57 protein-coding genes and 1 pseudogene (1 of these 58 only partly in view) are annotated in these 55,991 nt (G+C 67.9%); 29 read left to right on the forward strand and 29 right to left on the reverse strand.

The features are described 5' to 3' along the window. The 3 genes and pseudogenes from MSZK_RS04820 to MSZK_RS04830 form a co-directional block, all read right to left on the reverse strand. Positions 1–425 (reverse strand): annotated as a pseudogene (locus tag MSZK_RS04820) (hypothetical protein); the annotation flags it as partial. 48 nt (positions 426–473) lie between these two features. Next, positions 474–1,406 (reverse strand): LLM class F420-dependent oxidoreductase, encoded by a 933-nt coding sequence (locus tag MSZK_RS04825; protein WP_099245382.1) that lies wholly within the window; start codon positions 1,404–1,406, stop codon positions 474–476. Between the two features lie 10 nt (positions 1,407–1,416). Next, on the reverse strand, positions 1,417–1,956 hold the full coding sequence (locus MSZK_RS04830; RefSeq protein WP_371411289.1) for a hypothetical protein: 540 nt from the start codon (positions 1,954–1,956) through the stop codon (positions 1,417–1,419). 170 nt (positions 1,957–2,126) lie between these two features. On the opposite strand from MSZK_RS04830, the gene MSZK_RS04835 reads away from it, so the two are divergent. Then, the gene (locus MSZK_RS04835) at positions 2,127–3,866 is read left to right on the forward strand and encodes an acyl-CoA dehydrogenase family protein (RefSeq protein WP_099245386.1); all 1,740 of its coding nucleotides are present in this window, start codon (positions 2,127–2,129) and stop codon (positions 3,864–3,866) included. 34 nt (positions 3,867–3,900) lie between these two features. Here MSZK_RS04835 and MSZK_RS04840 read toward each other — a convergent pair whose 3' ends face one another. After that, complete coding sequence (locus MSZK_RS04840; protein WP_099245388.1) at positions 3,901–4,758, reverse strand: SDR family oxidoreductase; 858 nt, start codon at positions 4,756–4,758, stop codon at positions 3,901–3,903. A 40-nt stretch (positions 4,759–4,798) separates the two neighbouring features. Then, positions 4,799–6,457, reverse strand: coding sequence for an alkaline phosphatase family protein (locus MSZK_RS04845; protein ID WP_142389869.1), 1,659 nt, complete (start codon positions 6,455–6,457; stop codon positions 4,799–4,801). Positions 6,458–6,566: 109 nt separating this feature from the next. Between MSZK_RS04845 and MSZK_RS04855 the strand changes: the two genes are divergently transcribed. Genes MSZK_RS04855 through MSZK_RS04870 form a run of 4 tightly spaced genes read left to right on the forward strand, consistent with a single transcriptional unit; the run spans position 6,567 to position 10,214 of the window. Further along, entirely contained in the window at positions 6,567–7,592 is a 1,026-nt protein-coding gene (locus MSZK_RS04855; protein WP_099245394.1) for a TIGR03617 family F420-dependent LLM class oxidoreductase, read from the forward strand. 22 nt (positions 7,593–7,614) lie between these two features. Continuing rightward, positions 7,615–8,235, forward strand: a complete 621-nt coding sequence (locus tag MSZK_RS04860; RefSeq protein WP_099245396.1) for a DsbA family protein — start codon at positions 7,615–7,617, stop codon at positions 8,233–8,235. Between the two features lie 4 nt (positions 8,236–8,239). After that, on the forward strand, positions 8,240–8,992 hold the full coding sequence (locus tag MSZK_RS04865; RefSeq protein ID WP_099245398.1) for a GAP family protein: 753 nt from the start codon (positions 8,240–8,242) through the stop codon (positions 8,990–8,992). Between the two features lie 4 nt (positions 8,993–8,996). Next, positions 8,997–10,214, forward strand: coding sequence for an MFS transporter (locus MSZK_RS04870; RefSeq protein WP_099245400.1), 1,218 nt, complete (start codon positions 8,997–8,999; stop codon positions 10,212–10,214). On the opposite strand, the gene MSZK_RS04875 is transcribed toward MSZK_RS04870, so the two are convergent. Further along, positions 10,211–12,298, reverse strand: a complete 2,088-nt coding sequence (locus MSZK_RS04875; RefSeq protein ID WP_099245402.1) for a CocE/NonD family hydrolase — start codon at positions 12,296–12,298, stop codon at positions 10,211–10,213. The genes MSZK_RS04870 and MSZK_RS04875 overlap by 4 nt on opposite strands. Before the next feature lie 165 nt (positions 12,299–12,463). On the opposite strand from MSZK_RS04875, the gene MSZK_RS04880 reads away from it, so the two are divergent. Beyond that, entirely contained in the window at positions 12,464–12,766 is a 303-nt protein-coding gene (locus MSZK_RS04880; protein ID WP_099245404.1) for a hypothetical protein, read from the forward strand. Here the strand turns inward: MSZK_RS04880 and MSZK_RS04885 are convergent. The 3 genes from MSZK_RS04885 to MSZK_RS04895 all read right to left on the reverse strand — a co-directional run bounded on the left by MSZK_RS04885 (position 12,763) and on the right by MSZK_RS04895 (position 14,902). Further along, complete coding sequence (locus MSZK_RS04885; RefSeq protein ID WP_199203195.1) at positions 12,763–13,041, reverse strand: hypothetical protein; 279 nt, start codon at positions 13,039–13,041, stop codon at positions 12,763–12,765. The genes MSZK_RS04880 and MSZK_RS04885 overlap by 4 nt on opposite strands. Positions 13,042–13,046: 5 nt before the next feature. Continuing rightward, positions 13,047–13,343, reverse strand: a complete 297-nt coding sequence (locus MSZK_RS04890; protein ID WP_099245406.1) for a hypothetical protein — start codon at positions 13,341–13,343, stop codon at positions 13,047–13,049. 92 nt (positions 13,344–13,435) lie between these two features. Then, positions 13,436–14,902 carry a hypothetical protein gene (locus MSZK_RS04895; RefSeq protein WP_233211122.1) on the reverse strand — a complete coding sequence of 489 codons (1,467 nt, stop codon included), beginning with the start codon at positions 14,900–14,902 and terminating at the stop codon, positions 13,436–13,438. Positions 14,903–15,147: 245 nt separating this feature from the next. Between MSZK_RS04895 and dnaK the strand changes: the two genes are divergently transcribed. From dnaK to MSZK_RS04915, 4 genes are read left to right on the forward strand one after another with little or no spacing between them, the layout of a single operon-like run. Beyond that, on the forward strand, positions 15,148–16,998 hold the full coding sequence (dnaK, locus tag MSZK_RS04900; protein WP_099245410.1) for a molecular chaperone DnaK: 1,851 nt from the start codon (positions 15,148–15,150) through the stop codon (positions 16,996–16,998). Continuing rightward, positions 16,995–17,621, forward strand: coding sequence for a nucleotide exchange factor GrpE (gene grpE, locus MSZK_RS04905; RefSeq protein ID WP_099245412.1), 627 nt, complete (start codon positions 16,995–16,997; stop codon positions 17,619–17,621). The genes dnaK and grpE overlap by 4 nt, the downstream gene beginning before the upstream one ends. A gap of 50 nt (positions 17,622–17,671) precedes the next feature. Then, on the forward strand, positions 17,672–18,853 hold the full coding sequence (dnaJ, locus tag MSZK_RS04910) for a molecular chaperone DnaJ (RefSeq protein ID WP_099245414.1): 1,182 nt from the start codon (positions 17,672–17,674) through the stop codon (positions 18,851–18,853). Next, positions 18,853–19,224: a heat shock protein transcriptional repressor HspR gene (locus tag MSZK_RS04915; protein ID WP_099245416.1), complete on the forward strand. Its 372-nt coding sequence runs from the start codon at positions 18,853–18,855 to the stop codon at positions 19,222–19,224. Before dnaJ ends, MSZK_RS04915 begins: the two co-directional genes overlap by 1 nt. 12 nt (positions 19,225–19,236) lie before the next feature. Here MSZK_RS04915 and MSZK_RS04920 read toward each other — a convergent pair whose 3' ends face one another. The 9 genes from MSZK_RS04920 to MSZK_RS04960 all read right to left on the reverse strand — a co-directional run bounded on the left by MSZK_RS04920 (position 19,237) and on the right by MSZK_RS04960 (position 27,607). Next, positions 19,237–20,142, reverse strand: a complete 906-nt coding sequence (locus MSZK_RS04920) for an aldose 1-epimerase (protein WP_099245418.1) — start codon at positions 20,140–20,142, stop codon at positions 19,237–19,239. Between the two features lie 9 nt (positions 20,143–20,151). Next, positions 20,152–20,394, reverse strand: coding sequence for an acyl carrier protein (locus MSZK_RS04925; RefSeq protein WP_099245420.1), 243 nt, complete (start codon positions 20,392–20,394; stop codon positions 20,152–20,154). 20 nt (positions 20,395–20,414) lie between these two features. Then, positions 20,415–21,644 (reverse strand): dihydrolipoamide acetyltransferase family protein, encoded by a 1,230-nt coding sequence (locus tag MSZK_RS04930; RefSeq protein WP_099245422.1) that lies wholly within the window; start codon positions 21,642–21,644, stop codon positions 20,415–20,417. Continuing rightward, positions 21,641–22,639, reverse strand: a complete 999-nt coding sequence (locus MSZK_RS04935) for an alpha-ketoacid dehydrogenase subunit beta (RefSeq protein WP_099245424.1) — start codon at positions 22,637–22,639, stop codon at positions 21,641–21,643. Before MSZK_RS04935 ends, MSZK_RS04930 begins: the two co-directional genes overlap by 4 nt. Further along, complete coding sequence (gene pdhA, locus MSZK_RS04940; protein ID WP_199203197.1) at positions 22,636–23,577, reverse strand: pyruvate dehydrogenase (acetyl-transferring) E1 component subunit alpha; 942 nt, start codon at positions 23,575–23,577, stop codon at positions 22,636–22,638. The genes MSZK_RS04935 and pdhA overlap by 4 nt, the downstream gene beginning before the upstream one ends. Positions 23,578–23,612: 35 nt before the next feature. Then, entirely contained in the window at positions 23,613–25,376 is a 1,764-nt protein-coding gene (gene acsA, locus MSZK_RS04945) for an acetate--CoA ligase (RefSeq protein ID WP_099245428.1), read from the reverse strand. An 8-nt stretch (positions 25,377–25,384) separates the two neighbouring features. After that, positions 25,385–25,642 (reverse strand): hypothetical protein, encoded by a 258-nt coding sequence (locus tag MSZK_RS04950; RefSeq protein WP_099245430.1) that lies wholly within the window; start codon positions 25,640–25,642, stop codon positions 25,385–25,387. A 94-nt stretch (positions 25,643–25,736) separates the two neighbouring features. After that, positions 25,737–26,915 (reverse strand): FAD-binding oxidoreductase, encoded by a 1,179-nt coding sequence (locus tag MSZK_RS04955; protein ID WP_099245432.1) that lies wholly within the window; start codon positions 26,913–26,915, stop codon positions 25,737–25,739. 23 nt (positions 26,916–26,938) lie between these two features. After that, positions 26,939–27,607 (reverse strand): GAP family protein, encoded by a 669-nt coding sequence (locus MSZK_RS04960; RefSeq protein WP_099245434.1) that lies wholly within the window; start codon positions 27,605–27,607, stop codon positions 26,939–26,941. 61 nt (positions 27,608–27,668) lie between these two features. Here MSZK_RS04960 and MSZK_RS04965 point away from each other — a divergent pair, with 61 nt between their 5' ends. After that, on the forward strand, positions 27,669–28,082 hold the full coding sequence (locus MSZK_RS04965; protein ID WP_099245436.1) for a hypothetical protein: 414 nt from the start codon (positions 27,669–27,671) through the stop codon (positions 28,080–28,082). Positions 28,083–28,086: 4 nt separating this feature from the next. Further along, the gene (locus MSZK_RS04970) at positions 28,087–29,031 is read left to right on the forward strand and encodes an antibiotic biosynthesis monooxygenase (protein ID WP_099245438.1); all 945 of its coding nucleotides are present in this window, start codon (positions 28,087–28,089) and stop codon (positions 29,029–29,031) included. Here the strand turns inward: MSZK_RS04970 and MSZK_RS04975 are convergent. Genes MSZK_RS04975 through MSZK_RS04990 form a run of 4 tightly spaced genes read right to left on the reverse strand, consistent with a single transcriptional unit; the run spans position 29,028 to position 31,340 of the window. Then, entirely contained in the window at positions 29,028–29,336 is a 309-nt protein-coding gene (locus MSZK_RS04975; protein WP_099245440.1) for a hypothetical protein, read from the reverse strand. The two genes, MSZK_RS04970 and MSZK_RS04975, sit on opposite strands and share 4 nt — an antisense overlap. Positions 29,337–29,384: 48 nt before the next feature. Next, on the reverse strand, positions 29,385–30,386 hold the full coding sequence (locus MSZK_RS04980) for an acetamidase/formamidase family protein (protein ID WP_099245442.1): 1,002 nt from the start codon (positions 30,384–30,386) through the stop codon (positions 29,385–29,387). Beyond that, positions 30,373–31,098 (reverse strand): CbtA family protein, encoded by a 726-nt coding sequence (locus MSZK_RS04985; protein WP_099245444.1) that lies wholly within the window; start codon positions 31,096–31,098, stop codon positions 30,373–30,375. Before MSZK_RS04985 ends, MSZK_RS04980 begins: the two co-directional genes overlap by 14 nt. A gap of 11 nt (positions 31,099–31,109) precedes the next feature. Further along, positions 31,110–31,340: a CbtB domain-containing protein gene (locus MSZK_RS04990; protein WP_099245446.1), complete on the reverse strand. Its 231-nt coding sequence runs from the start codon at positions 31,338–31,340 to the stop codon at positions 31,110–31,112. 246 nt (positions 31,341–31,586) lie between these two features. Between MSZK_RS04990 and nthB the strand changes: the two genes are divergently transcribed. From nthB to clpB, 7 genes are all read left to right on the forward strand, one after another. Next, positions 31,587–32,279, forward strand: coding sequence for a nitrile hydratase subunit beta (nthB, locus tag MSZK_RS04995; protein WP_099245448.1), 693 nt, complete (start codon positions 31,587–31,589; stop codon positions 32,277–32,279). Between the two features lie 20 nt (positions 32,280–32,299). Next, the gene (gene nthA / locus MSZK_RS05000) at positions 32,300–32,896 is read left to right on the forward strand and encodes a nitrile hydratase subunit alpha (protein WP_099245524.1); all 597 of its coding nucleotides are present in this window, start codon (positions 32,300–32,302) and stop codon (positions 32,894–32,896) included. Beyond that, a complete protein-coding gene (locus MSZK_RS05005; protein WP_099245450.1) occupies positions 32,897–33,268 on the forward strand; it encodes a nitrile hydratase accessory protein in 372 nt (123 codons plus the stop codon). It abuts the gene before it with no gap. A 22-nt stretch (positions 33,269–33,290) separates the two neighbouring features. Beyond that, positions 33,291–33,806, forward strand: a complete 516-nt coding sequence (locus MSZK_RS05010; protein ID WP_099245452.1) for a DUF1097 domain-containing protein — start codon at positions 33,291–33,293, stop codon at positions 33,804–33,806. 58 nt (positions 33,807–33,864) lie between these two features. Beyond that, the gene (locus MSZK_RS05015; protein ID WP_233211119.1) at positions 33,865–34,305 is read left to right on the forward strand and encodes a MarR family winged helix-turn-helix transcriptional regulator; all 441 of its coding nucleotides are present in this window, start codon (positions 33,865–33,867) and stop codon (positions 34,303–34,305) included. Positions 34,306–34,393: 88 nt separating this feature from the next. Continuing rightward, positions 34,394–35,461, forward strand: coding sequence for a substrate-binding domain-containing protein (locus tag MSZK_RS05020; protein WP_199203196.1), 1,068 nt, complete (start codon positions 34,394–34,396; stop codon positions 35,459–35,461). A gap of 124 nt (positions 35,462–35,585) precedes the next feature. Further along, entirely contained in the window at positions 35,586–38,132 is a 2,547-nt protein-coding gene (gene clpB, locus MSZK_RS05025) for an ATP-dependent chaperone ClpB (RefSeq protein WP_099245456.1), read from the forward strand. A gap of 102 nt (positions 38,133–38,234) precedes the next feature. Here the strand turns inward: clpB and MSZK_RS05030 are convergent, their stop codons facing one another. Continuing rightward, entirely contained in the window at positions 38,235–38,783 is a 549-nt protein-coding gene (locus MSZK_RS05030) for a TetR/AcrR family transcriptional regulator (RefSeq protein WP_099245458.1), read from the reverse strand. 76 nt (positions 38,784–38,859) lie between these two features. Between MSZK_RS05030 and MSZK_RS05035 the strand changes: the two genes are divergently transcribed. The 5 genes from MSZK_RS05035 (at position 38,860) to MSZK_RS05055 (ending at position 43,072) form a co-directional block, all read left to right on the forward strand. After that, complete coding sequence (locus MSZK_RS05035; RefSeq protein ID WP_099245460.1) at positions 38,860–40,071, forward strand: FAD-dependent monooxygenase; 1,212 nt, start codon at positions 38,860–38,862, stop codon at positions 40,069–40,071. Between the two features lie 89 nt (positions 40,072–40,160). Next, positions 40,161–40,946, forward strand: coding sequence for a trehalose monomycolate transport factor TtfA (gene ttfA / locus MSZK_RS05040; protein ID WP_099245462.1), 786 nt, complete (start codon positions 40,161–40,163; stop codon positions 40,944–40,946). Positions 40,947–40,963: 17 nt separating this feature from the next. Beyond that, the gene (locus tag MSZK_RS05045; RefSeq protein ID WP_099245464.1) at positions 40,964–41,740 is read left to right on the forward strand and encodes an SDR family oxidoreductase; all 777 of its coding nucleotides are present in this window, start codon (positions 40,964–40,966) and stop codon (positions 41,738–41,740) included. Beyond that, entirely contained in the window at positions 41,727–42,287 is a 561-nt protein-coding gene (gene pyrE, locus MSZK_RS05050; RefSeq protein ID WP_099245466.1) for an orotate phosphoribosyltransferase, read from the forward strand. Before MSZK_RS05045 ends, pyrE begins: the two co-directional genes overlap by 14 nt. Positions 42,288–42,298: 11 nt before the next feature. Further along, entirely contained in the window at positions 42,299–43,072 is a 774-nt protein-coding gene (locus tag MSZK_RS05055) for a hypothetical protein (RefSeq protein WP_099245468.1), read from the forward strand. 1 nt (position 43,073) lies between these two features. Here MSZK_RS05055 and MSZK_RS05060 read toward each other — a convergent pair whose 3' ends face one another. Further along, complete coding sequence (locus tag MSZK_RS05060) at positions 43,074–44,942, reverse strand: bifunctional diguanylate cyclase/phosphodiesterase (RefSeq protein ID WP_099245528.1); 1,869 nt, start codon at positions 44,940–44,942, stop codon at positions 43,074–43,076. A 57-nt stretch (positions 44,943–44,999) separates the two neighbouring features. Further along, positions 45,000–45,752: a hypothetical protein gene (locus MSZK_RS05065; RefSeq protein WP_099245470.1), complete on the reverse strand. Its 753-nt coding sequence runs from the start codon at positions 45,750–45,752 to the stop codon at positions 45,000–45,002. 637 nt (positions 45,753–46,389) lie between these two features. Between MSZK_RS05065 and MSZK_RS05070 the strand changes: the two genes are divergently transcribed. Genes MSZK_RS05070 through nhaA form a run of 3 tightly spaced genes read left to right on the forward strand, consistent with a single transcriptional unit; the run spans position 46,390 to position 49,993 of the window. Then, on the forward strand, positions 46,390–47,034 hold the full coding sequence (locus MSZK_RS05070) for an RNA methyltransferase (RefSeq protein WP_099245472.1): 645 nt from the start codon (positions 46,390–46,392) through the stop codon (positions 47,032–47,034). Positions 47,035–47,048: 14 nt separating this feature from the next. Beyond that, on the forward strand, positions 47,049–48,158 hold the full coding sequence (locus MSZK_RS05075) for a glycoside hydrolase family 76 protein (RefSeq protein WP_099245474.1): 1,110 nt from the start codon (positions 47,049–47,051) through the stop codon (positions 48,156–48,158). Beyond that, complete coding sequence (nhaA, locus tag MSZK_RS05080) at positions 48,155–49,993, forward strand: Na+/H+ antiporter NhaA (protein WP_099245476.1); 1,839 nt, start codon at positions 48,155–48,157, stop codon at positions 49,991–49,993. Before MSZK_RS05075 ends, nhaA begins: the two co-directional genes overlap by 4 nt. A 1-nt stretch (position 49,994) precedes the next feature. Here the strand turns inward: nhaA and MSZK_RS05085 are convergent, their stop codons facing one another. Together MSZK_RS05085 and MSZK_RS05090 are read right to left on the reverse strand one after the other, a co-directional pair. Further along, complete coding sequence (locus tag MSZK_RS05085) at positions 49,995–52,112, reverse strand: Rv1355c family protein (protein ID WP_099245478.1); 2,118 nt, start codon at positions 52,110–52,112, stop codon at positions 49,995–49,997. Between the two features lie 3 nt (positions 52,113–52,115). Continuing rightward, on the reverse strand, positions 52,116–53,423 hold the full coding sequence (locus MSZK_RS05090) for a cytochrome P450 (protein ID WP_199203198.1): 1,308 nt from the start codon (positions 53,421–53,423) through the stop codon (positions 52,116–52,118). Between the two features lie 151 nt (positions 53,424–53,574). On the opposite strand from MSZK_RS05090, the gene MSZK_RS05095 reads away from it, so the two are divergent. Next, a complete protein-coding gene (locus MSZK_RS05095) occupies positions 53,575–54,438 on the forward strand; it encodes a class I SAM-dependent methyltransferase (RefSeq protein ID WP_233211120.1) in 864 nt (287 codons plus the stop codon). A 13-nt stretch (positions 54,439–54,451) separates the two neighbouring features. Here MSZK_RS05095 and MSZK_RS05100 read toward each other — a convergent pair whose 3' ends face one another. Next, the gene (locus tag MSZK_RS05100) at positions 54,452–55,084 is read right to left on the reverse strand and encodes a TetR/AcrR family transcriptional regulator (protein ID WP_099245482.1); all 633 of its coding nucleotides are present in this window, start codon (positions 55,082–55,084) and stop codon (positions 54,452–54,454) included. Between the two features lie 210 nt (positions 55,085–55,294). Between MSZK_RS05100 and MSZK_RS05105 the strand changes: the two genes are divergently transcribed. Then, positions 55,295–55,846 (forward strand): dienelactone hydrolase family protein, encoded by a 552-nt coding sequence (locus MSZK_RS05105; protein WP_099245532.1) that lies wholly within the window; start codon positions 55,295–55,297, stop codon positions 55,844–55,846. Between the two features lie 25 nt (positions 55,847–55,871). Here the strand turns inward: MSZK_RS05105 and MSZK_RS05110 are convergent, their stop codons facing one another. Further along, positions 55,872–55,991 carry the 3' portion of an SDR family NAD(P)-dependent oxidoreductase gene (locus tag MSZK_RS05110; protein ID WP_099245484.1) on the reverse strand. The gene runs 780 nt beyond the window's last position, so only the last 120 of its 900 coding nucleotides appear in the window; its start codon lies off the right edge, out of view — the gene reads right to left on this strand; it ends in the stop codon at positions 55,872–55,874.

Here is a 55,991-nt window from a genome sequence, read left to right on the forward strand (position 1 = left end):
GGTGGGGGCGGCGGTTCGGGTGGCGGTGAACTGGTCAGGGCGGTGGTGGTCGGTGCGGTGGTGGACACGGTCGCCGAGGGCTCTTTTGTGGAGCTTCCCGAGTCGTCGGAGTCCAGGGACACCAGCAGGACGGCCGCCACCAGGATCGCGACCACCGCCACGCCGATCGCCCCCATCGCCAGCGTCGCCTGCTTCTTGCGGTACCAGGGCCGTTCCGGGAACCAGAACGCGTCGGGGGCGAACGGGTCGAAACCCTCCTCGGGCCGCAGCACAGGCAGGGCCGGGTCGGTCGGCGGGTCCGTGTGGTCGTCGAGGGAGGTCACCGAGCCGGGATACGGCTGTTCGGGATACGGGCCGAACGGATCGCCGAACTCGACGGGCGCTGCAGCCTCGTCGACTTCCCCGGCGGGGTCCTGCTTCCGCATGGCTACCCATGCTAAATGCCTTGCCAGGGCAGATGCAGCTTTCCGCAATCAGGCGAGTTGGCGGACCACCTCGGTGGCGAACAACTCCACGTGGTCGAGGTCGGTCTGGTCGAGCACCTGGAGGTACACCCGTTCGACCCCGGCCTCGATGAAAGGGGCCAGCCGGTCGACGATTTCGGCGGGCGTGCCGACCAGCGGGGTGTTGGTGCGCAACTCGTCGACGTCGCGGGAGATTGCTTGCGCGCGCCTGCTGATCTCGGCTTCGGTACGGCCGGCGCAGACCACGAATGCCGCCGAATAGACGATGTCGTCGGCCGCCCGGCCGACCTCGGCCAGCGCGGCGCGTACCCGGGCGTACTGCGGCGCGACGAAGTCCAGGGCAGGGAACGCCAGGTTGAATTCGGCGGCGAAGCGGGCGGCCAGCGCCGGTGTGCGCTTGGTGCCGGTCCCGCCGATGACGATCGGCGGGTGCGGCGCCTGTACCGGTTTGGGCAGCGCAGGGGAGTCCTTGACCGTGTAATGGGAGCCGTCGTAGTCGAAGGTCTCGCCCGCCGGGGTGGTCCACAGCCCGGTGATGATGTCCAGCTGTTCACGCAGCCGCTCGAACCGCTCGCCCAGCGGTGGGAACGGGATGGCGTAGGCCAGGTGCTCTGCCTCGAACCAGCCCGCCCCGATCCCGAAATCGACGCGCCCCGAGCTCATGGCGTCGACCTGCGCCACCGAGATCGCCAGCGGACCCGGGTGCCGGAACGTCGCCGACGTCACCAGGGTGCCGAGCCGAATCGTGGAGGTCTCGCGTGCGATGCCGGCGAGCGTGACCCAGGAGTCGGTCGGCCCCGGCAGACCGTCACCGCTCATCGCGACATAGTGGTCGGAGCGGAAAAACGCGGAGTAGCCCAGGGATTCGGCTGCTTGAGCCACGGCGAGCTGGTCGGCGTAGGTGGCGCCCTGCTGGGGTTCGACGAAGACACGGAAGTCCATGGGGGCCAGCTTAGAAAACCTTGACCCCTTCGGTGCTGATGAACAGTCCGTGGCCGGTGCCGTCGTTGGTGAACTGCGTGCCGTCCTCACCGGCGTCGATGGTCCAGCCGGCCGCGTGATAGGTCGCGTAGTCGAGTGCCGTGGTCGGGATGTCGCCGAGGTTGCCGGCGATCCAGCGCACGCTGCCGTCGGCGGTGACCTCGACCCCGTTGGCCGGCTCACCGTTGACGACGGGTGGGTTCGTGAAGTTGGACTCGCACCCGACGGCTTGGGTGTTGATCTGGCAGCGGGTCTGGCCGGATTTGGTCTCGATGTAGACGTATCCGGTGTCGCTGGGCACCAGCGTCTGGATACCGCCCGGTGACGGCGCCGAAGTGGGTGTCGGGGTCGCCGACGTCGGCGGTGCGGCGGTCGGCCTGCTGGTGGGAAAGCTCGGTTCGCCGCCCGGCCCGCAGCCGGGACAGTTGGCCGCCCCGTCGACGGTGTTGCTGCACCCGGCGGCAGCGGCGCCGGCAGCAACCAGCCACACCACTGCGATACCGGCCCTCATGCCGTTGGATATCCGCACACCGAACTCCTGCCGTCGCCTGTCAGGGTACGCACCAGTGACGGATGTGACTTGTGTGACTCGCGGGGGCGGTCCGACGTGGTCCACTGAACCGTCGATCAGACAGCGAAGCTCGCGCTAGATTCGATGCGTCGACGACGGGAAGGGACGCCATGGCGCACACCGACGGGCTCCTGTTCAATCCGTGCACCTACGATCCGCGACAATTCGACGCCGGGACGCGGCGCCGGCTGCGAGCCCTGATCGACTGGTTCGAGGAGCGTGGCAAGGACAAGCTGCTCGCCGACCACCTGGACACCGTCTGGGTGTCGGATTTCCTGGAATTCGTCAAGCAGGAGCGGATCTTTGCGACCTTTCTGACCCCGTCGGAGTTCGGCCTCGTGGACGACGACAAGCGCTGGGACACCTCCCGAAACGCCGCCCTCAGTGAGATCCTCGGGTTCTACGGTCTGGCCTACTGGTATGCCGAGCAGGTCACCATCCTGGGACTCGGCCCGATCTGGCAGAGCGACAACATCAAAGCCAAACAACGAGCCGCCGAGCAGCTCGAGGCGGGCGGGGTGATGGCCTTTGCGCTGTCCGAACGCGAACACGGTGCCGACATCTACAACACCGACATGATTCTGACGCGGGCCGAGGACGACGACGAGGGCGTGGTCTTTCGCGCGACCGGCCAGAAGTACTACATCGGCAACGGCAACGTCGCGGGCATGGTGTCGGTGTTCTCCCGCCGAGCCGATGTCGACGGCGCGGAAGGCTACGTGTGGTTCGTCGCCGACAGTGCCCATCCCGACTACGAGCTGATCGGCAACGTCGTGCACGGTCAGATGTTTGTGAGCAGCTTTGCGCTGCACGGCTATCCGGTGCGAGAAGAGGACATCCTGTGCACCGGAGCGGAGGCGTTCTCGGCGGCTCTGAACACCGTCAACGTCGGCAAGTTCAACCTGTGTACCGCCTCGATCGGGATGTGCGAGCACGCGTTCTATGAGGCGATCACGCATGCCAACAACCGCATCCTGTACGGCAATCCGGTCACCGACTTTCCGCACGTGCGCGCCAGCTTCGTCGATGCGTACGCGCGTCTGATCGCCATGAAACTGTTCAGTGACCGCGCAATCGACTATTTCCGCAGCGCCGGCCTCGATGACCGTCGCTACCTGCTCTTCAACCCGGTCACCAAGGCCAAGGTGACCTCAGAGGGTGAAACCGTCGTGCGGATGCTCTGGGATGTGCTGGCCGCCAAGGGGTTCGAACGCAATACTTACTTCTCCGAGGTCAAAGACCTCATCGGCGCGCTCCCCCGGCTCGAGGGCACCGTGCATGTCAACGTTGCGCAGATTCTGAAGTTCATGCCCAATTACCTGTTCAATCCCGGCTCGTACCCGCAGGTCGGCACCCGCGACGATCCGGCGGACGATGTGTTCTTCTGGCAGCAGGGCCCAGCCGGAGGCGCCTCGAAAGTGCAATTCGCCGACTGGGTCCCGGTGTTCGAGAGGGCGTCGGCGATACCGAACGTCGCCCGTTTCACCGAACAGGCTCGGGCACTGAAGACGTTGCTCGCCACCGCTGCCCCCGATGCCGAGCAGCAGCGCGACTTGGACTTCACGCTCGTCGTCGGACACCTGTTCACTCAGGTGGTCTACGCTCAGCTGATTCTCGAGCAGGCCGAACTGCGCAACCTCGACCAGGATCTGGTCGATCAGATCTTCGATGTCTTGATCCGGGACTTCTCCGGCTACGCGGTGACCTTGCACGGGAAGGCGAGTTCGACTTCGGTGCAACAGGAATGGGCGCTGTCAGCGATACGCAAGCCGGCCGTCGACAGCGACCGGTTCGATCGGGTGTGGCAACAGGTGCAGGCATACGACGGCGCGTACGAGATGCGCCCCTAGCGGCAGCGTCGTCGCCGCCGGGCCGTACCGGACCTCACTGTGAATGGCCCTTGTACCGCTTGAACCGCCACAGATACGGCACCAGGCGCCGGGCCGGCACCGGAATCGGCCAATCGTCGGCGCGGAAGTAGGCGTCCGACCCGCCGTCGACGAAAATCACGCTGCCGCAGAGGAAATCAGCCGCCTCGGACAGCATGAACAGTACCCAGTCGGCCAGTTTCCCGGCGTCGCCGAAGCCGCCGATCGGCACCGGGAACGCGTGAATGGTCTTGGCCTCGGCCGGGGTGGCCAGCTGCTTTTCCAGCAGGGGAGTCAAGATGGCCCCCGGGGCGATGGCGTTGAGCCGGATGCCCGCACCCGCCCAGTCGCGGGTCACCGCGTGACGGCGAACCCAGCGGCTGACCGCGACCTTCGACGCGCCGTAGGCCATCGAGGGCGCGGCGGGGCCCAACAGCCGAAGCGTGCGCACCGCCTTGTCACCGTCACCGGCCAACAGCGCGTTGATCGCCCGGCGCGGGATGGCCGGAATGGTTGTGGTCGAATTGCTGGAGAACACGACGACTTTCGCGCGGTCGGTGGCAGCCAGCGCAGGCCGCCACGCCTCCAGCAGTTCCACCACACCGAAGTAGTTGACCTGCGTGATCAGCTTCGGCCGTTCCCGGCCCGGGGTGGGTCCCAGGCCGGCGGCCATCACTGCTCCGTCGAGCCGCCCGCCACAGGCGCTCCGCACGGCGTCGGCGGCCGCCCGGCGCCCGGCCGGCGTCGACAGATCGGCCACCACGTCGGCGGCCTGGACGTCGACCCCGATCACCGTGTGGCCGTTGGCCTGCAGCCTGGTCGCGACAGCCTGTCCCATGCCCGATGCCGAGCCGGTGACGACGTAGATTCCCATCCGGCGAGTATGGCCTACCCAGGTGGCGGAAAGGGTGGGGTCAGGCCACCAACACCGACGGCACCAGGGGTTCGGTGGCCGCGGGCGGCGTCGGCAGCGGATGGCCCGGTGAGAAGATGTCGACCCCGGTCATCCAGGCGACCAGCTGCGCGAGTGCGTCGGTGGCCGCGTACACCACGCCGCCGACGACCTGCACGACCACCTTGGACACCTCGGCCAGCTGGCTGACCAGGAAGATGTTCTGCTCGACGATGCCTTGCAGCGTGCTGGTGATGCTGGTCAGGCCGCCGTCGAGGAAGTACGGGATGCTGGCGAAGATGGTGCGCACGCTCAGCGCCACGTTGGTGGCGATGTCCGGCCACCCGTTCATCGCGATCGCGTCTTTGAGCGCCTGCTGCAGATCTGCCGGATCGACCTGGCTGGAGCCGAGCGTGGTCAGCGACACCCCGCTGGACCCGGCAGGCGGGGGCCCGCCGAACAGATTCATGATCGTGGGCGTCACGTCGACGATCGAGTAAGACAGGTTCATCTGGCCCGGGTCGAAGCCGGCCCCGTTGGCGATCACCCAGGTCGAGGTCTCGTCGGGCGACTGGAACCCGTGTCCGAAGCCCCGCTGCGGCTGATGGCCGTGGTCGGTGACGACGATGACGGTCCAGTTCTCGCCCGAGTCGGCCACCGCGTCCATGATCGCGCCGATGTTGGTGTCGGTCCGGTTGATGGCCGCGGCGTACTGCGGGGAGGCGCCACCGTATTGGTGGCCGGCCTCGTCGACCTGCACGAGGTAGGAGAACAAGAAGTTGGGGGGTTCGCCGCTCATGATCGCGGCGACGGTCTGGGCGGTGACCTCGGCGTCGGTCTGCGACCAGTTGCTGTCGCCGGGAACCTGCGGGACGAACGACACCGAGTCGGCGGGATACAGCCCGGCCCCGGCGATGTCGGTGATCACGTTCCAGTCGGCGATCGCCATGGTCGTGATGTCGGAGTTGTAGGCCTCGAGCTGGTTGAACACCGTCGGCCACTTCATATACGTGTCGGCGGTGAAGATGTTGTTGATGACCCCGGTCTGATTGTCCCAGGCCCCGGTCAGGATCGCGGTCCACGACGGGTTGGAGATCGTGGTGTGGCCGACGATGCTGGCCACCCCGGTGACGCTGTTGTTCATCAGGTCGATGAAGTTGACATTGATGTCGGGCTGGGCCAGGACCCGGCGCAGGTTGGTGCCGTCGACGCCGATCACCAGCACATGGACGTCGGTCGGGTCGGCCACGTTGTTGGTGACGTTGATGACCGTCGCGGCGGCGCGGGCACGGTAGGAGGAGCCGGTCGACGCGCTGCCGGCCGGTGCCAGCGGCAACGGCGGCGCAGGAAGCGGGGCCGGTGGGGTCGGAAGCGGAAGCGCCGCAGCCAGTTTCATCGGCATGATGGTGCGGCGCACCGTCCTGGCGGCAACCGAAGCCGCGGGCGCCGGGTCGGCAGTTGTCGCGCTCCTGTCGGTCGCGGCGGCCCGGCGCGGTCCGGTGACCACGCTGCCTGCCTTGGGCGCCGACTTGCGGGCGCTCGACGCCGAGGACTTCGACGCGCTCGACGAGTCCGCCGATCCGGATTCGGCGTAGGCCACCGCCGTCGCCACCGCCGAACCGGTGCCGGCGACCACGCCTGCGACCGCCACCCCCAGACACACCTGCTTGATCGTCGTCACGTCGTCGTCCCCGATCGGTCGCCCTCAGTTATTACACAGCCGTGTCACAGAGTAGAGCCGCCGCATCGGACTCAGGGGAGTTTCCGCGCGGATCGGTTAGCCTCCCCAGGTGGACGTCGACGTCATGACCACCGCGCTTCCGCTGGCCGAGATCGGCGCCTTGGCCCGGCGCACGCTGACCGCCGGATTCTCGGGGATGTTGTTCACCGAGACCGGGCGCACCCCCTATCTGAACGCGGCGGTGGCCTCGCAGGCCGCGCCCGGACTGCAGCTGTCGACCGGTGTCGCCGTTGCCTTCCCGCGAAGCCCGTTCGTCTCGGCGGCGACCGCCTGGGAACTTCAGGAGGCCACCGGCGGGCAGTTCCGGCTGGGTCTGGGCACCCAGGTCCGCACCCACGTCACCCGCCGGTACGGCATGCCGTTCGACCGTCCCGGCCCGCGGCTACGCGATTACGTGCTGGCGGTCAAGGCCTGCTTCGCGGCCTTCCGCACCGGCACACTGGACCATCGCGGCGAGTTCTACAACCTCGACTTCATCACCCCACAGTGGAGCGCCGGGCCGATCGAGGAGGCGGATCCGAAGGTGGACATCGCCGCGGTGAACCCGTGGATGCTGCGGATGGCCGGTGAGGTGGCCGACGGGGTGCACGTCCACCCGATCGGCGAGCCGGGGTACATCGCCCGGCACGTGGTGCCGAAAGTGGCGCAGGGAGCGGCGAAGTCGGGCCGCTCACCCGCCGACATCGCCGTGATCGTGCCGGTGATGACCGTCGTCGGCGACACCGAGGAGGAGCGCGCGGCCGAGCGGGAGCGGGTCCGGTTCTCCATGAGCTTCTACGGCAGCACGCCCAACTACGCGTTCATCTGGGACGAGGCGGGCTTCGAGGGCACCACGGCCCGGATCAGGGAGAAACAGAAGGCCGGTGATCTCGCCGGGATGGCCGCCCAGATCACCGACGACCACATCGCCACATTCGCCACGGAGTCGACCTGGGACGGGCTGGCCGACGCGTTGTGGCAGAAGTACGGCGCGACCGCGACCCGCCTGGTGCTCTACAACGCGCTCGGCGACACCGAGCGGTTGGAACGCTACGGCGAGGTGGCCCGCCGGCTCCGTGGCCGGACCGAACGGTAGAGCAGGAGGTAGCGTGCCCGCCATGCGCGTCGTGGAGGTCTTCGCCGATGTCCTGTGCCCGTTCACCCATGCCGGGCTGCACACCCTGATCGACCGGCGCTCCGCCCTCGGGCACACCGAGCCGCGGCTGCGCATTCATGCCTGGCCGCTCGAACTGATCAACGGCGCGCCGCTCGACCCGCACCACATCGGCATGGAGGTCGCCGCCCTGCGCGCGTCGGTGCGCCCGGACCTCTTCGGCGGATTCACCGAAGAGACCTTCCCCGCAACGTCGATGACCGCCTTCGCGCTGACCGCAGCCGCCGACCGCACCGGCGATCCCGTCCTGGTCGAGTCGGTCGGGATGGCGTTGCGCGACGCGGTGTTCGAGCAGGGCCTCGACATCGGCCTGCCCGACGTCGTCGCGCCGATCGCTGATCGGTTCGGCCTGGAGCCGCTCGATGCCGATGCGACGGCGGAGGCCGTGCGGGCCGACTGGGACGACGGGCGCGCCCGCGGTGTGGTCGGTTCGCCGCACTTCTTCACCTCCGACGGCGCCGGGATGTTCTGCCCGGTGCTGGATATCAGCCGCGACGACGTGGGCGACTTCGTCATCGCGTGGAAGCAGGGCACCGAGTCCTTCATCGACAGCCTGCTGGGGTGAGCAGATGAGCACCCATCTGGCCGTCCTCGCCACGCTTGCCCTGGCCCTGTTGTTCAGCCCCGAGACGCTGGTCCTGGGACTCGTCGTCGCCAGCGACAAGAAGGTGCCCCGGCAGGCGACGCTGGCCTTCTCCGCCGGTGCGGTCGCCGGCATCGCCTTCGCCACCGGTATCGGTATCGGGATCGCGGCGCTGACCGGTGCTCCGGCCGCGTCGCACACCGACCACGCGTCGTGGCCGAGCTTCATCGTCCGGATCCTGATCGCCGCTGCCCTGTTGGCGATCGGTGTACACCGCGCCATCGGGGCCGCGAGCCATAAACCGATCACCGACGTGTCCAAACCCGAACACCAACCGGGCCGCCTGCGGACCCGGCTCACACAGCATTTCCCCGGGCTCGACCCCAAGGCCGATCTGGCCCCGCGGCGGCGGGTCACCCGCGCCGCGCTGGCCGGCTTCGCCGTGTGCGGATTGCATCCGAAGGTCTTCCCGATCGCCATCGCCGCCGGCCACCAGATCCTGGAGATCACCGACCGCGGTGAACGCACCTTGGGCGCGGTCGTCTTCGCGGTGATCGCCGTCATCCCCGCGTTGGCGCCGACAGTCATCGAAATGGTGCGACCGGGCTCGGCGGGCCGGATCAAAGAAGGCTACGAGCGGATCATGAAGGTGCACGGGCGCTGGATCATCGCCGTGCTGCTGTTGCTGGCCGGCGCCGTGGTCGGGCACAACGCCTTCGACCACATGCCGAAGCACTGACGCCGTGAGCGCGGTCGCCGCCGAAGACAACTCGGTTCGCCTTGGCGGCCTGCTTGGCGGGGTGCTGCTGACCCAGATCGTCAACAGTGCAGTGCATCTGGCGCAGCCACTGCTGGTTGCCGACATGTCCGGATCGCTGGGCAGCGCGGCGTTCTTCTCCGCGTTCGGCACCGGGGTGCACATGCTCGGCACCTACCTCGGCGGCTGGCCGACCGATCGGTGGGGCGCGCGGTTGGTGCTGGTGTTCTCGACCGTGCTGCGGGGAGTCGTGCTGGCCGGGATCCCGATCGCGATGGCATTCGGCTTCGCCAGCCTGCCGTGGGTGATGGGGTGCTACACCGTGGAGGCACTGATCCGCGGCTACGTGGACACCGCGGTGCACACCGTTCCGCTGGAGATGGTCGGCCACCGCCGAGATCTGCTGGACCGGATCAACTCTCGCTACGAAGTGGCCTTCGAGGTCGGGGCAGTGGCCGGGCCTGCAATGCTCGGCGGGCTCATGGTGTGGACCGACGGCATCGTCGCGCACATCGTGATCCCGGTCGGCTTCGTCGTCTCGGGGGTGTGCTATCTGCTGATCCCGAAACCGTCGGCACCGGCGGCCGCCGCCGAGGGCAGCGCACACGGGGGATCGTGGGCTGGACTGAAATACATTCTCGCCCATCGCTATCTGTTGCTGGTGGTGGCCGGGCTGATGCTGTTCCACCTGTACGAGTTGCGCAAGATTCTCAGCGCGTTCTTCGCCAAAGGCCTGCTCCACCATCCTGCCGCGGTCGGCCACATCGGGTCGGCGTTCGCGCTCGGCGGCGTCGCCGGAGCTGTGCTGTATGCGGTGACCCGGCACAAGGGTTCGGGCGTCGGCTGGGTGTTCGGCGGGGCGCTGGGCACGCTCGTGCTTGCCGTCGGCTGGTTGCCGGTGAGCCTGCCCGTCATGGTGGTGGCGGTGTTCGTGTTCGGCGTCGGCAATGTCTGCGCCCGGCTGGTGCTGACCCGGTGGCGCCAAGAACTGACCCCGCTGGAACACGCCGGTGGGGTGACCGCAGCCTCGGAGTTCGGCCGGACCGCGGTGTCAGTGGGCGTCAACAGCGCTGTGGGCGGCGCCTTTTCGTCGGGCGCGAGTGTCTACGGTGCGTTCGGGATCGTGGGCGGCCTGCTGGGGTTGTTCGCCGTCGCGCAACTGGCGCTGGCCCGATACTTCGGAAAGCGCCACCAGAAGCTTTAAGCCGCGTTGATCGAGATGCTCGTCGGGTCGACCGTAGGCAGGCTCAGCTGCAGGTCCGACACGGTGAGGGTGCCCAGGGCGCCGACCGCCCGGTAGGAGGCCGACGATCCGAACAGTTGCAGCGTCACCTTCTGGCCCGGCTTGAGGGTCTGCGCGACCATCTCCAACGGAACGGACACGGTGTGTTCGGTGCCGTCCAACGTCACCAGAATCGGGGTGACCTGGTTGCCCAGCACCTGGCCGGTGGAGTTGTCGACGAGTTGGGCGTAAAGGTGACTGCCGGAGCCCTTGCCCGAATAGGTGAAGCGCAGCTGCGGTGCGCCGACGACGTAGGTCAGGCTCGTGACCGCCGGCGTCGTGTAGTCCAGTGCGTCGATCGCCGGGGACGACCCGATGGGCAGCACCCCGAACAGTCCGCCCGCGCCGAGGAACGGCACCAGCGGCAGAGTGCGCGTCTTGGTGTTCGACAGCACTACCGGGTCACCCGGGGTGAGCTGGTAGGACGCGGACGAAAGGCGTTGGCCCCGTTGATCGACCCACTCGAACTGCGGGCCCGTTGACACGCTGGCGTCGTCCTTGACATACCGGTCCAGCCATTCGAGGGTGCGCTTCTCGATCAGCACGCCACCGGTGTTGAACACGTCGTTGGTGCACAGTCCGTGGCCGCCGCAGAACCAGAGCACCTTGGTGGGTACGCCGTTGGCGATGAGCACCTGCGCGTTGGCGTCGGCCTCGGCCAGGGTGAACAGGGTGTCGACGGTGCCCTCGATCAGCAGCGTGGGAGCGGTGATCTTGTCGAGCAGATAGTCGGGGCCGCGCTGCGCGAGCAGATCCTGATCCGCCTGAGACAGGGTTCCGGCCAGATCCCCGTTGACGGCGGCGGGAATGATGGCGGGGTTGGTCCGGGCGAGCGTGAGCACCAGTGCGGCAGCCAGAATCGTGCCCCAGCCGCTCTTGAAGGACTGGGCCTTGTACAGCGAGGTGTTCAGGCTGTTCCACGCGATGGTCGGGACGATCGCGTCGACCCGGTGATCGGTTGCCGCCGTGACCAATTGGATGCCGCCACCGTAGGACGCGCCGACCATTCCGATGCGGGGGTCGAGGTTGGCGGGATCGCCGTCGAGCTTGGCCTCCGGCTGGGTGGCCAGCCAGCTGATGATCGCCGACACGTCGCGGGCCTCGTAGTCCGGCGAGTCGATCTGCAACTGGCCGCCGGAGTTGTACTCGCCGCGCGGGTCCCAGGTCACCACGTTGTAGCCGGCGTTGCGCAGGGTGAGGATGCTGGGCATGCCCAGGGCGTTGGTCAGGACGCCGTCCAGAAAGCTGCCGTCGATGCTGGTCTGCCCGGGCATCCCGAGTCCGGGACCGTCGAGGATCGTCGGCGCCTGCTCGCCGGCCTTCAGGCCGGTGGCCGGCATGAAGTGCACGTAGATCGGGGTGCCGTCGTACGAAATGACCTTGACGTCGCGCGGTCGCACGGTGTCGGGCGATGCGCCCGGGTGCACCGGGTAGCCCAGCAGGGGATGCAGGACGTCGCCGACGATCGGGATCTGGTGGATGAACGCCACGATCGGGACCACCAGGACCGGTCCGAGGACGGGCACGTGCTGCAGGATTGCCAGCGGGGCGATCTGGGGGATCGCGACCACGGGTGTCGGAGTGCTGGGCACCACGGCGGTGGTGACCTGACTGGTGACCACGGGCGCGGTCGCGGTGGTGCTCGGTGTCTGCCGGCGGGTTGTCGCCGCCAGCGCCAGCGTCACCGGGTTCTCGGCGGGCGGGCCCGGGTCGGCGGGGACGGGCCGGGATGCCGCGGTGAGCGCCCCGGTGGCGCCGACCCGGATCAGGGTGGCGGGCCGGATGGTCGCGCGCGGGGCGGCGGTGCGGGCCGGGCCGGCATTGGTCTTGGTGCGCGCGGTCGGCGAGGTCCGTGCCGAGTGGGCTTGGTGCGAGGCGGATGTCGAGGAATCCGGCGAGCTGGACGGGGCCGCGGTGGCCTGTCCTGTTGCGGAGGCGATCGCGACACCGATCCCCAGCGCGACCGCGAGCCCACCGATACGACCGACGTACCCCCCTGCACCCATGCCTATATAGGTATCGTGCCGCGCCGGACTGTGTCTGCCGGTTGTCCCAACTCGACAGAAGTCTGACGGTGCCGTCAACCCCGATTCTGCCAGGCCGTCCGAGTGACTACCGCGGGATCGCCACGCCGCCTACGCTTTCCAGACAGATCTCAGTGAGGGGGCGCGGTGGCCGACAATCTCACGGTCGATGTCCACGGGCTGATCCGTGGTGGTCGCGATATCGGCGAGCAGGCGACCGTGCTGTCGGCGTCGCATCGGCAGTCCATCGTCGGCCTAAGTGACTCCGAATCCGGATGGGTGGGCTCGTCGGCGGATGCGCTGGTACAGATGGCCGGTGCGTGGCAGCGAGTAGCCGACACCCACCACACCGCACTCGCCGAGCAGGGCGCGCACGTCGTCGAAGCGGGCCGGGTGTTCGCAGCGATGGATGAGCGCGCCGCCGGCGAACTCGAGCGCGTCGCCGACTAGAGCACCGCGGTCAACAGCAGAATCGGGATGAACACGGCTTCGAAGGCCGCCACCCCCAGGAACGCGTAGAACGCGCCACGGGCGACATGCCCATGGTTCGTGAACGGGAGTACCGCGGCTGCCCCGGCGACCACAGCGGGAAACAACGGGGCGAACGGCCATAAGTATCCGAGTGTCAGCACCACGGATGTGAAACCCAGGAACAACCCGATCAGCAACGCGACCGGATGCTGCTCGAGTGCCGGCGTGTCGGGTGAAGCAGGCGGATGAGTCACGGCCGTCACCCTTTCCAGAAGATGACCACTACACCGGGCAGCATTGCGAGCAGCGGCGCCAGACCGGTCAAGGGGGCGAGGACCAAGCCCATGCCGAAGTCGCGGCCGGGTGAACTGGTGGCCCGGCGGTACATCGACACCCCCGCGATGACCACCACCGCTGCGGTGACACACAACTCGGCCACCACAATCGCAGAGCCCTTCGAGCCCAGGATCGCCCCGGCGGTCAACCCCCAGAACACTCCACCACCGACGGCGCCGATCAGGGTCGCTCGTCGCCAGTCGACGACCGGACGTGTCATATCAGCCCCTCCGTCGTCGTGCGGTCGATGCAGGCACCCGGCTCGCCCATCGATCGACTGTCGAACTCACCATTCCCATTTCTCCTCGGTATCTAGCGCGATGGAAGGAACTCGTCGCTCCGAAGCGGGGTATGCACCCGGACGACGGGGACCTCGGCTGACGTCGCCGGACCGAACGGGGTGAAGTTCTCCGGCGGCACGATCCAGATCGGCGGCGTGCTCGGTGCGGGCGCGAGGCCATGCACCGGCCCGAGCTGTGGCGGCTCGAAACGCGGAAGGACGCTGGTGAAACTCGTGACGACGGTGGGATCCCCGACGTCTTTGTGGGGCAGCAGACCGAACAGTGGTCCGGATGCATCCGCGGTGAGGCTGGGCCACGACTGCAACAGCGGCGCGGTGGTGCCGTTGCGGTCGCTGTAGATCTCGAGCGCCGGAAAGCTGGTGACCGTGCCGCCCACCCGCGGCCCGTCGGCCTCAGGGCGGATACCGAGCGTTCCGTTGACACTGAACGGGACGGCCTTGGCCACTCGTTCCCCGCCGGGGGAGAACGGGTCTGCGGCGTTGTAGCGCAGGAGCACCGCACCGTTCGCCTGTTGTACGGCCGAGATGTTGGGTGTGCCGGCCCGCACCTGTCCGGTGTCGGCGTTCACCGAGGGATTCTGGCGGGCGACGATGATCCCGTTCTCGAAATCGGTATAGATCGAGACCCGTGATGCCTCGGGAACGACGGACGGGTCGAAGCCGCGGTTGTCACCGAGGTTGTTGTCGTAGGGCATCAACTGACCGGTGAACAACGGTGACTCGAGCGCAGGTGCCCACACGTCCGCACTGGGAATGAACAAATTGGTGCGCACGACCCCTTGGCCCGGGACCGGCTTGATCCGAGCCACGACGACAGTGGCGTCGACCCCGTCGTTCTTCGGGTCGTAGCTGTGCGGGTCGAGCGCGGCGGCGGTCGCCCAGTCCGCGTCGGAGAGCGGGTCGCGGCCGAATGTCCTTCGAAATGACGCGATTTGGTTCTGACGTTGCGCGGAGTCCGGCGTCAGCGGCGCTGCGGCACTCTCGCCGTCGGCCATCGCGGTGGCCGATCTGGCCACCGCCGAGGCGAGGTGCCGATCGGTCCAGTCGGCCTGCCGCAGTAGGTCGACGATCGCGTCGTGAACGATCTGCAGGTGGCGCTCGTCTTCGGCGCCCTCCTCGGGATCGGCCGACGGGAAACACTCCAGCGTTTCGGTGGCGACGTCGATCGTGATGCCCCACCGGTCGGCCAGCCGCTGGATACGGGTCCATTCCGCCTTGATGGACTCCACCTGGGAGGCCCACGACAACACCTCCCGCCCGGTTTGGTCGCACTCGTCGGCGTGCTCGCGCAGGTCTGTGCCGATCTCCCGGGCCTTGGCAACCACCCTTTCCCTGGACACGCCACGCCAGACGAGGCTGGCCACAATCGCCCGTTGAGACCGGGCGATATCGCGAAAGTGGTTCGCGCGGTTGGCCGCCGCCGCTGCGACATCGCGGACCGATGCCGGCTTCCACCGGTCCAGGTCAGCCAACGACATGCTCACGAGCAGCAAACGTAATCGCGGTGCCGCGATCGCGGTATTCACCCTGTGGCGCGATGTGGTGCCCGGGGCGGGCGGGACGGCTGACATCCCCGGGAACAAATCCGGACGCCCTGCCGTTGACCGTCTCGACAACTTGAGTGAATAAGACTCAACTCTGGCTTGACAGCCGCCTACCGGCGGGGGCAGGCTTGAGCCTGGTTCGCTCAGACCCAAAGACGTAACTATCAGGAGGATTCATCATGGCTCGTGCGGTCGGCATCGACCTCGGGACCACCAACTCCGTCGTAGCGGTACTGGAGGGTGGCGACCCGGTCGTCGTCGCCAACTCCGAAGGGTCCCGCACCACGCCGTCGGTGGTCGCGTTTGCGCGCAACGGCGAAGTGCTGGTCGGCCAGCCCGCCAAGAACCAGGCAGTGACCAACGTCGACCGGACCATCCGTTCGGTCAAGCGGCATATGGGCACCGACTGGTCCGTCGAAATCGACGGCAAGGACTACACCGCCCAGGAGATCAGCGCCCGCGTGCTGATGAAGCTGAAGCGGGACGCCGAAAGCTACCTCGGCGAAGACATCACCGACGCGGTCATCACCGTGCCCGCCTACTTCAACGACGCCCAGCGTCAGGCCACCAAGGAAGCCGGCCAGATCGCCGGCCTCAACGTGCTGCGCATCGTCAACGAACCGACCGCGGCGGCGCTGGCCTACGGCCTGGACAAGGGCAGCAAGGAACAGACCATCCTGGTCTTCGACCTCGGTGGCGGCACGTTCGACGTCTCGCTGCTGGAGATCGGCGACGGTGTCGTCGAGGTCCGCGCGACCTCGGGCGACAACCACCTCGGCGGCGACGACTGGGACGACCGGATCGTCGAATGGCTGGTCGACAAGTTCAAGGGCACCAGCGGCATCGACCTCACCAAGGACAAGATGGCCATGCAGCGGCTTCGGGAAGCCGCTGAGAAGGCCAAGATCGAGCTGAGCTCCAGCGGGAGCACCTCGATCAACCTGCCCTACATCACCGTCGACGCCGACAAGAACCCGCTGTTCCTCGACGAGCAGCTGACCCGCTCGGAATTCCAGAAGATCACCCAGGATCTGCTCGACCGCACCCGTCAGCCGTTCCAGTCCGTGATCAAGGACGCCGGCATCTCGGTGTCCGACATCGACCACGTGGTGCTGGTGGGTGGTTCCACCCGCATGCCCGCGGTGACCGATCTGGTCAAGGAACTCACCGGCGGCAAGGAGCCCAACAAGGGCGTCAACCCGGACGAAGTGGTGGCCGTCGGTGCCGCCCTGCAGGCCGGTGTCCTCAAGGGTGAGGTCAAGGACGTTCTGCTGCTGGACGTCACCCCGCTGAGTCTCGGCATCGAGACCAAGGGCGGTGTGATGACCAAGCTGATCGAGCGCAACACCACGATCCCGACCAAGCGGTCGGAGACCTTCACCACCGCCGACGACAACCAGCCGTCGGTGCAGATCCAGGTCTTCCAGGGTGAGCGCGAGATCGCGGCGCACAACAAGCTGCTCGGCTCCTTCGAGCTGACCGGCATCCCGCCGGCCCCGCGCGGCGTGCCCCAGATCGAGGTGACGTTCGACATCGACGCCAACGGCATCGTGCACGTCACCGCCAAGGACAAGGGCACCGGCAAGGAGAACACGATCAAGATCCAGGAAGGCTCCGGCCTGTCCAAGGAGGAGATCGACCGGATGATCAAGGACGCCGAGGCGCACGCCGAGGAGGACCGCAAGCGTCGCGAAGAAGCCGACGTCCGCAACCAGGCCGAGTCGCTGGTCTACCAGACGGAGAAGTTCGTCTCCGAGCAGCGCGGGACCGAAGGCGGATCGAAGGTACCCGAGGACACCTTGGCCAAGGTCGACTCCGCGATCGCCGACGCCAAGACGGCATTGGCCGGCACCGACATCGGTGCGATCAAGTCCGCCATGGAGAAGCTGGGCCAGGAGAGCCAGGCTCTCGGGCAGGCCATCTATGAGGCCACCCAGGCCGACCAGGCTGCCGGCCCGTCGGGCGGCTCGTCCGCCGACGACGTCGTGGACGCCGAGGTCGTGGATGACGATGATCAGGAGCGCAAGTGAGTGAAGGTCGCGAGGACGAACCGGTAACTGTCACCGACAAGCGCCGAATCGACCCCCAGACCGGAGAAGTTCGTGAAGCCTCCGGCCCGGCCCCCAGTGGGCCGGCGCCGGGGGAATTCGCGGGCGAAACGCCGGAGGAGTCGGACAAAGCCGCTGAACTGCTCGGTGACCTGCAGCGAGTGCAGGCCGATTTCGCCAACTACCGCAAGCGCGCGCTGCGCGATCAGCAAGTCGCCGGCGAGCGCGCCAAGGCCGCCGTGGTGAGCCAATTGCTGCCCATCCTCGACGACCTGGACCGGGCGCGCAGCCACGGCGACCTCGAGACCAGTCCGCTGAAGTCGGTCGCCGACAAGCTCACGGCCGCACTGGCCGGGCTGGGTCTGACGGCCTTCGGCGCCGAGGGCGACGAGTTCGACCCGTCGCTGCACGAAGCCGTGCAGCACGAGGGTGAGGGCTCCAAGCCGGTACTCGGCACGGTGATGCGGCAGGGCTACCGACTCGGTGAGCAGGTGCTGCGGCACGCGCTCGTCGGGGTGGTCGACACCGTCCCGGATGGATCCGGCGCAGGCGACACGCCCGCCAACGGCGAGCAGACCGGCGCGCAGAACGCAGAATCGAATTAACGCGGAATCGGATCAACAACATGACCATCGGTGAGAGGAGGTGACGCGGCATGGTTCAACGAGAATGGGTCGAGAAAGACTTCTACAAGGTGCTCGGCGTCTCCTCTGACGCCAGCGAGGACGAGATCAAGCGGGTGGCCCGCAAGCTGCTCGCGGAGAATCACCCCGACCGCAACCCGGACGACAAGGCCGCCGACGAACGCTACAAAGAGGTCGGCGAGGCCAGGGATGTGCTGACCGACCCGGCCAAGCGCAAGGAGTACGACGAGACCCGCCGGCTGTTCGCCGGCGGGGGCTTCCGCCGCGGCAACGGCAGCGGCGGCGGTTTCGGCGGCTTCAGCGGTTACGGGGCCGATGGTGGGGAGTTCAATCTCAACGATCTGTTCGACACCGCCGGCCAGACCGGCGGGACGAATATCGGCGACCTGTTCGGTGGCCTGTTCGGCCGCGGCGCCCCGCCGCGACCGAGTCGGCCACGGCGCGGCAAGGACCTGGAGACCGAGACCGAACTGGACTTCGTCGAGGCCACCAAGGGCGCCCAGGTCACGCTGCGGCTGACCAGCCCGGCGCCGTGCACGAATTGCCATGGCAGCGGCGCACGTCCGGGCACCAGCCCGAAGGTGTGTCCCACCTGCAACGGTGCCGGCGTCATCAACCGCAACCAGGGTGCGTTCGGGTTCTCCGAGCCGTGCACCGACTGCCGGGGGAGCGGCTCGATCATCGAGCATCCGTGCGATGAGTGCCGCGGCACCGGGGTGACCACCCGCACGCGCACGATCAACGTCCGGATTCCCGCTGGCGTGGAGAACGGCCAGCGCATCCGGCTGGCCGGCCAGGGTGAGGCCGGGCTGCGCGGTGCACCCTCAGGTGACCTGTACGTCACCGTGCACGTGCGCCCGGACAAGGTGTTCGGTCGTGACGGTGACGACCTGACTGTGACCGTCCCGGTGAGCTTCACCGAACTCGCCCTGGGGACAACGCTGTCCATCCCCACTCTGGAAGGCAAGGTCGGTGTGCGGGTACCCAAGGGCACCGCCGACGGCCGGATCCTGCGGGTGCGCGGACGCGGTGTGCCTAAACGCGACGGCGGTCACGGCGACCTGTTGGTCACCGTCAAGGTCGCGGTGCCGCCCAACCTCGAAGGCCAGGCCCTCGAGGCGCTGGAAGCGTACGCGGCCGCCGAGCGGGCCAGCGGTTTCGACCCGCGGGCGGGATGGGCGGGTAACCGCTGATGGCCAGTTCGGACGAAGCCCGGACGTTCCTGATCTCGGTGGCCGCCGAGCTGGCCGGCATGCACGCGCAGACGCTGCGCACCTATGACCGGCTCGGACTGGTCAGTCCCCGGCGCAGTTCCGGTGGCGGACGGCGCTATTCCGAACGTGACGTCGAGCTGCTGCGTGAAGTCCAGCGGCTGTCGCAGGACGAGGGCGTCAACCTGGCCGGCATCAAGAGGATCATCGAGCTGACCAATCAGGTCGAGGCGCTGCAGGCCCGCGTCGAGGAGCTGATGGACGAGCTGGAGTCCTCGCGCGCCAACCAGCGTCGTGACCTGGCCGTGGTGCCCAAGAGCACCGCACTGGTGGTCTGGAAGCCGCGGCGGTAGCGCCTGGCTGGCTCAGCGCACCCGGACCGTGAACGCGGACGTCGCCGGCCGGCCCGGTGCCGCCGTTGCGTAGCCACCCGTGCGCAGCGCGTTGGTCGGCGCCGTCATCGGCTCGATCGCGACCACGTCGTCAGTGGCCGGCGCGAAGATCTGCGCCGCGGGAAAGCCGTGGTCGTAGATCACCTCGATGCGGCGACCGCCGCCGCCCAGAGCGAACACCGCGCCCTGCGGTACGGCGTCGAATCCGTCGTCAAATGTCTTGTCGCCCAGCTCTTCCGAATGCGCCGGCCACTCCCGGTCCGCTCCGGTGGGAATGCCCCGATCGTCGACCAGCAGATGGCGCATCGGCGGAGTCTGCAGAGTCCACTGCGATCGCGGCACTCCGGGAATGGTCAGATACGGATGGAATCCGTAGCACAGCGGGACGTCCGCCGCGGCGGTCGCGGTGACCGTCGTCTGCACCGTGAGCGCCCGCCCGGCCAGCGTGATGTCGAGCGTGACGACATGCGGGAACGGGAAGCTGGCGAGCAGTCGCGGCTGGCCGCCGAAGTCCAGGTCCGCCGTCAGCCGGTTTCCGGACTGCTCGGTGACCTGCCAGCCCGGGTCGCCGGCGAGGATCCCGTGGATCACCTGCCCGTGCTCGTCGGCGTGCACCCCGCCGACGCCGAGCGTCAGGGTCACCGCCGCGCCGCCGTCGATGTCATATCCATTGGCGCTCAACCGATTCGCCCACGGGTACAGAATCGGGATGCCGAACGTCTTGGCGTCGGACAGATAGGCCTGCAGGCCGCGGCGCTGCCCCAGCAGCTCGACCCCGCCGTCGGACAGCGAAGTGCACACCATGCCGGCCGCCGGCACGAACGTGGCGGTCAGCGCGGAGGACGGATCATGCAGGACGACGGACGGCAGCTCAGCCACCGTCGAAGTCTATCGGTGCGCGCCGATGTAGTTCGACAGGTCGTCGATGGTGCGCAGCGAGGCGTACTGCGACTCCGGGATGTCGACTTCGAAGCGCTTGTGCAGCCGAACCAAGAAGTTCAGCCAGTCCATCGAGTCCAGGTCCACCTGATCGCGCAACAGCTCGGTGTCGGACAGATCGCCCTCCTCGATCTCCGGTGCGATGCTGAGCAGCTCTTCCACGATCTGATCGCGGATGCCGGTTTCGCTCACGTCGGACTCCCTTCTCGCGGTTACAGGTCCTGCGGCTGCTGCAGCAGCCGATTGATCTCGGCCAGGAACAGCGCACCGCGATGGCCGTCACTGGCGCGATGGTCGGCGGCCAGGCTGGCCTGAACCGTGGTGGCGACCCGGATGCCGCCGTCGACCACCACGACGCGTTGGGCGGGCCTGCCGAACCCGACCAACGCCACCTGCGGCGGATAGATGACGCCGAACACGGCATCGACACCCTTGTCCCCGAGATTGGTCACGGTGATGGTCGGGTCCGACATCTCCGAGCTGCGCAGCGAACCGGACCTGGCCCGGGCCACCAGGTCGGTCAGGTCGACCATCAGCTCGTCGAGTTTCTTCTCGTTGACGTCGTGGATCGCCGGGGCGACCAGCCCGCCGCCGCGCAGTGAGATCGCCACGCCGACATGGACTCCGGTCGATGGCTGGTAGCCCTCGTCGCGCCAGAAGCCGTTGAACTCGGTGAACCGCTGCGCGGCCAGGGCGACGGCCTTGAGTTGCAGGACGGCCGGCAGTAGCCGCTCGGTGATCGGCCGGTTGACGTTCTGCTCGGTCAGCCAGGTCAATGCGCTGTCCAGGATGATCTCGTCGGCCAGGTAGTAGTGCGGGATCTCCCGTTTCGAGCGGCTCATCGCCGCCGCGATCGACACCCGCATCGCCTCGCCGCGCGCCTTGGCCTTCTGGGCGGCGGTCATCGGTTCGGCCGCCGGCTCGGTCGCCCGTGGGGGCGGCGGCTTGGGCTCTTCGTGATGTTTGGTGGCCGCGGCGTGTTCGACGTCTTGCAGCGTGATCGCACCCTGCGGACCGGTCCCGGTCACCGCAGCCAGGTCGACGCCGAGCGCGGCGGCGGTGCGTCGCGCCACCGGAGAGACCCACAGCCGATGGCCGACCGGGGCCGCCTGCGCCGCCACCAGGGTGGGCGCCGGCCGCGCGACGACGGCCTGCGGTCGGATGGCCTGTGGGGTCGGCGCGGCGGCGCGAGGTTCGGCATTCTCGCCGGCTTCCAGAATGGTGGCCAGCGGTGCGCCGACGGCGACGGTCTGACCCACCGGAACCAGCAGCTCGCCGATCACGCCGTCGTGCCAGCATTCGATTTCGACTGCGGCTTTGGTGGTTTCTACGACCGCGACGATCTGCCCGCGGTGCACGGTGTCGCCCGGCTGCACCATCCACTCGTCGAGGGTGCCCTCGTCCATGTCGGCCCCGAGCGCGGGCATGGTGAACTCGATCATGCGGTGCCCATCGCCGACTCGCCGGAATCTCCGAACAGGGCGCGCACCGCGGCCACGATCTTGTCGGGCTGCGGCAACGCGGCCTCCTCGAGATGTTTGGCGTAGGGGATCGGCACCTCGGCGGTGCACACCCGGCCGACCGGGGCGTCGAGGTCGTAGAACGCGCCTTCCATGATCCGGGCGCTGATCTCGCCGGCCAGACTGCCGGTGCGCCAGCCCTCGTCGACCACCACGGCACGGTGCGTCGCGCGTACCGACGCCAGAACGGTGGCATCGTCCAGCGGCCGCAGAACCCGAAGATCGACCACCTCGCAGTCGATTCCGTTCTGCGCCAGCTGCTCGGCCGCGTCGAGGACCTTGGGCAGGCTGCCGCCGTAGGTGATCAGGGTCGCGTCGGTTCCGGTGCGGCGCACAGCGGCCTTGGCGATATCGGTGGGTACCAGTTCGTCGAGATCGGTCGAGGCGTTGTACAACCCGACGTGCTCGAAGATCACCACCGGGTCGGGGTTGCTCATCGCGGTGCGCAGCATGCCGTACGCGTCGGCCACGGTGGCCGGCGCCAGTACGGTGATCCCGGGGATGTGGGCATACCAGTTCTCCAGGCTGTGCGAATGCTGTGCGGCCAGTTGACGTCCCGCGCCGGTGGCCATTCGCACCACCAGCGGCACGGAGAACTGCCCGTTGGACATGTGCCGCAATGTCGACGCGGTGTTCACGATCTGATCTAGTGCCAGCAGGCTGAAGTTGACCGTCATCACCTCGACGATGGGCCGCAGGCCGCCCAGCGCGGCGCCGATCCCGATACCGACGAAGCCGAGCTCCGAGATCGGGGTGTCGCGGATGCGGTCCGGTCCGAACTCCTCGAGCAGTCCCTTCGACACCGCGTACGTGCCGCCGTACCGGCCGACGTCCTCACCGAGCAGCACCACGCGGTCGTCGGCGCGCATCGCCTCGGCAATGGCATCGTGCACCGCACTGCGGTAGGTGGCTTTCACGAGACCACCTGCGCAACACCCGGTGTCATGACGTCACGGGTGAGCTCGTCGATGCCCTCCAATGTTCCCGCCTCGGCGTACGCGACGGCGTCGGCCAGTTCGGTGGCCACCGCCTGCTCGATTGCGTCGATGTCCTCGGCGTTCAGCACCCCCTGGGCGAGGCAGCTGTCGGTGAATGTCCGGATCGGGTCGTGCTCACGCCACTTCTGCACCTCGGCCTTGTCCCGGTAGAGCTCGGGATCGAACATCGAGTGCGGCCGGAACCGGTAGGTCTGGAACTCCAGGAAGAACGGGCCGCCCTGGGTGCGCACCTGGTCGACCGCGTCCCGCATCGCCTGATGGCTGGCCAGGACATCCATCCCGTCGGTGCTGGCGGCCGGGATCCGATACGACTCGGCCAGCACACACAGGTCGACGTCGGACAGTTCCCGTTCGATCGAGGTGCCCATCGCGTAGCGGTTGTTCTCGCAACAGAACAGCACCGGCAGCCGCCACAGCTGCGCCATGTTCATCGTCTCGTGGAACGCGCCCTCGGCGATGGCGCCGTCACCGAAGTAGCACGCTGTCACCCGGTTTCGCTTCAACTGCGCGTCGGCGAACGCCAGACCCGCGGCGGTGGGAAGGCCGCCGGCCACGATCGCGTTGCCGCCGTAGAACCGCCGGCTCGCGTCGAACAGGTGCATGGAGCCGCCGCGTCCCCCGGAACAGCCCTCGCGCTTGCCGAACATCTCGGCCATGATCCTGGTCATCGGGATACCCCGCAGCAGGGCGTGGGCGTGCTCGCGATAGGTGGCGATCACGGCGTCGTCGTCCTCGAGTACCCGCAGCGACCCCGCCGCCACTGCTTCTTCGCCGACATAGAGATGCAGGAAGCCGCGGATCTTCCCGGCGCTGTAGAGTTCGGCGCACTTCTCCTCCATGCGCCGCACCCGGATCATGTCGGTCAGCAGTGCGCGCTGAAGGCCCGGCTCGGTCACGCCGTCACCCCCGCCGGACTCTCCACGGTCGAGGTGTCGCCCTCGGGCAGACCGAGTTCGCGGGCTTTGAGCAGCCGGCGCATGATCTTTCCGGAGCGGGTGTGCGGCAGCGAGTCGACGAAGTCGATCTCCTTGGGCGCCACCGCGGCCCCCAGGCGCTTGCGTGCGTGCCCCATCAGGTCGCGGCGCAGATCGTCGTCGCCGGTGTAGCCGGACTTCAGGGTGACGAAGGCCTTGACCAACTCGCCGTAGGTCGGATCGGGCTTGCCGATCACGGCGGCCTCGGCGACCGCGGGATGGTCGGTCAACACGTTCTCCACCTCGAACGGGCCGATCAGGTGTCCGGATGCCTTGATGACGTCGTCGGCACGCCCGACGAACCACAGGTAGCCGTCGGCGTCGCGCTTGACCAGATCGCCCGACAGGTAGAGATCGCCGTGAAAGCTCTTGCGGTAGCGCTCTTCCTGGTTCAGGTAGCCGCGGAACATCGACGGCCAGCCCAGCCGGAGTGCGAGTTCCCCCTCCACGTCGGGCTCCTCGATGACCCGCACCGCGCCGGTCTCCTGGTCGTGGTCGACCACGCAGGCCTCCACACCCGGCAGGGGCCGGCCCATCGAGCCGGGTTTGATGTCGAACGCGGGCGTATTGGCCACCATGATGCCGCCGGTCTCGGTCTGCCACCAGTTGTCGTGAATCGGCAAGCCCAGCACTCGTTTTCCCCACCACACCGCCTCGGCGTTGAGCGGTTCGCCCACGCTGGCGATGAAGCGCAGGGCGGGGAAGTGGTAGCGAGCGGGCAGTTCCGGGCCGGCCTTGATCAGCATCCGGATCGCGGTCGGCGCGGTGTACCACACCGTCACCTGCTGGCCGGCCAAGATCTCATACCAGCGCTGCGCGTCGAACTCCGCCTCGTCGATGATCGAGGTGACGCCGTGCAGCAGCGGTGCGATGATCCCGTAGGACGTTCCGGTGACCCAGCCCGGATCTGCTGTGCACCAATAGATGTCGTCGGGGTGTAGGTCCAGCGCGTAGAGTCCGGTGAGGTAGTGCATGGCCACCGCCCCGTGGACGTGCTGGGCGCCCTTGGGGGTCCCGGTGGTCCCACTGGTGAAGTGCAGCAGGGAGGGATCATCGGCGGTGGTGTGCTCGATCGGCGCGTCGTCGCCGGCGGCGTCCATCAGCCGGTGAAAGTTCTCGGTGCCCGCCACGTCGTCGCCGACCACCAGAACGTGCCGCACCGAAGGCAGGTCGGCGCGAATCTTGGCGATCTTGCGTTTGTAGATCGCCGCAGTGGTGACGATGACGTCGGCGGCTCCGATGTTGACCCGGGTGGCGATCGGTTCCGGGCCGAATGCCGAGAACAACGGTGACACCACGCTGCCGTTGCGCAACGCGCCGAGCATGCTGACGTAGAGTTCCGGGACCCGGCCCATGATGACGAAGACCCGGTCGCCCTTCCCGATTCCCAAGCCCCGCAACACATTGGTGAACTTTCGGGTCAGCCTGCCCAGCTCGCGATAGCTGACGTCGGTTGCGGTCAATTCCGGAATGTCGGCCAGGAAGCGCAGTGCGGTGCGGTCGGCGTCGGGTCCTTCGGCGTGCCGGTCGACGGCGGCGTAGGCGATGTTGCAGCCACCGCCGCCCATCGCGGCGCACGGGTCGGGCACGGCCGACCAGCTGAACTCTGCGCGGGTCTGCTCGTAGTCGGTGAGGTTGGGGGCGACCTTGAGGTCCCCGGTGCCCTTGCTGATGACGTCCATGGCTGTCCCTAGTGCTGCGGTGGCGCCAGCACGCCGTGGCGGCGGGCCCGCCCCAGGTTCGCCATCACCCGGTCCAGGACGGCCGCATACGCCGCGCCGTCTTTCAGGATGTCGGTGCGGTCCTGGTGGCGGAGGTAGGCGTCGAGCCGCCGTTCCAGTGACCAGTCCCAATAGATGCGTCCGGTGTACGGCGAGCACAGGAATTCCCAAGCGACGGCGTCGAGTTCGCAGTCATCGGTCTCGTCTGCCAGGCCAGCAGGCGTCATCTCAACCCCTCCAGTACCACCCCCCGTAGTGATGCTCGTCTCACCCGTAACGGCGGGAAAGGGACGAAAGTCACAGAAGTCGTGGTCCCAGGGCTCAACCCACCAGCGGGTCGTGCTGGATGCGCCCAGGCGGTGCACCCTTGGCGACCAGTGCGTCATAGGTGGCGCGCACCATCGCCGGACCGCCGCAGATCAGGATCTGGCGATCGCCCCAGCCGCCGTAGCGGCTGACCACCTCGGGCAATCGTCCGGTCTGTCGCACGTGCAGGCCGCGCGGCGGCTGGACGTCGGGATAGTCGGCCGCCCACGGCGGATCGCCGGCGTACTCCGACACCGGCGACACCGACAACCACGGGTTGGACGCGGCGATCTCCCACAGCGTCCGCAGGTCGTAGAGCTCGCAGGGATAGCGGGCGCCGAAGAACAGATGCACGCGCGGGTTGTCCCCGAACCGGCACATGTCCATGATCAGCGCGCGCAGCGGCGCCAGCCCGGTGCTGCCGGCCACCATCAGCACGTCGTCGGAGCCGCGGTCGACCTCCAGCCCGCCGTGCGGGCTCGACAGCCGCCACCGGTCGCCGGGCCTGGTCTCGGCCACCATCGAGTTGCTCACCATGCCGCCCACGACGGCGCGCACATGGAACTCGATGAAGCCGTCCGGATCGGCGGGCATGGCGGGGGACAAGAACCGCCACCTGCGCGGCCACTGGGGGATCTGAACGTTGACGTACTGGCCTGGGTGGTACGGCATCGGGCGGTCCAGGTGCAGCCGGACCACCGCGATGTCGCGGGACACCCGGTGGTGTTCGACGACGGTGCCGTCCCACCACGCGGGGCCGTCCTCGGCGTCGGCCGCCCCGGACATGATCCCGGTGATCAGGTTGATGGCCTGGGTGGCGGCGTCGTCGACCGCCGGTGTCCACCTGTCGATCAGGTGACTGCGCATCGTGGCGTACCAGGCTTGCCGCATGGTCTCGTAATGCTGCTGGGTGACACCGTATTTGCGGTGGTCTCGGCCGAGCTGCGCGAGGAACGCCACCGGAGCCTGGGCCCGCTGGGCGACGAACTCGCCGAACACCCAGTGCATGGCCTGGCCGAACGCCGCGCGCTGAGGCGCCAGTTCGGGCGGGAACAGGTCACGCACGTGCGGATCGACGGCGAACCACCGGGTGTAGAGGCGGCGCAGCAGGGCGTCGGAGCCGGCCTCGGCGTCGCCCGAATCCGCGAAGGCGGCCTGCAGCACCGTCAGCGCGTCACGATCCTCGAGGCCCACTCCGGCGATCTTAGGCGCGTCGGTTACAGGCCGTGGATGCCCTTGTACAGCACCACCAGGCCGATGACGAGCACGATCGCGGCCACCAGCGCCGCGTGCTGCTCCTCCATCCAGTTCTTCAGCTTGGTCAGCGGCTCGTCGAGCCGCTCGCCGGCCACCAGGTAGGCCAGCACGGGCAGCGCCACCGATGAGGCTGCCACCGCGGTGAACACCGCATCGGCCGTCCAGGCTCCCGCGGTGCCCAGCCCCGCCGACCCGATCGCCAAACCGGCTGCGGCGCACATCAACAGCACCTTGGGGTTGACGACCACCAGGACGATCGCTGTGACGAAGGCACGCATGGGGCGGATGCTCGTCATCGATGTCAGCCAGCCGGGGGTGTGACTCGAACGGTTCCTGGTGAACCACCGGTAGAGCCCGAACACGACCAGACCCGCGCCGATCGCGATGCGGACGTACGGTGCCCAGGCCGGCTGACTGTTGAGTCCGCCCAGCGCGTTGGACACCAGCACGAACCCCGCGGTCAGGCCGCCGATGCCCAGCACCCAGCCCACCAGGAACGCCACACTCGTGGGCCGCGGCGCGGGTGTGTGCAGCATCAGGATGCCCGGGATGATCGTCAGCGGGGACAGGGTGATCACCAACGCCAGGGGGATCAGTTCAGCCAGCTCCGCGCCAAGGCTGGTCGTCACGGGCGCCTCCTGGCGATAGTCGGACAACGTGCGGCCACGGCTGACCGTACTATCTCTGCCCGTGGGCAAGGATGCCGACGAGGAAAAGGGTGACGACGGCCACGATGGTCAGCAGACCACCCTGATCTACGTCTCCGGGGTGGCAATGATCGTGCTGCTCGCGATGCTGGTCTACGCGGTGATGGACACCGCGGAGGATGCCCAGCGGCCCGAGGGCCCGGTGACGTACGCGCCCGCGATCTCCACCACGACGACCACCACCCGCACGACCACCGGGACGACGACGTCCTCGCCGCGGGTTTCCACGACCGACATGAACCCCACCTCGGGGCCGCCGCCGTCACCGTCGGAGACCGCAGGCGAGCTGACGATTCCCCCGGAGACCTCGGAACCGGACTCTTCCAGCGCCACGACGACGGTGACGCTGACCAACCCCTACGCCACCACCTCGGCGCCGAACGCGGGACGCACCTAGCCCCATGAGTGCAGCCACCGTCGTCACGATCTTCCATCCGTCACAGGACTCCGCGGACTTCACCGCCTGGGCAGGCGAATTGCGTGCCACCGCAGCGGAGTCCACCGAATTCCGGATCTCGGTGCTGGGCAATCCGCATCTGGACTGGGGTATCGCGGTGACGTTCGCCAGCGCGCGGGCACTGCATCACTGGCTGGACAGCGCGGCCCGGCAGCGCCTGCTCGAGGTCGGCAGGAAGCGCGGAATTCTTTGTGCCACAGCCGATATGGTGATCGTCGAGGATGGCGGGGTGCCGGCGGGTGTCGGCTTCTTCCGGCACACCGTGGCCGGCGACCGCATCGACGAGTTCGTGGCCGCCGAGGCGCAGTTGGCCGAACTGAGCGCACGCTTCAGCGGGTTCGAAGGGTGTTGCACGTTCGCGCCGGTCACCGGCGGCGAGTCGTTCGCGGTGCTGCGGTTTCGCACCGAACACCAGCTCGTGACGTGGCTGGAGTCCCCGGAGCGGGCGGCCGCCCTCGGGCCGCTGCGGCAGAGCTTGGTGCGGGAATTCTCGCTGGTGTCGTCGACGACGACGTTCGGCAGCACGGTGCGCACCGAGAACGGTCGCACCGCGGTCACCCCCAGGTGGAAGACCGCGATGCTGATCCTGCTGGTGCTCTACCCGACGGTGATGCTGTTGTCGCGATTCCTGGGGCCGATCCTCGACGCGCACGGCGCCCCGCCCTGGTTGGCGATGTGGCTGAGCCAGGTGGTCAGCGTCGCCGTGCTGCAGTGGGTCCTGATGCCGTGGGCGGGGCGGTGGTTCCGCCGCTGGCTCGACCCGATCGACGGTGCCGCAACCCGCACCAGCGTGCTGGGCGCAGGGGTGCTGGTCGTCGGTTACCTGATCACGCTGGGCGTGTTCGCGGCGGTGCGCTGGCTGCAGTACTGGGATTTTTCGCCGACTTAACCCGACCGGCTCTTGAGCGTCCAGCCCGGCACCCAGTGGGTGACCGCCTTGCGTTTGGGGCCATAGGCGATCTCGTAGGTGACCAGGCCCCACCAGTCGCCCTGCTCGCAGAGCCCCCAGCAGGACAGCGTCCCGGTCACGACCTTGTGCATCTGCAGGCCGTGCGGGTGGTAGCGGCCGGTCCGGTGCGGTTGGCGGGGGAACAGCACGGTGAGATCGATGAGGACCGGCAGCGGTGGGCACACCGGGCGGAACGGCGGCCGCAGTGGCTGGCCGTTGTAGCCGATCGAGGTGAGCTCACCCACTGATCGATCATATGTTCGAACCCGATTGTGTCCACCCCTGCCGGGCGCTCACGCCAGGTCTGCGCTGACGGCCCGCAGTTTGCGGTGTGTTCCGCCGTACGGCTCGGCAGCCGGCAAAAGCCCCTTGCCGATCTTGGTGACCGCGCTGTAGTTCACGTCGACCACGTTGGCCAGCGGGGACAGGCACAGTTGACTGCACAGCTGGTAGGCGTCGATCGTGCTCAACCCGTACAGTTCCTCGAGCCAGCGCACCATCTCGACCTGGCTGCACCGCCAGGCGTCCTCGAGCGGACGTGCCGAGCCCACCGTGAGCAGGGCGTCGTCGTGCTCGAAGCGTGGCCAGGCCGGCGCGCCGCCCTTGATCAGGTCGACCACCAGGGTCACGTTCATCGCACCCTCGAGCGCCGTGCCGCAGGTTTCTCCCTCGCCCTGGCGGTAGTGGCCGTCGCCGACCGAGAACAGCGCACCCTCGACGTTCACGCCGAGGTAGACCGTCGTGCCCGCACGCAGCTCGGGGGTGTCCATGTTGCCGCCGAAGTAGTCCGGGACCAGGGTGGTGCGGACTTCCCGCAGCGCGGGCGCGACGCCGACCGTGCCCATCATCGGAGCCAGCGGGATGTCGAGGGTGAAGTCGCTCTCGTGGGCGGTGAAGGTGGCGGTGCCCAGTGCTCGGTCGACCCGGTAGATCCAGGCCAGCTCGGGCAGCGGCGGCTGCAGGGTGGCGGTGCGGTCGGTGCCGGTGAGCGCGCCGAACAGGGGGATCGTGGTCGAGGCGGCCCAGTCCCTGGCCGGCTCGATGGACACGAAATGCAGTGCCAGGGTGTCGCCCACCTCGGCGCCGGTGACGTAGAACGGCCCGGTCTGGGGGTTGAGCTCCTTGATGTTGAGGACCCGGCTGGGTTTGTCGGTGCTGGAGGTGACCCGTCCGGCGAAGGCGTCCTCGGTCCACAGCCGCATCGCGGTTCCGGGTGAGACCTCCAGCACCGGTTCGGCGCCGCCGAACGTCCAGACGTATTGGTCGCGGGTGGGGGTGAACTCAACGATGCGCATCGACCGTCCTCGGGGTGAGCACGCGGGGCAGCAATGCGGCGAACACGGTCCCGAGCACCAGCCACATCAGTGCCTGGGTCAGCAACGAGAAGAGCCGGAAGTCGGCGAGCAGTGCGGCCGGGAAGTGGTCGGACACCTCGTCGAAGTGGGGTAGCGCCAGTGCGACCAGGGTGACGCCGATCAGATAACCCCAGCCGGCGACCGCGACCGCCGACCAGGTGCCCAGCCGTGGGCTCAGCCGGGCGGCCAGCGCGACGGCGACGATCGCCAGCCCCACCGAAACCAGCAGCAGTACCAGGTACGCGGTGGTGCGGGCACCGATGGTGTCGGCCATGCCGACGCCGGGTGGGTTGGCCGGAAAGCGGATCGCCGGGACCAGGTTGACCGCGACGAAGCCGGTGGCGGCCAGACCGCTGACCATCCACCGCGGATCGGCCACTGCCCCTCGTCGGGTCAGGTGCATGGACACGGTCGCCACTGCGACCGCGAACAGCGCGCCCAGGACGACGGCGAACATCACCGTGCCGACGCCGGCGCCGACGTTCTCCTGCAGGGCGCGGCTGAAGATCTCGTGCTCCTCGCCGTGGGCGTGTGTCTCGCCGTGGCCGATCGCCTGATCGACCAGCGGTGAGACCAGGACGCGCGCGAAGCCGAACGCCGCGATCCCGCCTGCCAGCCCGGCGGTGAGGCCGAGGCCGATGATCCTGTTCATCAGGGCGCCTTTCAGTGGCAGGGGAAGCCGAGCAGATGCCGGGCGTCGTGGACGAACTCGTGGACGTGGGTGTCGGACCCGAACACCGACACCGCACCCTGATCGAAACCGATGAAGTAGAAGGCGATCAAGGCCAGCACGGTGGTCACCGTCAACTGCAGGGCGATGCCGGTGGTGGTGGAGTCGGGCAGCTCGAGCGTCGCGCCGTGCTGCACGGCGGACTGTCCGGCGGTCGAAGACATCAGGTTCCTCTCGGTAATTACTTCCAGATTGCAAATATTGCGCTCGCTCTGAATACCTGGCGGAGTTCCGACGGGTCAACCGGTGGAGGGCGATCGGGCCGAGCCGAAATCCAGGTTTAACAATCAAGCCGCGGGGAGTAAATCCTGTGTTACGCATGGCGGTACGGATTGCGCTGCAGCACCGGCGGTGCGCATAGTTCCAGATGAAAGTATTACGACCGTGAACTAATGATGGGAGATCGGCATATGCACGGTCCACATGATCTGGGTGGGCGCGACGGCATCGGGCCCGTCGCCACCGAATTCCTCGAGCCGGGAATCCCGGACTGGCGCTATCCGTTCGAGGGCCGGATGCACGCGGTGACCGCGATGGCCATCGCCAAGGGTGCGTTCAACCTCGACGAGCAGCGCCACGGCATCGAGCTGATGAAGTGGAGCGAGTACCTGGACTCCACCTACTACGCGCACTGGCTTTTCTCGGTGGAAAAGCTGCTCAACGACAAGGGCTACATCTCGCACGAGGAGATCGACGAGCGGATGCGCGAGCTGGGCGCTCCGTCGATGACCGCGCATCCGCAGAAGCCGGAGACGCTCTCCCCGTTCGCCCAGCAGATGATCGACATCCTGTGGAAGGGCACCCCACACGATCTACCCGCCGAGACACCCCCGCGCTATGCCGTCGGGGAGAAGGTGTGCGTACGCAACATCAACGAGGTGACCCACAACCGGCTGCCCGGTTACCTCAACCGCGTGCCCGGCGTGATCGCCAAGCAGTACGGCGCTTTTCACGATCCCGCCGACAGCGCGCACAAGCAGATCGACACGCCCCACCAGCTCTACATGGTCAAGTTCAGCTCGGTCGATCTGTGGGGTGCCGAGGCGGTCGAAGACTTCAACCTGTACGCCGATCTGTTCGAGAACTACCTCGAACCGGCCTGAGATTAGGAGAGATGAGCGAAATGGACTGGCTGTCTTTGTCTGACGTCGAGGCGCGGGTGAATGCGCTCGAGTCGCTGATGGTCGAGAAGGGCCTGGCCGAACACGAGGCGGTCGACGCCGTGGTGGCGTCCTTCGAGAACGACATGGGGCCGATCAACGGCGCCAAGGTCGTCGCGCGGGCCTGGACCGAACCTGAATACCGCGAATGGTTGTTGCGCGATGCCACCGCGGCGATTGCCGACATGGGGTTCACCGGCCTGCAGACCGAGCACATGGTGGCGGTCGAGAACACCGACGACCGGCACAACGTCGTGGTCTGCACGTTGTGCTCGTGCTATCCGTGGACGCTGCTCGGCATTCCGCCGGCCTGGTTCAAGTATCCGCAGTACCGGGCGCGGGTGGTCAAGGACCCGCGCAGCGTGCTCGGCGAGTTCGGGGTCGAACTGCCCGACGAGGTCAAGATCGACGTCTGGGACAGCAGCGCCGAGATCCGCTATCTGGTGATCCCGCAGCGGCCCAAAGGGACCGAGGACATGACCGTCGACGAGCTGATCCCGCTGATCAACCGAGACTCGATGGTCGGGACCGCGCTCGCCTCTGCACCGGGGAGCGCGTAGATGACCGCGACACTGGATCGGTTCGACGATCTCGGCAGCACGATCGCCCTACCTCGCTCCAACGGCGAGCTGATCTTCGACGCACCCTGGCAGGGAAGGCTTTTCGGACTCGTGGTGCACCTGTGCGAGTCCGGGGCGTTCGAGTGGGACGAGTTCAAGGCGCACCTGATCGCGGCGATCGGTGACTCCGGCATCGACGAGACCTGTGATCCCGGTGTCTATTACCGGCAGTTCGGTGAGGCGTTCTGCCGACTGGCCGCGCAGAAGAACTTCTTCGACACCGATCAGCTCCAGGCGCGCACCGCCGTCGAGGCGCAGGTGCTGGCCCATGGCGATCATGACCATGACCACGATCACGACCTCCACCACTGAGACAGAGAGGGATTCGAAGACAATGTCGAAGATCTCTTCGCTGGCCGTCAGTGTCGGGGTGCTGGGCATGGTGTCGACACTGATGACCGCCACGGTGTGGAAGTTGCCGGTCTGGGTGCTGTTCTTGGCCTGGGCGTCCTTCTTCTTCGTGGGCTCGGGACTTCCCGGGCTGCTGAAGTCGGTGGCCTGCAACTGGACCGGCATCGCCATCGCGACGGCTACGCTGCTGTCGGTGTCCCATACGTCCAGCCCCGTTCTGGTCGCAATCGCGGTGGGAATAGGCAGTTTCGCGATGGTGCAGGTTTCGCGGCTTGCCTGGGTGTCGGCCGCGCCGGCCATCGTGTTCGGGTTCGCCATGACGGTCGGAACCATTGCGGCGACGGGAAACTCCGTCACCACCGTGGGCGTGTCGAATCCGGCGTTGATCGCCGCGACCACCGCACTCGTCGGCGCCGGGTTCGGGGTGGCCTCCCAGTGGGGTGCCGCGGCGCTGGAGACGCTCACCCAGTCCATGGGCCTGCGGCGCGCGGTGCAGTGAGATACGCTGCCCCGCAAAGAAGTTGTCCTCTCAAAAGCGATCAAGAGCCAGGAGCGTCGTGCTGACGTCGACGAGCAATCTGGAAAGCATTGCCGAAGTGTTCTTTCGCGCTGAACGCCGCTGGGTCGACGCGCTGTGCAACGGCCTGCTGGACGCCGAGGTCAACACCGTCGAGGGCTGGCGGGTCCTCGGCGCGCTGCGCACCGGTGACGGCTTCACGATGAGTGACATCTCGGCGGCGATGTCGATCCCGCCGCCGACGTTGACCCGCATCGTCGACAAGCTCGTCGACGGCGGTCTGGTGCTTCGCCGGGTCGACGCGACGGATCGCCGCCGGGTGCTGGTGCACCTGTCGGCGCGCGGCAAAGCCAAGGTCCGCAAGCTCACCAAACAGGAGTCCGGGCTCAAGGCGGCGCTCGTCGACGAGCTCGGCGAGGAGAACGCCGTGCAGTTCATCCGCACCCTGGCGCGCGTCGGCGAGCTGTTTTCCAGCCCGTGAACGGTCGTGCAACGCGGTAGTAACGCGACCGGCCGACGATGGTGATCGTGGTGATCGTGGTGGTCGCGATGCAGGTGGACGGAGGCCGATGGGGCAACTGACATCCGCGATCAACGTCGCCCTGGTCATCCCGCGCTCGGGATCGGCAGGCATCTACGGGCCGTCGTGTGAGGCCTGCGCAGAGTTGGCCATCGCCGACGTGAACGCCACCACCGGCGTGCTGGGGCGAGCGGTCCGGCTGGTGCCGGTGGACGGCAGCAGACCCCCGGCCGTGGTCGCCGCCGACATCGCCCGACTGGTCGATGTGGGCGCCATCGACGCGGTCACCGGCTGGCACATCTCCCCGGTGCGACAGGCGATCGCCCGGGTGACCGCGGGCCGGGTGCCGTATGTGTACGGGCCGCTCTACGAAGGCGGCGAGCGCACCGCGGGCCTGTTCCTCACCGGTGAGACGCCGTCGCGCCAGCTGCTGCCTGCGATGGACTGGATGGCTGACGAACACGGTGTCGATCGCTGGATCGTGATCGGGAACGACTATGTGTGGCCCCGGCAGACCGGGGCCGCGGCTGCGGGGCATGCCCGCGCCCAGGGCACCCCGCTGGTTGGCGAGAGCTACGTGCCGTTGGGCACCGAGGATTTCTCGGCGACCATCCGCGAGGTCGAGATCAGTGGCGCGACCGGGGTGGTGCTGCTGCTCGTCGGACGCGACGGCGTGCTGTTCAACCGGCAGTTCGCCGCGGCCGGACTGGACACGGCGGTGCCGCGGCTGAGCCCGCACGTCGAAGAGAACATGCTGATGGCCAGCGGCAGCGAGAGCAACCGCGGGTTGTTTGCGGCGGCCGGCTACTTCGAGGCGCTGCACACCACCGCCAGCATGGATTTCGCCGCGCACTACTACGCCACGTTCGGACCGGCGGCTCCCGCGCTGAACAGCATCGGGGAATCCTGCTACGAGGCCATCACCTTGTTGATCGCGCTGGTGTCGCGCGCCGGCTCGCTGGCGGTGGCCGACCTGATGGCGGCGGCCGGTGGCCTGACCTACATCAGTCCGCGTGGCGAAGTCACGATGCACGGCAATCAGCTGAGCCAGGACGTCTACGTCGCCGAGGCGATCGACCTCGATTTCGAGATTCGGGCGCGCATCTCTGCCGCCTGAGCCAATTGGTGCCAAAAGCCTCTTGGGTTCAGTGTTGCGGATTCGTTAAACTTGAGCGGAACAGACTCAAGATTGACGGCGTTGTAAACCTCGACAAGCTTTTCTCGACAGAAACGGAGGTGTCGTGGACTCTTTCAACCCGACAACCAAGACTCAGGCGGCGCTGACCGCGGCGTTGCAGGCTGCCAGCGCGGCCGGCAACCCAGAGATCAGGCCCGCCCACCTGCTGTTGGCGCTGCTCACGCAGGCCGACGGCATCGCTGCGCCGTTGCTCGAGGCTGTCGGTGTCGATCCCGCGACGATCCGCACCGAAGCGCAGCGGCTGGTCGACCGGCTGCCGTCGAGCAGCGGTGCGACCTCGCAGCCCCAGCTCTCGCGCGAGTCGCTGGCGGCGATCACCGCGGCCCAGCAACTGGCCACCGAGATGGACGACGAATACGTCTCCACCGAGCACCTGATGGTCGGCTTGGCCACCGGTGATTCGGACACCGCCAAGCTGCTCACCGGCCATGGCGCGTCCCCGCAAGCCCTGCGGGAGGCGTTCGTCAAGGTACGCGGCAGCGCCCGGGTCACCAGCCCGGACCCCGAGGCCAGCTATCAGGCGCTGGAGAAGTACTCCACCGACCTGACCGCGCGGGCCCGGGAGGGCAAGCTCGATCCGGTCATCGGGCGCGACAACGAGATCCGTCGCGTCATCCAGGTGCTGAGCCGCCGGACCAAGAACAACCCGGTCCTCATCGGCGAGCCCGGCGTCGGCAAGACGGCGATCGTCGAGGGGCTGGCGTCGCGGATCGTGGCCGGCGACGTGCCGGAGAGCCTGCGCGACAAGACCGTCATCTCCCTGGACCTCGGCTCGATGGTGGCCGGCGCCAAGTATCGCGGTGAGTTCGAGGAGCGGCTCAAGGCCGTGCTCGACGACATCAAGAACTCGGCCGGCCAGATCATCACCTTCATCGACGAGCTGCACACCATCGTCGGCGCCGGCGCCACCGGCGAAGGCGCGATGGATGCCGGCAACATGATCAAGCCGATGCTGGCTCGTGGCGAGCTCCGGCTGGTCGGCGCGACCACCCTCGACGAGTACCGCAAGTACATCGAGAAGGACGCCGCCCTCGAGCGCCGGTTCCAGCAGGTGCTGGTCGGCGAACCCTCGGTGGAGGACACCGTCGGCATCCTGCGCGGCCTCAAGGACCGCTACGAGGTGCACCACGGCGTGCAGATCACCGACTCGGCGCTGGTCGCGGCGGCCACCCTGAGTGACCGCTACATCACCAGCCGGTTCCTGCCCGACAAGGCCATCGACCTGGTCGACGAGGCCGCGTCCCGGCTGCGCATGGAGATCGACTCGCGGCCCGTCGAGGTCGACGAGGTCGAGCGGCTGGTCCGCCGGCTCGAGATCGAGGAGATGGCGCTGGCCAACGAGGAAGACGCCGCGTCCAAGGAACGCCTCGAGAAGCTGCGCGCCGAATTGGCCGACAAGAAGGAAGAGTTGGCCGAGCTGACGACCCGGTGGCAGAACGAGAAGAACGCCATCGACATCGTGCGGGAGTTCAAGGAGCAGCTCGAAGTGCTGCGCGGCGAGGCCGACCGGGCCGAGCGCGACGGCGACCTGGCCAAGGCGGCCGAGCTGCGCTACGGCCGCATCCCCGAGGTCGAGAAGAAGCTCGACGCGGCGCTGCCGACCGCTCAGGCTCGCCAGGACGTGATGCTCAAGGAGCAGGTCGGACCAGACGACATCGCCGACGTCGTGTCGGCGTGGACCGGGATCCCGGCCGGTCGGATGCTCGAGGGGGAGACCGCCAAGCTGCTGCGCATGGAGGAGGAACTGGGCCGCCGCGTCGTCGGGCAGCGCAAGGCCGTGGCGGCCGTCAGCGACGCGGTTCGGCGCAGCCGGGCCGGTGTTGCCGATCCCAACCGTCCGACGGGTTCGTTCCTGTTCCTCGGTCCGACCGGTGTCGGCAAGACCGAGCTGGCCAAGGCGCTGGCCGACTTCCTGTTCGACGACGAACGGGCCATGGTCCGCATCGACATGAGCGAGTACGGCGAGAAGCATTCGGTGGCCCGCCTGGTCGGTGCCCCGCCCGGCTACATCGGCTACGACCAGGGTGGTCAGCTGACCGAGGCGGTGCGGCGTCGTCCGTACACGGTGGTGCTGTTCGACGAGGTCGAGAAGGCCCACCCGGATGTGTTCGACGTGCTGCTGCAGGTGCTCGACGAGGGTCGGCTGACCGACGGTCAGGGGCGCACGGTCGACTTCCGCAACACCATCCTCATCCTGACCTCGAACCTGGGGTCGGGTGGAACCGAGGAGCAGGTGATGGCGGCGGTCCGGGCGGCGTTCAAGCCGGAGTTCATCAACCGCCTCGACGATGTGCTGATGTTCGACGGGCTCAACCCCGAAGAGCTGGTCCAGATCGTCGACATCCAGTTGGCGCAGCTGCAGAAGCGGTTGAGCCAGCGTCGCCTGGAGTTGCAGGTGTCGCTGCCGGCCAAGAAGTGGCTGGCCGATCGCGGGTTCGACCCGGTCTACGGGGCGCGGCCGCTGCGGCGGCTGGTCCAGCAGGCCATCGGTGACCAGCTGGCCAAGCTGTTGCTGGCCGGTGAGGTGCACGACGGCGACGTGGTGCCGGTCAACGTCAGCCCGGACGGCGAGTCGCTGATCCTGGGATGAGCGCTTGCGCGAAGACCGTGAGGCTGGCGTAGTTCCCAACGCCGAACAGACGCAAAGTCGCACGATTCCACCCGGATCGATGCGACTTTGCGTCTGCTCGCGTCATGCGTCGGGCAGGCCCAGAGCGGCGAGTGCGCCGGTGACGGTGGCCTCTCGCAGCCGTTTTGGCGGGCTGTCCGGAAATTGCAGGCAGCAGTCCTGCAGGCCGCCGAATGCGATGACGCCCCGGGCGGATTGCTCCAGCGTGGGTCGAGGTCCGAACACCAAGGCGCACAACCGTTCCCGCCACGCCAGCAGGGTGTCGATCAGGCCGAGGTCGGCCAGTGTGGTCAGCTCGGTGATCACCAGCATCAGGTCGGCGCGGTGCCGGTAGTGGAAGTCGAAGTAGCCCTCGAGCAGCTCGCGCGGCGTGGCCGGGTCGGTTCGTGCCTCCTGCTCGGCGACGAAGCGCTCACCCTCGTCAATGAGCGGTTGCAGAATGCTGCGGACCAGGTCTTCGCGGGACTTGAAGTGGTAGTACAACGCGGGCTTGGTGATGCCGAGCCGGTCGGCGATGTCCTGCAGGCTGGTGCGCTGTACGCCCTTCTGGCCGAAGAGCTCACGGGCGACGTCCTGGATCCGTTCCCGGGTTCCTGACGACGGCCTGCTCACGTAACCACCCTAACTGACCGATCGTTAAGTAAGATCTGACAAGCATGCTTACCGACCGTTAAGTAAGGAGCTTGTCGTGCGTGTACTCGTCTCCGGCGCCAGCATCGCCGGACCGGTGTTGGCCTACTGGCTGACCCGCCGCGGATTCGACGTCACGGTCGTCGAACGGGCGCCCGCCCTGCGTAAGACCGGTGGCCACGCCGTCGACCTGTTCCGCCCGGCGATGGAGATCGCCGAACGGATGGGGGTGATCGACCAGGTCCAGGCCCACGCGACCGGCACCACCCGGATGATCCTGCGGCGCACCAACGGACGTCCGCCGGTGACCGTCGACTACCGCAAACTGCTCGGCGTCATCTCGGACCGGCACGTGGAGATCATGCGCGACGATCTCAGCCAGATCTTCTACGACGCAGGCGTTGAGCACGTCGAGTACCTCTTCGGCGACCAGATCACCGCGGTCGACGAGGACGGCACCGTCGAGTTCGCCCAGTCGCCGAAGCGGCACTACGACATCGTGGTCGGCGCCGACGGTCTGCATTCGGGAGTACGGCACCTCGTCTTCGGCCCGGACTCGGGCCACAGCAGGTTTCTCGGCAGCTACCTCGCGGTGCTGTCGGTTCCGAAAGAGCTTGCGCGGGATGGGGAATCGACGAACTATCTGGACACCGGACGGTGGGCGCTGATCTACACCGCCGACCACCTCGACGACGCCCGTGCGGTGTTCCTGTTCCGCCCCGAGCAGCCGTTGGACTACCACCATCGCGACGACGCTCGCCAGCGCGCACTGCTGCGCGCGGCCTTCGCCGACCTGGACCCGACGGTCGATCGTTGGCTGGCCGAACTCGACGGCCCGGGCACGTTCTATTTCGACTCGATCACCCAGCTGGAGTTGGCCACCTGGTCGCGCGGCCGGGTCACCCTGGTCGGCGATGCCGGTTACTGCCCGGGGCCGGCGGTCGGGGGCAGCACCAGCCTGGCGGTGCTGGGTGCCTACATCCTCGCCGGTGAACTCGAGCGCGCCGGCGGCGACCACATCGCCGCCTTCGCCGCCTATGAGGCGCTGATGGCCGATCCGGTGCGGCACAGCCGCGCCTTCGCCCGCACGGTGGCCAAGTCGCTGGTGCCCCGATCGCAGGTCGGGGTGTGGGCGCTGGTCACCGCGGGCCGCGCGCTCGGCGCGCTGCCGACGAGCCTGACCACGGCGGTCGCCCGGCTCAACGACAAGGGTGTCCGGCTTTACGACGCCATGGGATATCCCGACTATCCGGTTCCGAGCAGGGACTGACCCGCCGACCGCCCGCGATCGCGGGCGTAATGGGCTTGTGACCTGCTGGAGTTCTCGCTTCCGGGCGGGGAGCAGATACGCTAGGCCTAATGGTTCCGTTCTGGTTCACGCTGTCCGCACTCTGCTTCGTGGGTGCGGCGGTGCTGTTGTACGTCGACATCGGCCGTCGACGTGGCTTGGGCCGCCGCCGGAAGTCCTGGGCGCGGTCGCACGGGTTCGATTTCGAACCCGAGTCCGCCGAGATCATCGACCGCTGGAAGCGCGGCGTGATGTCCACCGTCGGCGATGTCACCGCCCGCAATGTGGTGCTGGGTCAGATCCGCGGCGAGGCGGTGTACATCTTCGACCTCGAAGACGTTGCCACCGTGATCGCCCTGCATCGCAAGGTCGGCACCAACGTCGTGATGGACCTGCGGCTGAAGGGCATCGCCGAGCCGCGCGAGAGCGACATCTGGCTGCTGGGCGCCATCGGCCCGCGGATGGTCTACTCGACCAACCTCGATGCGGCCCGCCGTGCGTGCGACCGGCGGATGGTCACCTTCGCCCACACCGCGCCGGACTGCGCCGAGATCATGTGGAACGAGCAGAACTGGACGCTGGTGTCCATGCCGATCTCCTCGACCCGTGCCCAATGGGACGAGGGCCTGCGCACGGTGCGTCAGTTCAACGACCTGCTGCGCGTGCTGCCGCCGGTCTCCCAGCCGGCACTGCCGCAGTCCTCGGGCCGCCGCAACGCCTCCCCGGGACGCCCCCTGGCCCCGGCGGGGCGCCGCGAGCTGCCCGCTGGGCGGGCCGAGGTTCCGCCGCCGCTGCACCCCCAGCAGCCGCGCAGTTCGAGCCAGACCGGCACACAGGCTCCTAACTACCAGCGCTGAGCCGGTAAAGTCTCGGCGTGCCCCGTCCCGTCGCGCTGATCACCGGCCCCACCGCCGGCCTGGGCGCCGGCTATGCCCGCCGCTACGCCCGTGACGGCTACGACCTGGTTCTGGTCGCACGCAATCGCGACCGCCTCGAGGATCTGTCCGCCGAACTGCGGGCCGCCAACGGCATCGATGTCGAGGTGCTGCCCGCCGATCTCACCGTGGCCGCCGACCGGGACCGGGTCGCCGGCCGGCTGGCCGCAGGCGTGCAGGTGCTGGTCAACAATGCCGGCTTCGGCACCGCCGGTGAGTTCTGGACCGCCGAGCCCGCCCAGCTTCAGGCCCAGCTTGACGTCAACGTCACCTCGGTCATGCACTTCACCCGCGCCGTGTTGCCGTCGATGATCGCCGCCGGAGCGGGCACAGTGATCAACATCGCCAGCGTCGCGGGGCTGCTGTCGGGTCGCGGGTCCACGTACTCGGCCTCGAAGGCATGGGTGGTGTCGTTCACCGAGGGGCTGGCCAACGGGCTGGCCGGCACGGGGGTGAGCATTCACGCCGTGTGCCCGGGATTCGTCCACACCGAATTCCACGAGCGCGCCGGCATCGACATGACCTCCATCCCCGAGATCCTGTGGCTCGACGTCGACGACGTGGTCGCCGAGAGCCTGGCCGACGTGGCCAAGGGCAAGGTCATCAGCGTTCCCAGCCTGCAGTACAAGGTGTTGACCACGGTCGGCCGGCTGGTGCCGCGCGGAATGGTCCGCGCCGTCAACAACAGAAGAGGACAAAGTCGTGGGCGCACCTGAAGTCAACGCCGCCGAGCGTGCCGAACTCGCCGAGCTGGTCCGCCAGCTGTCGGTGGTGTTCGGCCGCGTGACCCTGTCCTCCGGCAAGGAGGCCGACTACTACGTCGACCTGCGCCGGGCCACCCTGCATCACCGGGCCGCACCGCTCATCGGCAGGTTGATGCGGGAACTCACCGCCGACTGGGACTATGCCGCGGTCGGCGGCCTGACCATGGGCGCCGATCCGGTCGCCGGCGCGATCATGCATGCGCCAGGCCGCCCGATCGATGCCTTCGTGGTGCGCAAGGCGCTGAAAAGCCATGGGATGCAACGGTTGATCGAAGGCGCGGAGGTCGCGGGCAAACGGGTGCTGGTGGTCGAGGACACCAGCACGACGGGCGGCTCGGCGTTGACCGCCGTGCACGCGGTGCGCGATGCCGGGGCGACGGTGGTGGGCGTGGCGACAGTGGTGGACCGCGCGACCGGTGCGGCCGAGGCGATCGAGGCCGAAGGGGTGCCCTACCGCAGCGTGCTGGGCCTGGCCGATCTCGGACTGCCGGCCTCCTGACGAATCGGCGCATGGTGAGCATCGACGAGGAGCCGACCGAGGCTTCGGAGTGGCAGTGGGATGACGTCGTCGACGTGATCTGCGCCGGCGCCGGTCCCGGCGCCCTGGCCCACGCCCTGTACTGCACGGACCTGGATCTCGACGTCGAGCTGGCCGATGCGGAATTTCCTTCCGCGGAAACCGATCCCGACACCGCGGCCTATCTGCAGTCCATGACCGACGACCTGGAACCGACACCGGTCCGGGACCTCGAACTGGCGGTCGTGCGCGCCCAACCGGTCACCGTCAGCAAGGACCGTCGGGCGACGATCGAGCCGTTCTTCGGATCCCGGCTGCGGGATTGGTCGGCACGGTGCGTCGCCTCGCCCTTCGGCGTGATCTACAGCCAGGTACCCGACGCCATGACCACGTTGCGGACCCAATCCGGTGAGACCATCCGGGCCGCGGTGCTCGGCGACTACCGACCCGAAACCGACCGTCCCGGTTGGGAAGTGGCCGAATGGCTGCGCGAGCAGGCCGGCGACCGCGGGCTTCTCGACCAATCGGGGCCGACCCTGACGCGGCTTATCGTGGAGTACGGGCGAGTCGCGGGTGCCGAGCTGGCCACCGGCGAGGGTTCGCGGCTGGTACGTGCGCGAATGGGCGTCGCGTTGTCGATCGGAGCCGTGCCGGACAGCGCTGAGTGGCCGGTCGCATCCGCTGTGCCCAGCGGCGCGGCGAAGGTCGTCATGGTCAGCCGCACCGCCAGCCGGTTCGGCCGGGTCGAACTGCTCTACGAGAGCTGAGTCAGCTCCGGCTCGGTGCCGAGAAGTCCACCGGGATAACCTTTTTGGCGAGAAGTTCGGCCATCGCGTCACCGGGTATCGGGCGGGACAGCAGGAACCCTTGAGCGCGATGGCAGCCATGCTGGAGCAGGGTCATCGCCGCGGTCGGCGACTCGACTCCCTCGGCGACCAACTCCAGGTTGAACGCCTCGGCCAGTGCGATGATGGCGCGCACGATCGCCAGGTCCTCCGGGTTGGTGCCCAGGTCGAAGACGAAACCCTTGTCGATCTTCAAGGTGTCGACCGGCAGCGACTTCAGATGGGTGAGCACGCTGTACCCGGTGCCGAAGTCGTCGATGGCGACCTGCACGCCGACCTCCTTGAGGCCGGCCAGCGTGATGCGGGTGGTCTCGATGTCTTGCACCACAACGCTTTCGGTGATCTCCAGACACACCGACTTTGCGTCGACGTTGAACTCGGCGATCGTGTCGGCCACCGATTCGACGAAGCCGTCGGCGACCAGCTGCACGGGCGAGACGTTGATCCGCAGCACGGCGTCCGCGCCGATGCCGCGGGCCTGCCAGCCGCTGAACTCCGCACACGCTGCCCGCATCACCCAGCGGCCCAATTCGCCTGCCAGGTTGATCGATTCGGCGACGTTGATGAATGAATCCGGCAGCAGCAATCCCCGGGTGGGGTGTTGCCAGCGCACCAGCGCCTCGGTTGCCAGGATCTCCCCGGTGCGCATGTCGACTTCGGGCAGGTAGTGCAGGATCAGTGTTCCGGCGTCGATCACGTTCTGCAAGTGCAGCTCGATGTCGTTGCGGAACTCGCTCTTCAGCGACATCTCGTCGGTGAACACCGCGATCTTGTTGCCACCGGCGTTCTTCGCATTGAGCACTGCCTGGTCGGCGCGACGCAGCAGATCTGACGTGGTGTCACGGCCCGGAATCCCCAGTGCGACACCGGCACTGACGGTTCGGGTGAGCATCTCGCCGCCGATCGTAACCCGGTCGCGCAGCACGGCCTGCAGTCGATGAGCCAGCGCCAGAGCGGATTCGGCGTCCATCGACTCGGCCGGGACCACCACGAACTCGTCACCGCCGAGCCGGGCGATCATGTCGCCCTCGCCGGTCTCTTCCCGTAGCCGCTCGGCGAACGCCTGGATGAACCAGTCACCGGCATGGTGCCCGAGGTAGTCGTTGATGGCCTTGAGCCGGTCGAGGTCCAGGAACAGCGCCGACACCGGGCCTGGCCGGCCTTCCCGCAGTCGTTCGTCGAGGTGCGCCAAGAGCGCACGACGGTTGTTCAGTCCGGTCAGATCGTCGTGCTCGGCGAGGTAGCGCAGCTGGTCTTCGGCGACCACTCGCGCTTGCACCTGGGCGAACAGCGAGGCGATTGCCTTGAGCGCGTTCAGCTCTTCCGGTGACCAATCCTTGATGCCGAACTTGATGAACCCCAGACACCCGGTCGTCGTGTCGCCGGACAACAGCGGAACCGATGCCATCGAGGTCAGGGCCATGCCGGTGCCCTCCTCGACCAGACGCTGATACTCGTCCTCGGACACCGGTTCGGGGCGGAAGAACACCGGTTCCTTGGCGGTCTCGGCGGCGGCGAAGACGGGGTCGGCGTCGGCGAAGTAGATGAGTTCGAGAGGGTCGGGATCGCGATCGTGCGGCGGCCACTCGGCGATGAGCCTGGTTGCCCGGATGCTGTGCTCGTTGTAGCGCAGGAAACTCACGTCCACTCCGAAGGACGCCGACAACTGGCCCAGGACTGTCTGGCTGACCGCAGGAGAAGTCGCCGCGTCCACCGCCATCAACTGGGTGGCGACGAGCGTGACGAGGTTCTCGAGGCTGTCAGCAGTCTCGGACTCGGAGTGTGTGGTCATCATGCCATCTCGTGATTAGTAGAGCTTATGAGATGGTATCGGTTTGCGCAGGCTTGGCTAGCTTCCACTCCCGTACTGCAGACCGAAGCCGCTGAACTCCTCGGAGATCGTGGCCAGCATGCGCATTTCCTTGACGATCTTGGCCAGCTGACCCGGTTCGGCGTGGTTGGCGAAGGTTCGCCGGTCCCACCACATCATCTTGGTGCGGTAGCGGTCGCTCGGGTAGGCGGCGGCCGGAATCTTGGTGGCCACCACGCCACCGGAGGTGCTCCACCGGTCCAGCACATGCGCGGCGGCGGTGGCGAGGATGAACTGTGCACCCAACAGTTCCATGGTCGGAAACGCGGTGCGGGCGAAGGTCCGGGTCAGCTCACCGCTGCGGGCCGGATCGTCACTCACCCAGGCCGACTTCATCTCCACCACGCCGAACGGCAGGCGGTCGGTGATCATCTTGCGCACGGCGTCCTGGCCGGGCTGGCCCTCCCATTCGACGATCGCGTGCGATTCGTCGGGGTTGAGGTAGGGACCCTTGGCCCGCAGCCCACCCAGCATCCGGCCACTCTCGTCGAGTGCGGTGTAGAACAGGGTGGTGTCACGCCCGTCGCGGAACGACTCGATGTCCAGCGCGGCTTCCACGCCGTGTTTCTGGTAGCTGTTCAGCGCCCCGCGCAGGTAGTCTTCCCATAGCTCAGGTTCGCTGTCAGGCTGGGCCAGGACGATGGTGCATCCCGTGTCCTCGTCGCGCCAGCTAATGGTCTCAGACAGGTGGTAGAGCTTCTGATCGGGGAAGTCCAGTACTGAAGCGTTCATCGTTTCCCATCTTTCGGGCGGCCTGCGTATAGGGTTTTCGCAGTAGATACCGAGGTTGCACGGGCGCTATTTGTTCGAACTTGCAAATATCAGTATCTCGCCGAACCACGCCAAGACTCCAGCCGTTAGCAGGAAAAGCCCTGGTTACCAGGGGGTAGCGGCCGTGAGCCGCCGCCGCGGCCGATCGAAGTACGCGGTTCCGTGAACATCCGTGCGCACAACATTCCAGGTCAAGGGCGGCGCCGCTGCCGACCGAGCGAAAGACCCTACACTCGTCATCGTCGAGCGCCGATTTCTCATTACCGGCGGGTCGGAGGCCGGATGGTACGGCGGGAGTGTGATCTTGGGGTCAGAAAGGGCATTGGGTGACCTGTATCGCATGGCTGTCCCTGCCGCCCCGCGACGCTGCTCAGACACCGAAATTTGCCCGTCCGACAGCGGTCGGCGCCGACGTTGTCCGCCTGGTCCGCGCCGCGCGTTGCTCGACCCCGTCCAGCAAATCCGCATCCGCCGTTGCTCAGGCCTGCGGCGCCGCGTGGTCCGCCCCGCGGGTGGGGGACAGGTCGGTTGCTGATCGTCGCGGGACCGGTGCGGGTGGCCCGTCGGCGGCGATGCTGCGCCGGTCTGTGGTGGCGGCATGACCGACGCCGGCCCGACCGAGTGGAGCACCGGTGCGCCGGGAGTCGGTCCGTGGCCCGGCGCGCTGCCCGACGACCCGCGCTACGACCCTGAGCTGTTGCGTGCCGGTGACGCCCGCAATGTCGTGGACGCCTACCGCTATTGGACGCGCGAGGCGATCATCGCCGACATCGATTCCCGCCGGCACCGGTTGCACATCGCGATCGAGAACTTCGGTAATGACGCCAACATCGGTGCGGTGGTGCGAACCGCCAACGCATTCGCCGTCGACACCGTGCACATCGTCGGACGCCGGCGGTGGAACCGCCGCGGAGCCATGGTCACCGACCGCTATCAACGCCTGACGCACCACGCCGACACCGACGCGTTGCTGGCCTTTGCGGCCGAGCGCGGATTGAGCGTCGTCGCGGTCGACAACATCCCGGGCGCGGTCCCGCTGGAAACCACCACGCTGCCGCGCGACTGTCTGATGGTGTTCGGCCAGGAAGGCCCCGGCATCTCCGAGGCGGCACAGGCGGGCGCGGCGGCCACCGTGTCGATCGCCCAATTCGGCTCCACCCGCAGCATCAACGCCGCGGTGGCCGCCGGTATCGCGATGCACGCCTGGATCAGACAATGGGCCGATCTGTCCCGGGCGTGGTAGGGCAGGATTGCCGCATGGACCAGTTGTGGGCGAACCGGGCCGCAAGCGCCGAAGCGGCGATAGCCCAGCGGCATCTGCGTGCGCTGTGGCATCTGCCAGGAACACAGCTCGGCGTCGTCGCCTGGCCGTCGAGTCGCCGGGACGCGATGTTCGGCACCTGGCACTACTGGTGGCAGGCACACCTGCTCGACTGCCTGGTCGACGCGCAGGTGCGCGACCCGCACGCCGACCGGTTGCGCCGGATCACGCGGCAGATCCGCGGCCACCGGCTGCGCAACAACGGCCGCTGGACCAACAGCTACTACGACGACATGGCTTGGCTGGCACTGGCCCTGGAGCGCGCCGAGCGGCTTGCGGGTGTCGCACGCCCGCGGGCACTGGCGACGCTGGCCGACCAGTTCGTCAAGGCGTGGGTGCCCGAAGACGGCGGCGGAATCCCTTGGCGCAAACAGGACCAGTTCTTCAATGCGCCTGCCAACGGTCCCGCCGGGATCTTCCTGGCCCGCTACGGCGATCGGTTGCGCCGAGCCCAACAGATGGCCGACTGGATCGACGAGACGCTGATCGACCCCGACACCCACTTGGTGTTCGACGGCATCAAGGCCGGTTCGCTGGTGCGCGCGCAATACACCTACTGCCAGGGGGTCGTGCTGGGATTGGAGACCGAGCTCGCGGTGCGCACCCGAGACGACAGGCATCCTGCGCGGGTGCGCCGACTGGTGGCGGCCATCGCCCAACACATGGCGCCGGCCGGGATTCTCATCGGGACGGGTGGCGGAGACGGTGGGCTGTTCTCCGGTATCACCGCCCGCTATCTGGCGCTGGCGGCCACCGACCTTCCCGGCGACGCCCCCGACGACGCTGCCGCCAGGGACGCCGCCCGAGCGATCGTGCTGGCTTCGGCGCAGGCGGCGTGGGACAACCGGCAAAGTGGCCGAGCCGTCGACGGCCTGCCGTTGTTCGGGCCGTCGTGGGACAGCCCGGCCGAGGTCCCTGCGGTGGGTGGCAGGCAGGCGCAGTTCGTCGAGGGAGCGGTGAACTCGTCGCAGACGCCCGAACGCGATCTGTCCGTGCAGCTGTCGGGTTGGATGTTGATGGAGGCTGCACATACGGTGACAGCGTGAGAGGCAGCCGGCTGGGCCGCGACCCGACAGCGAAGCGTTTCGGCGAGAACGCCGCCGCAGCGCTCCTGCTGACATTCACCCTGGTGGCGATTCTGTGGGCGAATTCGCCCTGGGCACATACCTATTCCGAGTTCTGGGAGACACCGGTCGGGCTGAGCTTCGGCAACGCCCACGGCGAGCTGACGGTCAAGGAGATCGTCAACGATGCGCTCATGGCGTTCTTTTTCTTCATCGTTGGGCTGGAGGTCAAGGCCCAGTTCACCATCGGTGAGCTCACCGAGCGCTCCCGTGCGCTGGTGCCGGTGGTGGCCGCGATCGCCGGGCTGATCCTGCCCGCGCTGATCTTCTTGTTGTTCAACCCATCCGGTGACAACGCCAGCGCGTGGGGGGTGGTCATCTCCACCGACACCGCGTTCCTGGTCGGTGCGCTGGCGATCATCGCGCCGAAGTATCCCGCGCGGCTGCGCACATTCCTGCTCACCTTGGCCGTCGTCGACGACGTCGGGGCGCTGGCCGCGATCGCCCTGTTCTACTCCGAGCACATCCGGATCGTGCCGTTGCTGGTCGCTGTCGGGTTGGTGGCGGCGCTGCTCGGCGTGCGCTACCTGCCCGCGGCCATCCGTGGCGCGTCGTATTCCGTGCTGGCCGTTGCGCTGTGGCTGGCCTTGTTCGCCGGCGGCGTGCACCCGACGCTGGCCGGAGTGGCGGTGGCGCTGGTGATTCCGGTGTTCACCCCGGAACGCCAGCGGGTGGAGGCGGCGGTCGAGGTCATCCGGGCGTTTCGACAGTCGCCGAATTCGGAGTACGCCCGTGCCGCCACTCGCAGCCTGCGCGACTCGATCTCGATCAACGAGCGACTGGTCACCGGGTTCGGACCCTACGTGTCCTTCGGGGTGCTGCCGCTGTTCGCGTTGGCCAACGCCGGTGTGCGCCTGGACGCCGACACCCTGATGGCAGCGGTGCGTTCGCCCCTGACCTGGGGTGTGGTAGCCGGCCTGGTGGCGGGCAAGCTGATCGGCATCACCGGGGCGACCTGGATCGTGCAGCGCACCGGGCTGGGCAGGCTGTCGCCGGGGCTGACATTGCGACGCATCGCCGGCGGCGCCGCCCTGTCCGGAATCGGGTTCACCATCTCGCTGTTCATCGTCGATCTGGCGATCACCGATCCGCGCTCGGCCGACCTGGCACGCGTTGGTGTCCTGGCGGCGTCGGCGATCGCATTCGGCCTGGGCTGGGCGGTCTTCCGGCTCACCGACCGCCTCAGCCCGCCGGTCGCGGTCGGCCTCAAGCTGGTTCGCGAGGTCGATCCGGACCGCGACCATCTGCGCGGGCCGGCCGATGCCCCGCTCACCCTGGTCGAGTACGGCGACTTCGAATGCCCGTTCTGCAGCCGCGCCACCGGGTCGATCGACGAGGTCCGCGCCCACTTCGGCGACGAGTTGCGCTACGTGTGGCGGCATCTGCCGCTCGAGCGCGCCCATCCGCGGGCGGTCGACGCCGCCCGGGCCAGCGAAGCGGCCGCCCTGCAGGGCAAGTTCTTCGACATGGGGACGATGATGTTCGAGTTCCAGGACTACCTCGAATGGCAGCACATCTACCGCTACGCCGACCAGGTCGGCTGTGACATCACCCAATTCGACGACGATCTGCATTCGCCGCGGGTGCTGCACCGGGTCGACGACGACGCGCAGGACGCCGAACTGATGGACCTCAATGCCACGCCCACGTTCTTCGTCAACGGCATTCGCCACCGCGGGCCCTGGGATTCGGCCAGTCTGATCCGCGCGCTGGAGGCCACCCGGCCGGCCGGACCCCGCGTCGACCCGGGTTCCTGAGTCAGTCCCGCCGCCGAATGGGGCGCCGCCGGCTTCGGGTCGACGCCGGACCGGCGTGGGCCATTCGCAGGATCAGAACCAGCGATTCGTCGGCCCGCATACCGGCCAACGCGCTGAACTCCGATTTCAGAGTGCTGATCGCGGGGGCGAAATGCGGTGACATCTCAGCGATCTCATGCTGATGGACGGCGTGCAGGAACACCGGGGACACCGGATGCACGGCCAATCCGTGCTGCTGGGCGACGATCCACACCGCCTCGGCCGCCGATCCACCGCGGGCGTAGTCGATGAGCTGATCGCCGGTCGTGGTGATCACCGCCACCGCCGAGGTCGCGTGGACACGGTCGGAGACGTCGTCACCCAGTGCCGCGCCGGCGTCCCACTCGGCGAGTAGCGACATCACATCGGAACGTCGCAGGATCTCCATGACCGCCAGACTGCCCGGGTCGAGTTCCAGACCGCGCACATCGATACCGCTGTCCTCGGGTTGGTCGCCGGGCCAGCGCATTTCGGAGATCATTTCCCGGTGCAGGCGGGGCGTCAGGAAGCGCAGACGGTCGGTGGCGGCGAGGATCTGTGCCGCCCGGTCGATGTCGTCGCGCGCGGTCAGCAGATGCAGGCCCGCGCCTTCCCTGGCGGCCCACGCGTGCAGCGAATCCGTGGTCGCGGCCGACAGCGGCTGTGGAGTGCCCTGGCGCCGGTTGGTCTCCCGCCGCAGCATCGGCTCGTACAGTGCGGCCAGTTCGGCGTCGTCGCCGACGCCCAACCGCACGGTCGCCTCGAGCAGGCTCGGCCCGTCGGTCGTCCACTCGAGCGCACCGAGCACGCCCGAGTTCGCCGCGGCGACTCGGGCATTGAAGGTGGCCGCTCCGACGGCGACCGCGCTGCCGCGGAACGCGACATCCATCATTGAGGTGTACTGCGGTGCGAGCCGGATGTGCACGGCGTCCGGCGTGGCTTCGATCTCCCAGGGCTGGGCGTTCCCGCCGGACGGGGCACGGACCGCCGCCAGCGCGATCGCGCCGGCCACGTCGGTCCCGTCGGCCTCGGGGGACTGCGATGTCGCGGCGGGCTCGGTGTGCGGTGCCTGCGTGCCGAGCGCCGGCTCGGCGATCTCGTCGAGCGCCTGACCGATGTCGATGCGCACCTGTCCGGAATTCAGTGGCTCGCCCAGACCGACCCGGCGAGCGGCCTCGGCAACCGTGGTGGCCCCGAGGGCGACTTCACCGGCCAGCTGCGGCCAGGTGGACAGGGTGTGGCCGACCTCGACCAGTGAGGCGGTCAACCGTCCCGACGACCGGCTGGCGTCGAGGTGGCGCAGCATGTACGGAATCCGGTCCTGCGCCGACAATGCCGACAGCGCAGCGGAGTCGACGCCACCGAGGACTCCGTGCATGACCGGACGGTGCGGTTCGAGATCGAAACGCTCGACGTCGATCAGACCGCGATCGCTGGTCGCCATGAGCACCGGCAGTCGCCGATCACGAGCGCCTTCGCGGATCCGGACCTTCATGTCCAGCGAGTCGCATTCCTCCACCACGATGTCGAGGTCGTCGAGGAACTCGTCGAGTGAGTCGGCGCGTACGCCCGCCGTCATCACCTCGACGCGCAGGTAAGGGTCGAGCTCGGCGATGCGCCGTGCCGTCACGACCGCCTTGTTGATCCCGATGTCCAGGATCGTGGCCGGAACCCGGTTGAGGTTGGACAGTTCGAGGTGGTCGAAGTCGGCGAGGCGCAGGGTGCCGCACAATCCCTCGGCGGCCAGTGTGTGTGCAATGACATGCCCGACGCTCAGTCCGGCGATGCCGATGCGGATGCCCGCCAGGCGTTGCTGCTCATCGGCGGTGATCAAGTTCCGGTTCCGGTCGGTGCGGACCGCCCGAAAACCGTTGCGCCCCAAGATGGCGACGACGGTGCGCCGCCACGGGTAATACGCCCATCCAGTCGGCTCGTCGAGCAGCTCGCGGCCCGGGGCCGGCCGAAGGCTGCGCAGGTTGTCGAGCAGTGCGGCTCGGTGGTCGATGAACTCGACACCCGCGTCGACGCGCAGCCGGTCCAGTTCGGGATCCCCGTCGTCGAGGAGGCGTGCGGTGTAACCCGCTGTTTCGTCAACGGCCATCGGTCAGCGCTTTCGGACTCGGGCGCGGATCGGTGCGCCGGCGATCATGGTGAAATGCAGGGCGAGCGGGAAATCCGCATCCAACGAGGTGATGTCGGCCCGGCGCACGATCGTCGCCAAGGCGAGCGTGACCTCCAGCATGGCGAAGTGATCGCCGATGCACGACCGCGGGCCGCCGCCGAACGGAATGTATTGCCAGCGCTCCAGCCTTTTCATGTTGTCCGGGTCGAACCGGTCGGGGTTGAAGCGCAACGGCTCATCCCAGAGCTCTGGATCGCGCTGTACCGCCATCCGGCCGAGCACCACCATGGTGCCCGCCTCGACACGGTAGCCACCGACGGCCAGGTCCCGGCAAGCCATCCGAGTTCCGGTGGGGGCCGGGGGACACAGCCTCAGCGACTCGCGCACCACCTGGGTGGTGTATCCGAGCCCGGCCAGGTCGTCAGGTGTCAGGGGCCGGTCAGGCAGTGCACCTACTTCGGCGACAACCCGATCCTGGCAGGCGGGATCGCGGCCGAGCGCCCACAGCGCATAGGCCAGGGTGGTCGCGGTGGTGTCGTGGCCCGCGAACAGAAAGATGATGATCTCGTCGCTGATTTCGCTGTCGGACAGTCGCTTTCCCGTCTCCGGGTCTTCCGCGGCGATCAGTGCGTGCACCAGTGGGGCGACCCGGTCGGGGTCACGCCGGCATTCGCGCACGATGTCGCCCGCCAGCCGATGCAGGGTTGCGCTGGCCGTCCGCGCTCGGCTCCGTGCCGGTGTGGGCAGCCAACGCGGAGCCCGGATCGGCCGGGTGGCACGAGAAATCGCGTAGGACAGCGCGATCCGCAGCGGCTCGGCGACGTCGTCGGCACGCTGTTCGAGGTCCATGCCGAGCACCGAACGGCCGAGTGCGCGCAGCGTGAGCGCCCGAGATTCGGCGTCGAGATCCACCACGTCGCCGTCAGCCCAGCCCGCACAAACGGACTCGGCGGCCTGGGCCATATGACCGCCGAATTCGCGGACCCGCTGCTTGGTGAAGACCGGTTGGATGGTGCGCCGGCGCGGCCGCCACGGCTCGAACGGCAGGTCGGCCAGGTTCGCGCCGATGATGCGTCGCATCTCGTCGAACACCGGGCTGGTCTTGTCGACCGAACCGTCCTTGATGCTGAGCACGTCACGCAGGGCACCAGGCGAGGTGACGAGCACCATCGGGGGCATCAGCCACCGAGGTCCCACGGTGAACCGCGTGACGGGTCCGCCGGCGTCGCGCAGTCTTTCGGTGCCGGTGCTGAACTCCTTCACCGCTTTGAGTCGCTCGCGCAACGGCATCGGGTTCACCGGCGCCAGTGGCAACGATTCGAGGCCACCGGCCTGTGACACGGGAACCTCCCACGGTTTCGACGAGGACCGCCGCAGTTTACCTAGTGGACCCGGGTTTAATGATGGGGCGCGAGTGCGGGTGAGCAGAAGGGCGTCGGCTATGGGGATTCGACCGCTGTGGCGGGTGCCGGGCATCGTGGTGCGTGAACGGCTGCATTCGCCCGGGCGCGAACGCATTCCCGAACCGATGGTGATGGACGACGCCGAATCCGTTGCCTTCTTTCACGCCGGCGGCGGGGCGAACCCGGGGATGCGAGCGGTCTACGACCTGTGTGCCCGTTCGATCGACGCGTTGCTGCCGCGGGGCGGCCGCCTTCTGGATCTGGGTATCGGTTCGGGGCGGGCCTTGAGCGCGGTCCTGCATCGTCGACCCGATGTGCACGCCGTCGGTGTGGATCTCGCACCCAACATGCTGGCCACCGCCCGGAAGTTGTTTGCTGCTGAGGGTCTCGACAACCGGGTGGAATTGGTGCAGGCCGATATCACCGCCTTACCTGAGTCGTTGGCCGGTGGCAGCTGGGATGCGGTCTCGTGCATGTGGACCCTGCATCAGTTGCCGGACGTCGAGGTACTCGGCGCCGCGTTGCAGCAGATCGCCGCGGTCCAGCGTGCCAGCGGCGCGGCGTTGTGGATCTCGGATTTCGCTCGGCTGAAGGACCCGTCGGCCTGCCCGGCCATGCTGCAGTGCGTGGATCCGGACTCGCCGATGGGTCTGCGTCAGGACGCGATCGCCAGCGAGGCGGCGGCGTTCACCCGGACCGAGCTGCGCGGGTACCTGGCCGCCGCGGGCCTCGGGGGGCTACGCAGCGGCCACTCGACACCGTTGCCGTACCTGCAGGCCTACTGGACGTTCGGCGCGGGCGGAAAACCTACTCCCAGCGGTACCCGCCATGACCCGCTGACCGGGCAGACCCGCCGCGAGGCGGCGTTGTTGCGCTGGGGCTTCACCGCCAAGCCGTTCTGAGGCTCGGGCCCGCTCACAGGTCGCGGAATTGTCCTTTGCGCAGCACGTTGGTCACCGCGTCATTCCAGCGCGCCAGTTGGGCGGGGGTGTAGAACGGCTCGTCGAGGTGGCGTTCGATGTGCGGGCGGAGGATGAATGCGCCGACCCGCAGGACCAACGGATTGAGCACGGCCCACAACGGATCGAGGTCGGCGCGCAGCGAGCCCCGTTCGCCGAAGTGGTCTCGTTGAGCCGTGCTGATGGCCACCAGTCCGTCGAACACCACCGAGCCGATCTCGCCACCCTCGCACAGCGCCCGGGCAAGGTAGTCGATCACCAACGGATGCTCGATGGTCAACGCCGTCATCCGTTGTCCGGCTTCCTCCAGGGCGTCCGCGGGTGCGTCTGGCATCGCCGCGGTGCCGAGGCCCTCGCCGATGATGTGCAACACGTGCTGATCGACGGCGTTGACCAGGATCGCCTTGGTCTTGAAGTAATGCTGGACCAACCCCAGGGAGACACCGGCGGCGTCGGCGACCATCCGCATCGAGGTGGCCGCAACGCCGTGGCCGGCGAAGCTGCGCAGCGCAGCATCTCGAATCCGCTCCTCGCTGGACGGCCCCCGGGGTGCCGGTGGGGTGTAGGGGAAAAGCGGTCCGAGCTCCATTTGCCGCGAGTATAGGCACCTCGGACGGCGATACCCCAGAACGAACGGGCCGTGCATGCGTATTGTCGGCCAATACATGTAACATGTCGCATGTCCCCGGGGGGATCGGCGGCATTTCGGCTAGGGGCTCGCTGTGCAGTGATCGTGGAGGAGATCACGCGTGATCGAAGCGCGCGGCCCGGTGCAGGTGACCACCAACCGAGATGCTCGATGAGCGACGTCGTGATCCCGGCGGGCGACCGTCGGCTTCGTGGCCACCTGGCGATCCCCGCCGGCGACGGTCCGTGGCCCGGCGTCGTGGTGATCCACGACGCGCTCGGGATGACCACGGATCTGCGCAGCATCACCGACCGGTTCGCCATTGCCGGCTACCTGGCGATCGCACCGTCGCTCGATGGCGCGCCCCGGCCCACGACCGGACTGTCCCACCGCAATCTCCTTGCCGCCCGCCAGTTCCTGATCTCCGACAGCCGGTGCACCGGCACGGTCGGCCTGGCCGGCTTCTCGATGGCTGCGGGATTCTGTCTGCAACTCGCCCCCGGCGGGCTGTTTGCCTCGACGGCGTCCGGTGATGGTGCCCGGGCTTCGCGCAGCTTCATGAACCAGCACCCGCTGCCGGCTCCCTTCCGGTTGGTGGCGGGCATCGCCGGCCTCGCCCACCGTGCGCCCGAAGCCGAGGATGCCTGGCAACGTATTCTCGCGTTCTTCGCCGACCATCTCGGAGCATCCGACGGCGATCTCGGCGGCGTGGGCAGGCGCTGATCGTGTCGCGACGCCGCGGCGGCGCTCAGACGGGAAGCGTTGTGCGGGTTTCCTGTTCGGCGAATCGCACGACCCGCGCGGCCGCGTCGTAGTCGCACGCTCCCGGTGAGCGGCCGATCAACGCCGGCTCGCCGCGCAGGCCCAG

Origin of the sequence: Mycobacterium sp. shizuoka-1, assembly GCF_002723835.1 — a bacterium.
GTDB lineage: Bacteria > Actinomycetota > Actinomycetes > Mycobacteriales > Mycobacteriaceae > Mycobacterium.

What these genes read in the sequence shown, in the direction of transcription:
- MSZK_RS05090 (WP_199203198.1), bottom strand. Translation starts at nt 53,423, where the DNA reads ATGCCGTTGCGCGAGCGACTCAAAGCGGTGAAGGAGTTCAGCACCGGC.
- nthA (WP_099245524.1), top strand. Translation starts at nt 32,300, where the DNA reads ATGGACTGGCTGTCTTTGTCTGACGTCGAGGCGCGGGTGAATGCGCTC.
- MSZK_RS04990 (WP_099245446.1), bottom strand. Translation starts at nt 31,340, where the DNA reads ATGTCTTCGACCGCCGGACAGTCCGCCGTGCAGCACGGCGCGACGCTC.
- MSZK_RS04985 (WP_099245444.1), bottom strand. Translation starts at nt 31,098, where the DNA reads ATGAACAGGATCATCGGCCTCGGCCTCACCGCCGGGCTGGCAGGCGGG.
- MSZK_RS04860 (WP_099245396.1), top strand. Translation starts at nt 7,615, where the DNA reads ATGCGCGTCGTGGAGGTCTTCGCCGATGTCCTGTGCCCGTTCACCCAT.
- ttfA (WP_099245462.1), top strand. Translation starts at nt 40,161, where the DNA reads ATGGTTCCGTTCTGGTTCACGCTGTCCGCACTCTGCTTCGTGGGTGCG.
- MSZK_RS04890 (WP_099245406.1), bottom strand. Translation starts at nt 13,343, where the DNA reads ATGACACGTCCGGTCGTCGACTGGCGACGAGCGACCCTGATCGGCGCC.
- dnaK (WP_099245410.1), top strand. Translation starts at nt 15,148, where the DNA reads ATGGCTCGTGCGGTCGGCATCGACCTCGGGACCACCAACTCCGTCGTA.
- MSZK_RS05005 (WP_099245450.1), top strand. Translation starts at nt 32,897, where the DNA reads ATGACCGCGACACTGGATCGGTTCGACGATCTCGGCAGCACGATCGCC.
- MSZK_RS04930 (WP_099245422.1), bottom strand. Translation starts at nt 21,644, where the DNA reads ATGATCGAGTTCACCATGCCCGCGCTCGGGGCCGACATGGACGAGGGC.
- MSZK_RS04875 (WP_099245402.1), bottom strand. Translation starts at nt 12,298, where the DNA reads ATGGGTGCAGGGGGGTACGTCGGTCGTATCGGTGGGCTCGCGGTCGCG.
- MSZK_RS05010 (WP_099245452.1), top strand. Translation starts at nt 33,291, where the DNA reads ATGTCGAAGATCTCTTCGCTGGCCGTCAGTGTCGGGGTGCTGGGCATG.
- pdhA (WP_199203197.1), bottom strand. Translation starts at nt 23,577, where the DNA reads ATGATCCGGGTGCGGCGCATGGAGGAGAAGTGCGCCGAACTCTACAGC.
- MSZK_RS05060 (WP_099245528.1), bottom strand. Translation starts at nt 44,942, where the DNA reads ATGACCACACACTCCGAGTCCGAGACTGCTGACAGCCTCGAGAACCTC.
- MSZK_RS05095 (WP_233211120.1), top strand. Translation starts at nt 53,575, where the DNA reads ATGGGGATTCGACCGCTGTGGCGGGTGCCGGGCATCGTGGTGCGTGAA.
- nthB (WP_099245448.1), top strand. Translation starts at nt 31,587, where the DNA reads ATGCACGGTCCACATGATCTGGGTGGGCGCGACGGCATCGGGCCCGTC.
- MSZK_RS04895 (WP_233211122.1), bottom strand. Translation starts at nt 14,902, where the DNA reads ATGTCGTTGGCTGACCTGGACCGGTGGAAGCCGGCATCGGTCCGCGAT.
- MSZK_RS05075 (WP_099245474.1), top strand. Translation starts at nt 47,049, where the DNA reads ATGGACCAGTTGTGGGCGAACCGGGCCGCAAGCGCCGAAGCGGCGATA.
- acsA (WP_099245428.1), bottom strand. Translation starts at nt 25,376, where the DNA reads ATGGACGTCATCAGCAAGGGCACCGGGGACCTCAAGGTCGCCCCCAAC.
- MSZK_RS05065 (WP_099245470.1), bottom strand. Translation starts at nt 45,752, where the DNA reads ATGAACGCTTCAGTACTGGACTTCCCCGATCAGAAGCTCTACCACCTG.
- MSZK_RS05085 (WP_099245478.1), bottom strand. Translation starts at nt 52,112, where the DNA reads ATGGCCGTTGACGAAACAGCGGGTTACACCGCACGCCTCCTCGACGAC.
- MSZK_RS05100 (WP_099245482.1), bottom strand. Translation starts at nt 55,084, where the DNA reads ATGGAGCTCGGACCGCTTTTCCCCTACACCCCACCGGCACCCCGGGGG.
- dnaJ (WP_099245414.1), top strand. Translation starts at nt 17,672, where the DNA reads ATGGTTCAACGAGAATGGGTCGAGAAAGACTTCTACAAGGTGCTCGGC.
- MSZK_RS04825 (WP_099245382.1), bottom strand. Translation starts at nt 1,406, where the DNA reads ATGGACTTCCGTGTCTTCGTCGAACCCCAGCAGGGCGCCACCTACGCC.
- MSZK_RS04835 (WP_099245386.1), top strand. Translation starts at nt 2,127, where the DNA reads ATGGCGCACACCGACGGGCTCCTGTTCAATCCGTGCACCTACGATCCG.
- MSZK_RS05105 (WP_099245532.1), top strand. Translation starts at nt 55,295, where the DNA reads ATGAGCGACGTCGTGATCCCGGCGGGCGACCGTCGGCTTCGTGGCCAC.
- MSZK_RS04840 (WP_099245388.1), bottom strand. Translation starts at nt 4,758, where the DNA reads ATGGGAATCTACGTCGTCACCGGCTCGGCATCGGGCATGGGACAGGCT.
- MSZK_RS05055 (WP_099245468.1), top strand. Translation starts at nt 42,299, where the DNA reads ATGGTGAGCATCGACGAGGAGCCGACCGAGGCTTCGGAGTGGCAGTGG.
- MSZK_RS04865 (WP_099245398.1), top strand. Translation starts at nt 8,240, where the DNA reads ATGAGCACCCATCTGGCCGTCCTCGCCACGCTTGCCCTGGCCCTGTTG.
- MSZK_RS04950 (WP_099245430.1), bottom strand. Translation starts at nt 25,642, where the DNA reads ATGACGCCTGCTGGCCTGGCAGACGAGACCGATGACTGCGAACTCGAC.
- MSZK_RS04970 (WP_099245438.1), top strand. Translation starts at nt 28,087, where the DNA reads ATGAGTGCAGCCACCGTCGTCACGATCTTCCATCCGTCACAGGACTCC.
- MSZK_RS04830 (WP_371411289.1), bottom strand. Translation starts at nt 1,956, where the DNA reads ATGAGGGCCGGTATCGCAGTGGTGTGGCTGGTTGCTGCCGGCGCCGCT.
- MSZK_RS04915 (WP_099245416.1), top strand. Translation starts at nt 18,853, where the DNA reads ATGGCCAGTTCGGACGAAGCCCGGACGTTCCTGATCTCGGTGGCCGCC.
- MSZK_RS05070 (WP_099245472.1), top strand. Translation starts at nt 46,390, where the DNA reads ATGACCGACGCCGGCCCGACCGAGTGGAGCACCGGTGCGCCGGGAGTC.
- MSZK_RS05020 (WP_199203196.1), top strand. Translation starts at nt 34,394, where the DNA reads ATGGGGCAACTGACATCCGCGATCAACGTCGCCCTGGTCATCCCGCGC.
- MSZK_RS04980 (WP_099245442.1), bottom strand. Translation starts at nt 30,386, where the DNA reads ATGCGCATCGTTGAGTTCACCCCCACCCGCGACCAATACGTCTGGACG.